The organism is Dickeya sp. NCPPB 3274 (assembly GCF_000406205.1).
Classification (GTDB): Bacteria; Pseudomonadota; Gammaproteobacteria; order Enterobacterales; family Enterobacteriaceae; genus Dickeya; species Dickeya fangzhongdai.
In genome coordinates, this window is sequence record NZ_CM001979.1 from 2130841 (window position 1) to 2188511 (window position 57671).

Below are 57671 nucleotides of genomic sequence, written 5' to 3' on the forward strand. Positions count from 1 at the left end.
AAATTACGGCTGGCCGCTGGCGACGTACGGCATCGATTATTCGGGGCAAAAAATTCCTGAATTTCGGGGAACGGAAGTGGCCGGCGCCGCCAACCCGGTTTACTACTGGAAAGTGTCGCCGGCCATCAGCGGGATGGCGTTTTACAACAGCGGCCGTTTCCCGGCCTGGCGTCACTCGTTATTCATCGGCGCGCTGGCGGGCACCAGCCTGATCCGGCTGTCGCTGGAAGGGGATCGGGTGGTTGCGGAAGAGCGTCTGCTGGCGGATCGGGGAGAGCGTATCCGCGATGTGCGGGTGGGGCCGGATGGCTATCTTTATGTGCTGACCGATCAGGATAACGGCAAGTTGCTGAAAGTCGGGCTGGCGGAGTGACGACATCCGGTGTAACGGAGCGCCCGCGTCGGGCGCTCCAGCAAGATTAAGTCAGCGGCAACATCACGGTCTGACGGAATGCGTCCCGTTCAGTCAGTTGCTGATACCAGCGTTCCAGATGCGGGCGAGGCTGGCGGCTAATCGGCAGGTTGAACCAGCTATAAGCGATGCACCCTAACGGAATGTCGCCAATGCCGAATTCATCGCCGGAAAGCCAGCGCTGCTTCGCCAGTACCGCATCGGCGATAGCAAACAATTTTTCGCAGCCGACGATGCCGGTTTCGACATCCTGCATATTGCGTTTTTCCGGCGCGGTACGCACCAGGTTGATAAAGACCTGTTTGTAAGGCTCGGTGAACCCCGCGGCCCAGTCCAGCCATTTATCGATGCCGGCCTGGGTCTTCGGGTCGGTATGCCAGAAGCGGCCCTGACCATATTGCGTGGCCAGATAACGCACGATGGCATGCGATTCCCACAGCACCAGATCGTCATCCTGCAGGCAAGGCACCAGCCCGTTGGGGTTCATGGACAGATAGTCCGGGTCGCGGTTGCGGCCGAATTGCCCGCCCGCCGGCACCAGTTCATACGCCAAGCCGAGTTCTGCCGCACACCAGCGCGCCTTCTTCACATTGGTCGAATTTTCACGACCCCAGATTATCAGCATCACATCACTCCTTCCCGTTGGTTTTGTTACGCAATGAAGCCGGCGGTTATCGCGCCGCCTGACGCTCATGCTAGTGCTTTAAATAACGCTGCTGTCACTATACCCATACCCGCGGTGGGATGTAACCGCTTCTGAGGTGGCGATTTATTCGTCATTCGGTGCAACAGACAGACAGGAAATATTGATATAGCTTTTTTCTATTTACCAATCAGGCTGATATTTCCAATAATAACCGCTATTTATTAGCAGACGGGATAACTATTACATGGCATTAACCCAACCCATTAACCCATTACACGACATTAACCCATTCGATTCGCGCCGTGCTGACGGTTGCGCTTTTGGCTTCTGGAACCTCGCTGGCGTTAGCGCAGAGCGACCCGCACACCATCGTATTCGGCGTGGCGCCAGGGCCATACGGGGATATGGTTAATCAGGCCATCAAGCCGGAGCTGACCAAAAAAGGCTACAACGTGGTGGTGCGTGAATTCAGCGACTATGTACAGCCCAATCTGGCGTTGTCTAACGGCAGCATCGACGCCAACCTGTTCCAGCATACGCTGTATCTGGAGAAATTCTCCGCCGACAAAGGGCTGAAACTCACCCGCCTGATCACGGTGCCGACCGCCAGTATGGGGTTCTACTCCCGTAAAATCACCTTGCTGGATCAATTGAAGAAAGGCGATGTGATCACCCTGTCCAACGACCCGACCAATTTGGCGCGCGGTCTGCGTTTTCTGCAATCGTTGGGGTTGATCACCATCAAACCGAATATCGATCCGACCAAAGCGTCGGAAAAAGATATTCAGGATAACCCGCGCGGGCTGGTGTTCAAGCCGCTGGAGGCCGCGCAACTGCCGCGTACGCTGGATAGCGTGACCGCGTCGCTGGTGAACGGCAACTTTGCCATCGCCGCCGGGCTGAAGCTTTCTTCCGCGTTGAAGCTGGAAACGCTGGATGAAAACCTGAAAAACGTGATTGCGGTGCGTACCGATGATCTGGACAAGCCGTTTGTGAAAGAGATTAAAGCGGTGGTGGAATCCCCAGCGTATGCCGCGGTGATTAACGACCCGGCCACGATGTTCAGCCAGTTCCAGCGTCCTGACTGGATGACGGCGCAAACGCCGGCGCCGGCCAAATAATAATCACCTGAAGCCGATGGTGTTTAAGGTATGGCGCCATCGGCAGTACGCCGATTCAGCACAAGGATCGCGTAGTATCAGCATGAGCCGGTCTTCGACCGGCTTTCTGTTTTTTTTCCATTGGGTATCAGGAGTCATGCGGATAATGATTCAGTTAGAAAATATCTGCGTAGAATTTCCTCAGGGAAAAGGCGCGGGCGCGCGGGCGGTGGATGACGTCAGCCTGCACATTCGTCAAGGCGAAGTCTACGGGATTGTCGGGGCCAGCGGGGCGGGAAAGAGTACGCTGCTGCGCACCATTAATCTGTTGCAACGCCCGGTTTCGGGCCAGGTGCGGGTCAATGGCGTGCAGGTCAGCGACCTGAGCGGTCAGGCGCTGCGTACCGAGCGTCAGAAGATTGGCATGATTTTTCAGCATTTTAATTTGATGCAGACGCGCACCGTGGCGCAGAACGTGGCATTCAGCCTGCGCGCCGCCGGTAAACCGACGCAGGTTATCGATCAGCGGGTCCCGGAAATTCTGGCGCTGGTCGGGCTGGCGGATAAAGCCGGCGCTTATCCGTCGCAGTTGAGCGGCGGTCAAAAACAGCGTGTGGGCATCGCCCGCGCCATCGCCAATCACCCGGAAGTGCTGCTCTGTGATGAGCCGACGTCGGCATTGGATCTGGAAACGTCAGCGGCGATTCTGGATTTGCTGAAAGAGATTAATCAGAAGCTGGGCATCACCATTGTGTTGATCTCCCACGAAATGAGCGTGATCAAGGCGATTTGCGATCGGGTGGCGGTGATGACCGGCGGTCGTGTAGTGGAAGAGGGCGATGTGTTCGATATTTTCGCCACGCCGCAACATGCGTTTACCCGGCAGTTGGTGTCGCACACCCTCAACCTGGAACTGCCGACGCGCCTGAAGGAAGAGCTGCGCGGCACGTTGCTGAAAATCCTGTTCATCGGCGAGTCGGCCGAGCAACCGGTGCTGTCGGATGTCGCGACCCGCTATGGCGTATCGGTCAATATCCTGCACGGCAAAATCGAGTATATCGGTCATCGGGCGTTAGGCATTCTGGTCGCGCTGCTGACCCATCCCAACGACGATCGGGTTGTAGCGGACGCGGTGAAACACATTCAACAACGCACGGCTCAGGTGGAGGTGCTGCATGGCTGAGTTGCTGGCCGATCTGTTCAATGCCTTTGGCGAGACCTTCCAGATGGTAGGCATTTCGACGCTGTTTGCTTTGCTGGGCGGGTTGCCGCTTGGGTTCCTGATCTATGTCACCGATCGTCATCTGTTCTGGGAAAACCGGTTTCTCTATCTGTTCGGTACGGTGCTGGTGAATATCATCCGTTCGATTCCGTTCGTCATTTTGCTGGTATTGCTGCTGCCGTTGACCCAGTTCCTGCTGGGGAACACCATCGGCCCGGTAGCGGCGGCGGTGCCGATGTCGGTGGCGGCGATCGCGTTCTATGCGCGTCTGGTCGACAGCGCTCTGCGTGACGTGGATCCGGGGATTGTCGAAGCGGCGGAAGCGTTTGGCGCCAGTCCGTTGCGTATCATCTGCACGGTGCTGCTGCCCGAGGCGCGCGCCGGGTTGCTGCGAGGGTTGACCATTACGCTGGTCAGTCTGATTGGTTACTCCGCGATGGCCGGGATTGTCGGCGGCGGCGGCGTGGGCGATCTGGCGATTCGTTTCGGTTATTACCGCTATGAAACCCAGGTGATGGTGATTACCGTGATTGCGCTGGTTATCCTGGTACAGATCGTACAAACGTTGGGTGATTGGCTGGCAAAACGCGCTGACAAGCGCGAACGTCGCCGATAATTAAATATTTTTTGATAATTTACTTAGTGATCAAGCCGCTGATATTGGTTCAGCGGCTTGGTGAATAAGTGTCTTGTTATGCGAAGAACGATATTATTCTTTCCGCTACCTGCTTTGCGGCTTTCCTGTTTTCGAGGTCAAGGAAGTGACCCGCCTCAGGAATCGTACTGAATTCGCAGATCCTGATATATTTTTCCATTTTCTTGATATCGTCGGCGGTGGTGTACTCGTCATTTTCGCCATTCAGAAAAAGTACCTCAGCGTTAATATCTTTGAACATTTCGATATAATGCTCTTCCTTGAGCGTGAGAACCTGGTCGATATGAAAATTGACCTGCTGGAATGCAAATTCGCTCATGGAGGAGATATGTTTCAGATTAATATGTTTCAATAAAGGCGGCAGGAATTTACCTACTTCATTATTGAGCAGCTCTGCCGCGCTTTCGAATTCCTTCGAGTGAATATAATGCCTGGCGCGTTGGATATAATCTCGCATTTTATCGTTAAGATGCGCTGAAAATGACGCGATCACGGCTTTCTTGATCTGTTTTGGCTTGTTTGATAAGGCAAGCATTGAGGACAGGCCGCCCCACGAGATCGACAGGATATGGTCCGGCTCAAGCGTATCGATGAGATGAAGCAGGATATTGACCTCATCGCTTTTGGTGATGACTCTATCCAGCGTGTTGTGAGGCAGGGATTCACCAATAAACGGCAAATCAAAAAGAATTATATTAAACCTGCTGGACAGGTTTTTGACGGTATTTTTGAATGCTGCGGTTGTCGATAGTGCTCCGTTAACCATAATGATGGTTTCATGTGCAGGATCGGAAATATGCTTTTCAACATATATTTTCCATGAGTCATATATGACAATGCATTTTTCTATGGACATGATAAATTCCCTTTTGTTTGCCCGGCCAAGGCATGGCGCTATCGCTAGAGCGTTTTTAGTTGTGAGATTTAACCGAATTAATAATTCTCCCTCTGAAAAAATCTGAAGGAAAACCGTTTCTATCCTTGTTGTTAATATATTGACATCGTTAATTTATCACATTATTTAGGATGAGATAAATGCCGCTTAATTTATTCGCAGTATTAAGCTTTCCAAAAAGAAATAATGGATTAAAAATGTTGACCTAAGCGGTATGCAAAGATGATTTGATAATTAATTTTAATGATTTCGATAGATGTGTGGGCGGGAGCGTGCTGTGGTGGCGTAAACAAGGGCATTATCGCCTGTTGGTAGTGAATTTGACTGTGTCCTCGGGCGGATTCTGCTGATTTTTTATTTTCTTTGACGAACTTTACAGAGTGAACGATTTTATTCTCAGGTATGCCGGGCTACCTTAGTACAGGTTGGACTGGGTAAACCGATTGATCCTCTTCACTTTTAACAATTTATGGGCAGCGCGCATGAAGATAATGACACCTCTCATTTCCTGGGGACGCGTAGTCGTGGTGGCCGCCACGGTGCTGATGACGGTTTCGCCGGTACTTCGGGCTGAGCAGACGCCGCCTCCGCCGCAAATTGAGGCCAAAGCCTTTATTCTGATCGATTACGCCAGCGGGCGAGTGCTGGCGGAGTCGAATGCCGATGTCAGGCTGGATCCCGCCAGCCTGACTAAAATCATGTCCAGCTATGTGATTGGTCAGGCCATCAAGGTGGGGAAGATCACGCCGGAAGATAAAGTCACCGTTGGGAAAGACGCCTGGGCTACCGGTAATCCGGCGCTGCGCGGGTCGTCGTTGATGTTCCTCAAGCCGGGTGACCAGATTCCGGTGTCCGATCTTAATAAAGGTATGGTGATTCAGTCCGGCAACGATGCCAGCATCGCGCTGGCGGATTATGTCGCCGGCAGCCAGGATGCGTTCGTCAACCTGATGAACCAGTACGCCGCCACCCTCGGGCTGGCGAATACCCATTTTCTCACGGTTCATGGCCTGGATACGCCCGGGCAGTACAGCACGGCCCGCGACATGGCGCGCCTGACTCAGGCGTTGATCCGCGATGTGCCGGGCGAATACGCGCTGCACAGCGAAAAAGAATTTACGTTCAATAATATCCGCCAGCCAAACCGCAACCGCCTGCTGTGGAACAGCAATCTGCGCGTGGATGGCGTGAAAACCGGTTATACCGGCGGGGCGGGCCACAGTCTGGTGGCGTCCGCCGTCGATGGCGACATGCGGCTGATTTCGGTCGTGCTGGGCGCGCCGTCCGATGCGGTACGCTTCCGGGAGAGTGAAAAACTGTTGACCTGGGGGTTCCGCTTCTTTGAAACCGTGACGCCGGTGCGCAGCGATACGCCGTTCACCACGTCGCGAGTGTGGTTCGGCACCGAAAAACAGGCCAGACTGAGCGTCGCGCAGGACGCCGCGCTGACCGTGCCGAAAGGGCAGATGAAAAACCTGAAGGCCAGTTTCACGCTGGCGCAGCCGCAGTTGCAGGCGCCGTTGAAGAAAGGACAGGTGGTCGGAACCATTGATTTCCAACTGGATGGCAACAGTATCGGCCAGCGCCCGTTGGTGGTGATGGAGGATATACCGGAAGCCGGCTTCTTGAGCCGCCTGTGGGACAGAGTGCTGATGACGCTGTCAGGCTGGTTATTCGGTTAACCGGCCTGAAACGGCGAGCAGATGGCCCGGTCGGGTCATCTGCCGGAGGTAAGAACGTCAGCCTCAGGGCGTCAGCAGTCGAATGTTGTTGGCTTTGAGATAGTGTATGCAGTCAGCGTCCGGCGTGCGGTTGGTAATGACCGTATCAAATAAGGTCAGCGCGCCGATGCGTGCGGGCTTGCGTTTGCCGAATTTGCTGCCGTCCGCCACCAGAATCACGCGCTGGGATAACGCCATGGCGCGGTGTTTCATCGCCAGCTCGGCGAAGTTAAAACAGGTGGCGCCTGCCTCCGGGTCGATTCCTCCCGCCGAGATAAACGCTTTGGTCGGGCAGATCTGATCCAGTTCATGCTGACGCCCCAGCGGAGTAAAAATGGCGTTGTCAGGATGAAACTCCCCACCGCACAGGATCACCCGGCCGTTCGGTTTGCCCTGCAGCGCCAGAAACGTATTGAGCGAATAGCAAATGCCGGTAAACGGCAGGTCATCCGGAATGGCGGCAATGATGAAAGGGATGGTGGTGCCGCAGTCAAAAAACACGGTATCGTTCGGTTCGATGCAGGCGGCGGCCAGTTCGCCCACGATGCTTTTTTCCACCACGTGCTTGGTCTGCTGATCGGAGACAAAATAACTGGTGGCGCCGTTGGTTTTTAGATCACAAACCACGTAGCCGCCCAGCAGCACCACCGACGCCTCCGGTTGGGCGTTCAGATCGCGTCGGACGGTCATCTCTGAGACGCCGAGCAGTTGCGCCGCATCTTTCAGGTGCAGCTTATCGGCCTTTTTTAAAGCCTGAGCCAGTTTGTTGAGCCGTGCTGCGCGACGCGTTTCCATGTTTTTCCTCGATATGCCCGGTCAGACGTGCTCCGATGCAGGATCTTCACCATGCACTACGCCATCCTTCATGGCAATTGCCTGAATCGGGATACGTGATAGGGATGAAAGTGAAATGCACCGGGGACGGTTAACCGCAGGCAATGTGCGCTGACTGCTCAGCAGATGGGGCATTAATATAACCTTCATGAAAGCTGGGGCGCAAATCCATCATGAAAATGTTATAACGCACCGGACCTTATTAGATCGGCTAATTAACGTAAATAAACTAATGGGTAATTCGCGTGACGCTGGTAGATAACAGCAGAGGGAAACCATAAAAAAGAAAATGCCCGTCGCTCTTGAACCTAACCGGCGTGAACGACGGGCTCCTCAATTCAGGGATATCAAAGAAAAGCAGTGGCATTCATTCAGACTTTACCTCTGGAAAAAAGTTCTGCGTTTTTCGAAAAAAAATTGACGTTGATTTACAAAGTGACTCAACCGGGCAGTTGCGGCCAGATAATCACAATCAACGACCCGGCCAGCGTCAGCAATACGTTGGCGATGGCATAAGTACCGGCGTAGCCCAATGCCGGGATATTACTGCGGGCGGCGTCGCTGATGATTTCCATCGCCGGGGCACAGGTGCGTGCGCCCATAATGGCGCCGAACAGCAGCGCCCGGTTCATGCGCAGCACATAGGCGCCAAACAGAAAGCAGATCACCACCGGCAACAGGCTGACGATAAGCCCGGACAACACCATCTGGATGCCTACGTCGCCGAAGCTGTGGTTGATGGTGCTACCGGCGCTGAGCCCGACGCCGGCCATGAAGACCATCAGGCCGAACTCTTTCACCATATTCAGCGCACCCTGCGGGATGTAACCGAACGTCGGGTGGTTGGCGCGCAGAAAACCGAGCATGATGCCGGAAAACAACAAGCCTGCCGCATTGCCGATGCCGAAGGAAAAATTGCGGAACTGGAAGGTGATTAACCCCACCATGATGCCGATGATGAAAAAGGCGCAGAAGGCCAGCAGGTCGGTAACCTGGCTATGAATGGAAATAAACCCGATGCGGTCAGCGATGCTTTTTACCCGGCGGGCATCGCCGCTGACCTGCAAAACGTCCCCTTTGTTCAGCACCACGCCGTCGTCGATCGGCATTTCAATCTGGCTACGGACGATGCGGTTAAGGAAGCAACCGTGGTCGGTCAGTTTCAATTGACTCAAGCGTTTGCCCACGGCGTTGTGGTTTTTCACCACGATTTCCTCGGTCACGATCCGCATATCCAGCAGGTCGCGCTCAAACACTTCCTTGCCGTCGCGGAAATTGGGGTTGAGGCGGGCGTGAGCGTCCGGATACCCCACCAGCGCGATTTCATCGCCTAATTGCAGCACGGCGTCGCCATCCGGCGTCGCCAGAATGCCATTGCGACGGATGCGCTCAATGTAGCAACCGGTCTGACGATAAATGCCCAGTTCGCGCAGGTTTTTGCCGTCAGCCCAGGCCACCAGCTCCGGCCCGACTCGGTAGGCGCGAATGATCGGCAGGTAGATCTTGCGCTGACTGTCGGCGTCCAGCCCACGTTCGCGGGCAATCTGCTGGGCGCTGGTCGGCAGATCCTGATGTTGCAGTTTGGGCAGGTAACGGGCGCCGAAAATCAGACTGACCAGACCGATCAGGTAGGTCAGCGCGTAGCCCAGACTCAGTTGCTCCTGCGTCATCGCTAACTGTGGCCCGAGGCTGATGGTGTTGCGCAGCGTATCACCGGCGCCCACCAGCACCGGCGTCGATGTCATCGCGCCTGCCAACATGCCGGCGGTCAGGCCGATTCCCCAGCCGAATACCTTGCCCAGCACCAGAGCGATCAGCAATGCGCTGCTGACCATGACCAGTGCCAGCATCAGGTAATTCTTGCCGTCGCGAAAAAAAATCGAGAAGAAGTTGGGGCCGGCTTCCACGCCGACGCAGAAAATAAACAGCATAAAACCGAGGTTGAGCGCGTCGGTGTTGATGGCGAAATGCTGCTGCCCGAGCAACAGCGATACCACCAGAACGCCAATGGAATTGCCGAGTTGAACCGAACCGAGCCGCAATTTTCCCAGACAAAGACCTAAACAGAGAACCACGAACAGCAGCAGAATGTAATTCCCGTTTAACAAATCAGCGACGTTTATATTCATGGAATGTAACTTGTTGTTTACTGGTAAATTATTGATATAAAAAATAATTTAGACTAAATTTACCCCATTACAGGGGTTCCGGCCATGTCTGGACGACAACATGATGATAAGAAAGGCTTGGCCCCGTTACTCATTATCCGGCAATGCCCCGAAACAGCGGCGGCACCGTCTGGTATGGCAACGCCATTTTAGTGATTTCTCCAGCGGACAACCAGCTGATGATGCTGATAAATCATCTCATCGCTGGCTTTTCGTCCCATTAGGGATACCTGCCGCGGCATGATCGATGTGGGCGACGATCGTCGCTCGTCATGCGTGGCTTCAGTCTATTTCGGGGGAGGCTCACATGACAGGCAACAACAGAGGTTGGTTAGGCGTGGTCAGCTGTTTTGTCTTGTTTACGCTGGTGTTTCTAAGTCAGAAAATGCGAATCGTCGGCACGTCGCTGGAAGACGGTTTTCGGGGCGACCCCGGAATGCTGCTGTTTTTGCTGCCGGGAATAGTATCGAGCTACCTGTCGCGCAACCGACGATTGCATTATCCCCTGATGGGGGCGTTGGTGGCGATGCCGATCTGCCTGCTGGTGCTGCAACTGTGGCAGTTTTCCAGCCTGTCGTTCTGGCAGGAGCTGGCTTATGTCAGCAGCGCGGTATTTTGGTGCCTGATGGGAGGGCTGGTGTTTCTGTTCTTGCGAGCGGTCAGCCGGCACTATTTCCACTAAGGCTGTTTCAGCCAGAAGGTTTTCGCCAGAGATGCGTTACCCAGCGCCATATAGCCGCGAGGCGACGTGCTAGCCCGTATGGCAGAAAAACAAAAAAGGCGCCGTGGCGCCTTTTTTTGCCGGTAACCGGGATTACTGGAACAGGTTTTCTCTGGCGTAGGCTTCGAAGTCGGTGCAGCCGCCAATGTGTTTTTCGTCCAGGAAAATCTGCGGGACGGTTTCCACCGGTTTACCTACCGTTTTGGACAAGTCGTCTTTAGTGATGCCTTCTGCGTGAATGTCAACGTAACGGTAATTGAAATCGTCACGCTCTTCGGTCAGTTTCTCAGCCAGCTCTTTGGCGCGGACACAATAAGGACAGCCGGGGCGACCGAAAATAACAGCGTACATGTGAACTCCTTACGTTCTAATTTTGTCTGGGTTTCCCTGTAATCAGGGAGATACCCATGTTGTAAACGGTTGCTAGTCAACCGCGTTACTATTTAGTGTAGCCAACGGCGTTACTATGCCTGCAATCAGGGTCGATCTGAAGCAGTCATTGCCTGTCATAACGATTAGCGTCATCTATTGCAACCGCGTTCGACGCCAGATATAGCCTAAAATCGCCGGTGGCATTGGTCTGTCTGACGGTCTGACATATACTTGCCACTTAATGCCGAAAGGTAGGTTGCATCCAGGTTGTTCCTGTTCGTGATGCGTGACGGCTGTGGTGAACCCGCCTCCGCTTGTCGGCGCGAAATCAGTACAGGACGCTGTCGATGGTCGTTTTATCAACAGAACGGCGACGCCGGATGGCAGCACGCCGGTACCGCGCTTGTCTGCCTGCGTTGCGCGCCGGAAAGCGCAGCCGGCGTTGTGTCATCTCAACATTGTGTTTCAGGGATATTCAACGTGACGCCAACCATTTCACTGTTACGCCAACACCGCTCCATCCGATCGTTTACCGACCAGCCGCTCAGCGATGAGCAGCGCAATGCCATCATTGCGGCCGCGCAGAGCGCGTCCACCTCCAGTTTCCTGCAATGCAGTTCGATTATTCGTATTACCGAGCCCGTATTACGCTCGCATCTGGTGCATCTGACCGGCGAACAGCCCTGGGTCGGGCAGGCGGCGGAGTTCTGGGTGTTCTGCGCCGATTTTCATCGTCATCAGCAGATTTATCCGCAAGCTGAACTGGGGCTGGCGGAACAGTTGTTGCTCGGCTGCGTCGATACCGCGCTGATGGGGCAGAATGCGCTGGTGGCGGCCGAATCGCTCGGATTGGGCGGCGTCTTTATTGGCGGCGTGCGCAACCAGATCGCCGAAGTAACCCGGTTGCTGGCGTTGCCGCAACAGGTATTGCCGCTGTTTGGGCTGTGTCTGGGGTATCCGGCCGCGCAGCCCGATCTCAAACCGCGTCTGCCGGCGGCGCTGGTGGTGCATGAAAACCGCTACCAGCCGCTGGATCACGCCGTGCTGGCGGAATATGACCAGCATATCGTCGAGTATTATCGTCACCGCGACAGCAATCAGCGAATGGAAAGCTGGAGCGACCAAATCCGACGCACCCTGAGCAAGGAACGTCGTCCGTTCATGCTGGACTACCTGCGACAGCAGGGCTGGGCCACCCGATAGCACCGGAGCGCTATGAAAATCGCTATTCTGTCACAGGACGGTTCTCTCTATTCCTGCAAGCGGCTATGCGAAGCGGCGGAGGAGCGACAGCACAGCATCGAGGTGATCAATCCGCTGTCGTGCTATATGAACATTAATTCGGCCGCGCCGTCTGTTCATTATCGGGGGCGCCAGTTGGACCATTATGACGCGGTTATTCCGCGTATCGGCGCCGCGATTACCTTCTACGGCACGGCCGTGTTGCGCCAGTTTGAGATGCTGGGCAGCGTCGTGCTGAATAACGCTATGTCGGTGATTCGCGCCCGCGACAAACTGCATTCGCTGCAATTGCTGGCCCGTCAGGGCATCGATTTGCCGATTACCGGCTTTGCGCACTCGCCGGACGATACCGCCGACCTGATCAAGATGGTCGGCGGTGCGCCGCTGGTGGTGAAACTGGTGGAGGGCACGCAGGGCATCGGCGTGGTGCTGGCGGAAACCCATCAGGCGGCGGAAAGCGTCATTGATGCCTTTCGCGGCCTCAATGCCCACATTCTGGTACAGGAATATGTACGTGAAGCTCACGGCAAGGATATTCGCTGTCTGGTGGTCGGCGAACGGGTAGTGGCGGCGATCGAACGACAGGCCAAACCGGGTGATTTTCGCTCCAACCTGCATCGGGGCGGGTCAGCCAGCCGGGTGCGGATCACGCCGCAGGAGCGCGCAATTGCGGTCAAGGCCGCAAAAACATTGGGACTCAATGTGGCGGGTGTTGATATACTGCGGTCGGCGCGTGGGCCTCTGGTCATGGAGGTCAACGCCTCGCCCGGGCTGGAAGGCATTGAAACCGCCACCGGGCTGGATATCGCAGGGATGATGATCGAATACATTGAACACCATCACCGTGCGGCATCCCGTCCAGTCAGAGCAGGGTGAATGCCCGGCGCGGACGCAGTCTTTTGGGCGCGCAGGCGCGTGCCGTCGTGGTCAGTCAGCGATGAGGATTGGCCCTCTATTCCTGGGTTAGGCATTGCGTAGGTCAGGGTTTTTTATCATCCATGAAATATGAGGCGGTCAGATGGATTCAATCATCGTCCCTGATTTGAATTTGCTTCGGCGGTGGCTGGATCAACTGGGCATCATTTACTTCGAGTGCGACTCTTGTCAGGCTTTGCATCTGCCGCACATGCAGAATTTTGACGGCGTGTTCGACGCCAAGGTCGATATGGCCGACAGCGTCATCCTGTTCTCCGCACTGGCGGAGGTGAAACCGACCGCATTGATTCCGCTGGTGGGCAACCTGAGCCAGATCAATGCCAGCTCATTGACTGCCAAGGCGTTTCTCGATATTCAGGACGACAACCTGCCTAAATTGATCGTCTGCCAGACATTCAGCGCCGGCGCCGGCATCACGCTGGAGCAGTTCCGCCATTTCATGCAGCAGGCTGAGGAGCAGATCTCTATGGTGATCATGGAAGCCAGCGCCAATAATCTGCTGTTTTTGGGAGATGAGGAAGAGAGCCCTGCTGAGCGTTTTAACACCTCAAGTCTGCACTGATTGCGTTATGTATCAATAGCCGACCATCAGCTTTTCTTATTTTTTAAAACCGCATTTAATGCGGTTTTTTGTTGTCTAAACCAGATGTTTTTCTGCGTTTATCGTTTCAGGACGCAGCACATAGATAAATTGTGAATAAATAATCGATAAAACCTGTTTTTTGTGTTCCGGTATGGTACGGGCGTAACAGTGCGGTTATGCTTTATTTCTGTATGGTTCAGGTAATAACGTCGCGGTTGGTTGTGTGTTAACGATGAAAAAAGCGGGTGCATAGCCATTCATCGCGCCGTCACTCTGAGCCCGGAGAAACAAAGAGCGGTGTGGTTTCCGGGCGCCGTACATTCACCCCCTATATTTACCCCCTGGTATGGAGGAAGGAACGGATGTTCACCCAACGTAAAAAATGGCTTTCGGGTGTTTTAGCCGGCTTAATGATGGCCGCGTCCGTCACCGCATCTGCGGAAGAGAAAACGCTGCACGTCTATAACTGGTCTGATTATATCGCGCCGGACACGCTGGAAAATTTCCAGAAAGAGAGCGGTATTAAAGTCGTGTATGACGTGTTTGACTCCAACGAAGTGCTGGAAGGCAAACTGATGGCCGGCAGCACGGGGTTCGACCTGGTGGTGCCTTCCGCCAGCTTCCTGGGGCGCCAGATCAGCGCCGGTGTCTTCCAGCCGCTGGATAAGAGCAAGCTGCCGAACTACAAAAACCTTGATCCCGAGCTGATGAAGCTGATCGAGGAACACGATCCGGGCCATAAATATGCGGTGCCGTATCTGTGGGCCACCACCGGTATTGGCTACAACGTGGATAAGGTAAAAGCGGTACTGGGCAAAGATGCGCCGGTCAACAGCTGGGATCTGGTGTTGAAACCGGAAAACCTGGAAAAGTTGAAGAGCTGCGGCGTCTCCTTCCTCGACGCACCGGCTGAAATTTATGCCACGGTACTCAACTACCAGGGCAAAAACCCGAACAGCACCAATGAGTCCGATTACACCAAAGACGCGACCGACCTGCTGTTGAAACTGCGTCCGAGCATCCGCTATTTCCACTCGTCGCAGTACATCAACGATCTGGCCAATGGCGATATTTGCGTGGCTATCGGCTGGGCCGGCGACGTCATGCAGGCGGCCAACCGTGCGAAAGAAGCGAAAAACGGCGTGAACATCACCTACAGCATTCCGAAGGAAGGGGCGCTGGCGTTCTTTGACGTGTTCGCGATTCCGAAAGACGCCAAAAACCTGGATTCAGCCTATCAGTTCCTTAACTACCTGCTGAAACCGGAGGTGATTGCCAACGTCAGTAACCATGTGTATTACGCCAACCCCAACAAGGAAGCGACCGCGCTGGTGAAAGACGAAGTACGTAACAACCCGAACATTTATCCGCCTGCGGATATTCGTGCCAAGCTGTTTACGCTCAAGGTGCAGTCACCGAAAATCGATCGCGTGATTACGCGTTCGTGGACCAAGGTGAAAAGCGGGAAATAACCGCCACCCTTGATTCTACTTCATGCAACAGGCGGCTCAACCCCGCCTGTTTGTGCTATTTGTATTTGTGTCGCAGTCATGTGGCTGCGACTTTGTTCTGCTTCTGCCGGAGAGCAATATTAAGTGAACGAAGCGATTCCCCGCCCCCAGCCAAAGCCTCAGAAAGCGGCCACGCCGTTGCTGGAAGTGCGCAACCTGACGAAATCCTATGACGGCCAGTTCGCGGTTGATGATGTCAGCCTGACCATCTATAAAGGCGAGATTTTTGCCCTGCTGGGCGCCTCGGGGTGTGGTAAATCCACGCTGCTGCGCATGCTGGCGGGTTTTGAACAGCCTACCCAGGGGCAGATTGTGCTGGACGGGCAGGACCTGTCTCTGGTGCCGCCTTACCAGCGCCCGATCAATATGATGTTTCAGTCTTACGCGCTGTTCCCGCACATGACGGTGGAGAAGAATATCGCCTTTGGCCTGAAACAGGACAAGCTGTCGCGCGGCGAAATCAAAGATCGCGTGGAAGAGATGCTGACGCTGGTGCACATGCAGGAATTCGCCGGACGCAAACCGCATCAGCTTTCCGGCGGGCAGCGTCAACGCGTGGCGCTGGCGCGCAGTCTGGCCAAGCGTCCCAAACTGCTGTTGCTGGACGAACCGATGGGCGCGCTGGATAAAAAACTGCGTGACCGTATGCAACTGGAAGTGGTCGACATTCTGGAGCGGGTAGGGGTGACCTGCGTGATGGTGACGCACGATCAGGAAGAAGCCATGACCATGGCGGGCCGTATCGCCATCATGAACCGCGGTAAATTCGTACAGATTGGCGAGCCGGAAGAGATCTACGAAAACCCGAACAGCCGGTTTAGCGCCGAGTTCATCGGGTCGGTCAATATGTTCGAAGGATTGCTGAAAGAGCGTCAGGACGATGCGCTGATTGTGCAGAGTCCGGGGCTGGTACATCCGCTGAAGGTCAACTCCGATGTCTCGGTGGTGGACGGCGTGCCGGTGTATATCGCGCTGCGTCCGGAAAAAATCATGCTGTGCGACGAGGTGCCGGCCGACGGCTGCAACTTCGCCGTAGGCGAAGTGGTGCACATCGCTTATCTGGGCGATCTCTCTATTTACCATGTCCGGCTGAACAGCGGTCAGATCATCAGCGCCCAATTGCAAAACGCCGACCGGTTCCGCAAAGGCTCGCCTACCTGGGGGGATGAAGTCCGCCTGTGTTGGGATGCGGACAGCTGTGTGGTGTTGACGGTATAACGGGGGAAGACGCAATGGCGATGTTATCTGAACAACATGAACCGCCGGGCCAGCCGATGAGCCCGTTGCGCGCCACGCTGGCGCGGCTGCGTTTGGCGCATGGCCGCAAGCTGGTGATCGCGCTGCCGTATCTGTGGTTATTGTGCCTGTTTATGCTGCCGTTCCTGATCGTATTCAAGATCAGCTTTGCGGAAATGGCGCGTACCGTACCGCCTTACACCGATCTGCTGGAGTGGGCGGAGAACCGCCTGCAAATCAGCCTGAATATCGGCAACTATCTGCAACTGCTGTCCGACCCGCTGTACATCGACGCTTACCTGCAGTCGCTGAAAGTGGCGGCGATTTCCACCCTGTGCTGTCTGGTGGTGGGGTATCCGATGGCCTGGGCGGTGGCGCACAGCAAGTCGTCTACCCGTAACATTCTGTTGCTGCTGGTAATTCTGCCGTCATGGACGTCATTCCTGATCCGCGTGTACGCCTGGATGGGAATTCTGAAAGACAACGGTATCCTGAATAATTTCCTGATCTGGTTGGGCGTTATCGATCAACCGCTGGTGATTCTGCATACCAATCTGGCGGTGTATATCGGCGTGGTCTATTCCTATCTGCCGTTCATGGTGCTGCCGATTTACACCGCGCTGACCCGCCTCGATTATTCGCTGGTGGAGGCGTCGCTGGATTTGGGCGCGCGCCCGGTAAGAACCTTCTTCAGCGTTATTGTGCCGCTCACCAAAGGCGGCATCATCGCCGGGTCGATGCTGGTGTTTATTCCAACCGTCGGCGAGTACGTGATTCCTGAGCTGTTGGGCGGGCCGGATAGCATCATGATCGGTCGTATCCTGTGGCAGGAATTCTTCAATAACCGCGACTGGCCGGTGGCGTCGGCGGTGGCGATGGTGATGTTGTTCCTGCTGATTGTTCCGATCATCTGGTTCCATAAGCATCAGAATAAAGCCGCGGAGGATCAGGCATGAACAATTTACCGGTCGTGCGTTCGCCGTGGCGGACACTGATTCTGGTCTTGGGATATAGCTTCCTGTATGCGCCGATGCTGATGCTGGTGATTTACTCCTTCAACAGCTCCCGGCTGGTGACGGTGTGGGCCGGCTGGTCTACGCAGTGGTACCGCGCGCTGTTCGAGGATTCAGCCATGATCAGCGCGGTGGCGCTCAGCCTGACCATCGCGGCGGCGTCGGCCACGATGGCGGTGGTGTTGGGAACGCTGGCGGCGGTGGTGATGGTGCGTTTCGGCAATTTCCGCGGTTCCAACGGCTTTGCTTTTATGCTGACCGCGCCGCTGGTAATGCCGGACGTGATTACCGGGTTGTCGCTGCTGCTGCTGTTCGTGTCGCTGGCGCAGGCCATCGGCTGGCCGGCGGAGCGCGGTATGCTGACCATCTGGCTGGCACACGTCACCTTCTGTTCGGCGTATGTCACCGTGGTCATCAGCGCCCGCCTGCGCGAACTGGATCACTCGATTGAAGAAGCCGCGATGGATCTGGGCGCGACGCCGCTGAAAGTGTTCTTCATCATTACCGTGCCGATGATTGCGCCGGCGCTGGTTTCCGGCTGGTTGCTGGCCTTTACTCTGTCGCTGGACGATCTGGTGATTGCCAGCTTTGTCTCCGGTCCCGGCGCCACCACCTTGCCGATGCTGGTCTTTTCCAGCGTAAGAATGGGCGTTAACCCGCAGATTAACGCACTGGCATCCCTGATATTGTTGGTGGTAGGCATTATCGGTTTGATTGCCTGGTGGTTTATGGCCCGGGCGGAAAAACAGCGCCAGCGCGATTTGCAAAAAGCGAGACGCGGCTGACGGCAACGTCGTTTCCGCCCTGTATTTGCCAATTCTCGCCGCGCCGCCATACTTTCTGGTGGCGCGGTGATTTCAGGGGGAACGCAATCATACTGTACGGTAAGCGGGAACTGCTGCGGCGGGGGATGTTCGCTCCGGTCGCCATCATGGTGGCGGGTTCGGCGATTATCGCCACCCGCTGTCTGGGGATCGTCCTGACCATCAGCGAGCTGGGTTTAAGCGGTTTTGGCGGCTGGCTCAGCAGCAGCGCTAAACAGTGGGACAGCACGCTGGTGCTGCTGGCTGCGTTGCTGGTGGTTTGTCTTGAAATCCGCTGCGGGTTTGCTGTACTCAGCGGGGTGAACTGGGGACGCTGGTGTTTCCTGTTGACCCAGTGCCTGGTGACGGTTTACATGCTGACCGCATCGCTGGTGGAGTTTCTGCCGCCGATCTTTCATGTCAATGGCGACGGCGTCGGTGAAATCCTTAACCATTTACTGATGCAACGGCTGCCGGATTTTCTGCTGATTGTGCTCCTGTTCCTGCCCCGACGCAGCCAGCGTTTTTTTACGCGCCATCCCTAACTTTCCCGCACGGGGGTGATACAATCAGCCCCCTTTTGATGTTGACGACAGATTTCAGATTTTCCATGCAATGTGCCCGCTATAACGACGGTTCGTGCCATTCCTGCCAATGGCTGGAAATCGGCTATCCGCAGCAGGTGAGCGATAAGCAGCAACACCTGATCGGATTGCTGTCCGCCCATCCGGTTCAACAATGGCTGACGCCGGTAACCTCGGCGGAAATCGCCTTTCGCAATAAAGCCAAGATGGTGGTCAGCGGCAGTGTGGAACGCCCGTTGTTGGGAATGTTGCACCGTGACGGTTCGGCGGTGGATCTCTGCGATTGCCCGCTGTATCCCGACAGCTTTGCGCCGGTGTTAGCCATACTGAAAGCCTTCATCGCCCGGGCCGGTTTAACCCCCTATAACGTCGCCCGGCGTCGGGGAGAATTGAAATACCTGTTGTTGACGCAAAGCACCTTGAGCGGTCGCTTCATGCTGCGCTTTGTGCTGCGATCCGAAACCAAGCTGGCGCAATTGCGCGCCGCGTTGCCCTGGCTGCAACAACAATTGCCGCAGCTGGCGGTGATATCGGCGAATATTCAGCCGGTTCATCAGGCGATACTGGAAGGGGAGCAGGAGATTGCGCTGACGGACGCGCAGGCGCTGGAAGAGCGCTTTAATCAGGTGCCGCTGTATATCCGGCCGCAAAGTTTCTTCCAGACCAACCCGCAGGTAGCGGCGGCGTTGTATGACACCGCCCGGCAGTGGGTGTCAGCGTTGCCGGTGCGCAGCCTGTGGGATCTGTTTTGTGGCGTAGGCGGATTCGGCCTGCATTGCGCCAGTCCTGATACGCCGCTTACCGGCATTGAGATCAGCCCGGAAGCTATCGCCTGTGCCCGGCGTTCGGCGGCGCAACTGGGGCTGACGGACGTCAGTTTCGCCGCGCTTGATTCCACCCGCTTTGCCGTTGGCGAAAGCCAGACGCCGGATCTGGTGATCGTCAATCCGCCCCGGCGCGGTATCGGCGCTGAATTGTGCGATTACCTGAGCCGGATGGCGCCGCCGTATCTGTTGTACTCCAGTTGCAATGCCGAGAGCATGGCGAGAGACATTGCGCGCCTGCCGGCGTACCAGATACAGCAGGCGCAGCTATTCGATATGTTCCCGCATACCGCGCATTACGAGGTACTGGCGCTGCTGTACCGGCGCGTTTAACGTGATGACGGTTTAACGCGATAACCGTTTAACGAGATAACCGCGAGCGCGGCATCAGCGCCATGCCGGCCAGCGTGATCAGGCAGATCAGCGCGCCGGCGTAAAAGGTGGACGCCGCGCCCCAGACGTCCCACAGAATCCCGGCGCTCAGACTGGCCAGCAGCAGTGCTACGCCGCTTATCAGGTTGAAGACGCCGTAGGCGGTCCCGCGCAGGTCCGCCGGTGCGGTGTTAGCCACCATCGCAGCCAGCAACCCCTGCGTCATTCCCATGTGTACGCCCCATAACGCGACGCCGATAATCACGCCGAGCCAGTGCTGGCTGATGGCGAGTACCACATCGGCGGCAATCAGCACCAACAGGCCCATTTTCAGCAGACGATGATGATCCATCCGGTCGGAAAGTTTGCCGAATGGATAGGCGGAACAGGCATAAACCAGATTCATCGCCACCATCACCAGCGGAATCAGCGCCACGGGAATCTCGACCTGCTGCGCGCGCAGCACCAAAAAAGCTTCGCTGAAGCGCGCCAGCGTAAATACCGCCCCCAGACCGACCACCCACCAATACTGGGCGGATAGCCGTTTCAGGTTATCGCGCCGGATCGGGTTGGTACGTTTGGCTGCATTGCTTTGTTCAGGTTCGCGCAAGCCGAAAAACAGCAGGGCGATCGCCAGGGCGCCGGGGATGAACGCCACCCAGAAAATAGCGCGAAAATCGTCCTGCCACAGCAACATCAGCGCGACCGCCAGCAGCGGACCGGCGAAGGCGCCGATGGTGTCCAGCGACTGACGCAGGCCAAACGCCGCGCCCCGAATATCGGGCGGCGTGACGTCCGCGACCAGTGCATCGCGCGGCGCGCCGCGAATGCCTTTGCCTACCCGGTCGAGCAGGCGGGCGCCCAGCACCAGACCGGATGAGGTCGCAAGCGCAAACAACGGCTTGCTGACGGCGCCCAGACCATATCCTAGCAGCGCCAGCCCTTTGCGTTTGCCGAGGTAATCGCTGAGCGCGCCGGAGAACACTTTGATGATCAGCGCGGTCGCTTCCGCCAGTCCTTCAATCAATCCGATCAAGACCACGCTGGTGCCGAGGACCGTCGTCATGAATAACGGCAGCAGGCTGTGGATCATTTCCGACGAAATGTCCATCAACAGGCTGACGCCGCCCAATACCCATACCCCTTTCGGGATGCGTTTCAATGTTGAAAAATCCAGCGACATCGATTTCCTGCCTGAAGGTGATGACCCGTAAAGAGAAAACGCTATTAAATCAATCCGCAGGGGATTTGATAAGTACAAAATACAAGGCGGGTGCAAATCGATGGCCGGCGCGGCGCGCTGCCGGCGGCACCCGGCAGCGTGAAAGTAACATTATAAGAACGGCATTATAAAAACAGCATCATAAAAACAAGAGCGGGATTACTGCTGCGGGAACCACTTATCGTTGATGGCCTTGTAGGTGCCGTCGGCTTTGATGGCGTTCAGCGCGCTGTTCAATTTTTCCAGCAGCGCCTGATTGTCCGGGCGCACCGCAATACCCAGCCCGATGCCGAAGTAGGCGGGATCGGTGACTTTCTCGCCCACGGTGGACAGATCAGGATTGGTTTTCAGCCATTCGTTCACCACCGCGGTATCGCCGAACACGCCGTCCAGACGACCGTTTTTCAGGTCGATCAGCGCATTCTGGTAACTGTCGTACGGGACGGTTTTCACTTCAGGATGCTTGTCCTGCAGGAATTTCTGGTGCGTGGTGCCGTTTTCCATGCCGATGCGTTTACCTTTCAGGTCCGCCAGCGTGTGGAATTTGCCTTTCTGAGCGATAACGATCGCCGAGTTGGCGTAGTAAGGCTGGGTAAACGCCACTTGCTTGCTGCGTTCCGGCGTGATGTCCATGCCGGAAATAACGGCGTCATAACGGCGGAATTTCAGCGCCGGAATCAGGCTGTCGAACGCCTGATTGGTGAAGGTACAAGTAGCCTGTAATTGTTTGCACAGCGCGTTGGCGAGATCGATATCAAACCCGACGATCTGGTTGCCGGCATCCAGTGATTCGAACGGCGGATACGTCGCCGACGCGGCGAAGCGGATGGTATCAGCCGCCGTGGCGTTAAAGGTCATGGTGCTAAAGGTGGTGCTGGCCAGCAGTGCGGCAAGGACGAACTTCTTCATGGAGTACTCCAGCTTAACTTATGTTTATCAACGTGATGGTCGCTGAAAAGGATGACGACACCATGCCATTAAATGTATTTATATGCAAATAATATGATTATAAATTCATTTTAATTTGCGGTGTGGCAGTGTGGTTAAGACGTGATTGGGGTAATTGAATAAAAATAAAGCAGATTTAAATCGATGGACAGGCTGGATGCGATGCATAAAAAACGCCGGCATGAACGCCGGCGTAGTCAGTAATTAGGTTACATTTACTGATGGTTCAGGTGTTGCGCTGTTCGAAGCGCAATGCGCGCCGTTCGACCAGACGCATCAGCAGCGTCAGCAAGCCATTGACGCACAGGTAGACGATGCCTGCCGCGCCAAACACCAGCACATCATAGGTGCGGCCGTACAGCAGCTGGCCGTAGCCCATCACTTCCATCAGCGTAATGGTGTACGCCAGCGAGGTGCCTTTGAACACCAGTACCACTTCGTTAGAGTACGAAGAGAGCGCGCGCTTGAACGCAAACGGCAGCAGGATGCGCAGCGTCTGGCGTTGATTCATGCCCAGCGCGGCGCAGGATTGCCACTGTCCGGACGGAATTGCTCGTACCGCGCCGTAGAACAGCTGCGTGGTATAAGCCGCGCTGTTAAGCGCCAACGCGCTGACCGCACACAACCACGGCTGAGACAGCAGACTCCACAACCAGTCGGTCTGGCGGATCGCAGCGAACTGACCGGGACCGTAGTAAATCAGGAAAATCTGCACCAGCAGCGGAGTACCGGTGAACAATGTGATGTAGCCTTTGGCTATCTGCGACGCTACCGGGGTTTTCAGCGTCAGGATCACCGTCAGCAATAGCGACAGCAGCAACGCCAGCAGCAGCGCGGCCAGCGTCAGCAGCAGGCTGGTGTGCAGCCCTTTCAGCAGTTCGGGAATGTAGCTCAGCATCAGGACGGCCTCCGTTCAAAGCGCGTGGCGCGAGCTTCAATCCTGTTCAGGACTGTCTGACTCAACAGGGTAATCACCAGATAGATCGCCGCCGCAATCATGTACCAGGTAAAGGGTTCCTGAGTACGGGTGGCGATGCTTTTGGTTTGCAGCATCAGGTCGTTGACGCTGATCAGCGATACCAGCGCGGTATCTTTCAGCAGCACCAGCCACTGGTTGCCCAGCCCCGGCAGCGCATGACGCCACATTTGTGGCATGATCAACCGACGGAAAATCACGCTTTTGCTCATTCCCAGCGCCTGCCCGGACTCCCATTGGCCGCGCGGTACCGCTTTCAGCGCGCCACGCAACGTCTGAGACGCATAGGCGGCATACAGCAGCGACAGCGCAATGACGCCGCACAGAAACGGGCTGACTTCAAAGTTATCGATATTCAGTTTGACCGGCACCTGCGTCAGGCCGAGATTAAGCGTGAAGCCATCGGACAACATCAGCAGCAACTGCGACGAACCAAAATAGATAAACAGCACCACCAGAATTTCCGGCAGGCCGCGCAGCAGGGTGACGACAGCGGTGCCGCAGGCGCTGACGGCTTTCCAGCGCGCCGTTTCCCACAGGGCAAACAGCATCGCCAGCAGCAGCCCCAGCACCAGGGCGCAAACGGCAAGGCCGACGGTCATCCCGGCGGCGCTTGCAAGAGGTTGGAATTCAGTCATTGAGTCTTAGTCGGCTTACTGCTGGAACCATTTCTTGTAGATGGTCTGGTAGGTGCCATCCTGCTTGATCTTGTTCAGCGCATCGTTGAATTTTTTCACCAGCTCGTCGTTGTTCTGACGAACGGCAATCCCCAGGCCGATGCCAAAGTAGTCTTTATCGGTAACCTTGTCGCCCACCGACGCCAGATTCTCGTTCTGTTTCAGCCACTCGTTCACGACGGCGGTGTCGCCGAAGACGGCGTCCAGACGACCGTTTTTCAGGTCCAGCACCGCGTTCTGGTAGCTGTCGTACGGCACCACGGTGATGTCTTTATGCTTGTCCAGCAGGAATTTCTGGTGGGTGGTGCCGTTCTGTACACCGACACGCTTGCCGTTCAGCGCGGTGATATCGGCCAGCTTGCCTTTCTGGGCGATGAACAGCGCCGAGTTTTCATAGTACGGCTGGGTGAAGGTCACCTGTTGCTGGCGCTCCGGCGTGATATCCATACCGGCAATCACCGCATCGTAACGGCGGAATTTCAGGCCGGGGATCAAACTATCGAATGCCTGATTGCTGAAAGTACAGGTGGCCTGGATCTGTTTGCACAGCGCGTTGGCCAGGTCGATATCGAACCCGACGATCTGGTTACTGGCGTCCACCGATTCAAACGGAGGGTAGGACGCTTCAGTGGCAAAACGGATAGTTTCGGCTGCGCCAGCGGAAAGGCTTAACCCGCCGAGCAGGGCGGCAACGAACAAATTTTTCATCTTATTATCCTTATCTATCAGTGAGATAAATAGCCAGCAAATTCCGGTGTCTGAGGTTGGGTAAAATGCGAGGCGTCGCCTTGTTCCACAATACGGCCGTTTTCCATGTACACCACGCGGCTGGCGGTTTTACGTGCGAAATCGACTTCGTGGGTGACGATCACCTGGGTGATGCCGGTTTCGCTCAATTCCTGAATAATGCTGACGACCTGAGCGGTGATTTCCGGATCGAGCGCTGCGGTCGGCTCGTCAAACAGCAGCACCTGCGGTTCCATCATCAACGCGCGGGCGATAGCGACACGCTGCTGCTGGCCGCCGGAGAGGTGCAACGGGTAGCGATCGGCGAAGTCGTTCAGTCGCAGACGGCTCAACAACTTGTCCGCCCGCTCCCGCGCTTCCTGACGACCCAGCCCCAGCACGCGGCAGGGCGCTTCGACCAGATTCTGCTGCACGGTGAGGTGCGGCCACAAATTGTACTGCTGGAACACCATGCCGACATTGCGGCGCAGTTCGCGAATGGCGTTTTCGCCGGGCGTCTGGCTGAAATCGAAGGTATTGCCGCCGATGTTGAGCGTACCGGAACGGGGCGTTTCCAGCAGGTTCAGCACCCGCAATAACGAACTTTTACCGGCCCCGCTGGGACCCAGCAACACCAGCGTTTCTCCGGATGGACAATCAAGGGTGACATCGAACAGCGCCTGATGTGCGCCATAGAAACAGTTAATGCTGTTTAGTTGAATACTCATGCGCAAGAATTGAATAGACATTGATGCCGCAAATGGTAGCCTCGGCAGAATAGTTATGCAATCGTCGTGGGTTAAAATTTGCAAATACACGACTTATTGTCGATATTTTAGCACAAAATCGTGCTTTGCTGCGATGGCAGGCGGATTTGTCAGGGCGAGAGCCGACTTGCGGCGGACAATCCTCAGCTATAACCAACCCCGGCTGTAGCGAGCTACGTTGCTGAAAAGCGCGATTGATGACTTCTGTGTTGTGAAAAAGTCTTTTAGTGGCAGAAATTGCTATAAAAGCGTAAGAAGGCTGTGAGAATGTGCAGTCGAGCCGGCTGCCGAACATCTGAGACGAGGAGGCATGATGCAATTATCCACCACACCAACCCTGGAAGGACAGGTTATTGAAAGCTACTGCGGCGTGGTGACGGGCGAAGCCATCCTTGGCGCCAATATTTTTCGGGATTTCTTCGCCGGTATCCGCGATATCGTCGGCGGCCGTTCCGGCGCCTATGAAAAAGAGTTACGCAACGCCCGGCAGATAGCGTTTCGTGAAATGCAGCAGCAGGCGCAGGAACTGGGCGCGAACGCGGTGGTTGGCATCGACATCGATTATGAAACCGTGGGTAAGGACGCCAGCATGCTGATGGTGTCCGTCAGCGGCACCGCGGTGGTGGTTCGCCGATCATGACCTGCGGGCGCATCGGGCTGACATGGCGGAGTGTGGCGTTGGCGGCGTTAACGCTGCTGGCAGGTTGTCAGACTCGCGAACGCTATGTCGATGAGGGCGATTACCAGTTGGATCTGTCGTCTCCGGCTGTCAGCCGGGGAGAACGGGTCCGCTTTCTGGTATTTCACTATACGGCCGAAGATTTAGGCAATTCGCTGGAAAAACTCACCGCCGAACATGTCAGCGCGCATTATCTGGTGCCGGCCTATCCGCCGCAGGTTAATGGCAAGCCCGTGGTGTGGAAACTGGTGCCGGAGTCGCAGGCGGCCTGGCATGCAGGCACCAGCTACTGGCGCGGTTACAGTCAGTTGAACGCCACCTCGATCGGCATCGAACAGGAAAACCCCGGCTGGCGGCAAACGGCGTCCGGTACCCGCTGGTGGCAGCCTTATACTCCGCAACAGATCACGCTGGTGACCCACCTCGCCCGGGACATCATCGCCCGTTACCAGATTGCGCCGCAGGATGTGGTAGGGCACAGCGATATTGCTCCCCAGCGCAAGGTCGACCCGGGGCCGCTGTTTCCCTGGCATCAACTGGCGATGGCGGGCGTTGGCGCCTGGCCGGAGCCGCAACGGGTGCATTTCTATCTCAGAGGACGACCAGAATCTACACCGGTGGACAGACAGACGCTGCTGGAGAAACTGGCGCGTTATGGTTATGAGGTCAATCCGGGCATGAGCGTGCGCCAGCAACAGCAGGTGGTGGCGGCATTCCAAATGCATTTCCGGCCGCAACGGTATGATGGTGAGGCCGATGCAGAAACCGAAGCGATCGCCGATGCGCTGCTGGAGAAGTACGGCGCCGCGCCCCGCAGCAGTGCGGGGGCTGGGCGATAATCTGCGCCGCCGGCGGCGCGGCAGGAAGATAGGCGGCTTAATCGCTGTGGGGGAGGCGAACGATGTCCCGCTGTTCGGCCTCCTGCGCCAGTACGGCGATACGGCGCGCCATGCCCCGAAACACAAACAGATGCGCGGGCATCATCAGGAACCAGTAACCCAGCCCGCGGCTGCCGGCGGGGTGCCACCAGGCACGAACATCCAACACCCGATACGCGCCACGATCGTCAATGGAGAAGACCAGACGTCCCAGTCCAGGCGCTTTCATGCCAAACAGCAGCACCAACTGCTGATGAGGCCTGACCCGGATGACCTTCCAGCCGTTGACGAAGTCGCCTTCCATTAATTCAGCCCGCTCCGGACGGTGGTAAATCACCTGATTGCCGCATAAATCATCTATTCGGGCGCGGATAGCCCACAGCAGGTTGGCGTAAAAGTAGCCTTCCCGGCCTCCGACCTGCTGGATGACCTGCCACAATGCCTGGCTGCTGGCCCCGGTTTTGTGGCTGTAACCCGCCTGTTTGGGGTAGAACGCGTAATTGGGTTGCCAGCGCGCCAGAACATCGGGGTCATACCCCCAGTCCGGGTGTTGCGCCGCCGCTTTTTCATCGGCCAGCGTGGCCCGCACCGCTTCATCAAACCCGATCAGCCGCTGGGGAATCAGGCGACGCAGTTCGCCGTCGTCCATCGGTAGATCGTGTCGCAACCCCTGTACCAGCGCCCGTGCGGTAGAGCCGGGAACGGAGGTCACCATGTTCAGAAACCAGGCCGATACCAACCCGGTCGGCACCGGAATCGGCAGCAACAGGCGACGTTTGCCGGTAATACGAATGAATCGTTCGAACAGGGTCTGATAGCTAAGGTATTCCGGCCCGGCGGCATCGAAAACCCGATGACGCTCCGCAGGGTAGTGGCGCAGTTCCGTCAGGTAGGTAAGCAGGTTTTCCAGCGCAATCGGCGCGGATTTCGACCGCACCCAGCGCGGCGGCGTCAGCACCGGCAAATTGTTCACCATATCGCGCAGGATTTCGAATGCGGCGGAACCGGGGCCGACGATAATGCCGGCGCGCAATTCGGTGATCGGGATACCGCTGCTGCGCAGAATGTCGCCGGTCAGTTTGCGCGCCTGCATATGGGTGGAAGGGTGACACACCGCCTGCGCCGAACCGAGATAAATTATCTGCCGAATCCGGCTGCTTCGCAGCACCTGACGCAGATTTTGCGCCGACTGGTATTCCCGCTCCAGAAAATCGGCGCCATCGCCCATGCTGTGCGCCAGATAGTAGAGGGTGTCTGCCTGCCATAATCCTTCCGGCAGCGTGTACGGCTTCATCAGATCAACGTATTCACAGCGTATGCCGGGAAGATTCAGGGCCGCCAGCGAGTCGATGTGACGCGACGCGGCAATCACCGTTTGACCTTGTTGGCTTAGACGCGTGAGGAGATGACGGCCAATGTAGCCACTGGCGCCAAGGATCAGAATCGGGGCGGGTCTGGTCATTATGGTGTTTGCTCCTGCCACAACAGCGCGATTGAAACTGCAGCGGTGTCCCTGTCGATGTTCACACCCGCAATATACCCGTCATACTTCACGTTGCAGATGCGTTGGCCTGCAACTCGAATTATTTTGGGTATGCATATTTAATACAGCGTAGGCTGTGCCTTTCAATATACGTGACACAACCTAATATAGCCGGAAGCAGAAAGGGGAAAAACCCCGCCTTAACGGTTTCTTAACGAAAGTGCGGGGTGGATCCAGAGCGTGGTGTAAGCGGCATGGCAAGGACGAGCGGAAAAATCAGGCCAGTTCGACATCGCCTTGCAACTGGCAACTACAGGCCAACACATAGCCGTTTTCAATTTCGTCAGGCGTCAGCGTCATGGTGCTGGTGGTGGTGTAGCTGCCGCTGAGAATCCGGGTCTTGCAGCTACCGCATACCCCGGCGCGGCAGGCGGCGTTTACCGGTAACTGGTGGCTTTCCAGCGCCGCCAGCAGGCTGATGCCGACCGGAACTTTCAGCTGTTGCAACGAATGGCGGATGGTCATGGTGAGTTGTTCGCCATCTTCGTCCACGGCGGCTTCCGGCGCGCCGAACTGCTCTTTGAAGATGCGCTCGCGTGGAACGCCGGCCTGTAGACAGAGGGTTTCCACCTGTTGCATATAGGGTTGCGGGCCGCAGGTCATCACGGTGCGACTGGCGATATCCGGTACCTGTTGCGACAGGACCGACTCAGTGAGGCGGCCGTTGAGAAAATCGGCTTCAGCCTGCTGTTCCGCCATCAGGGTCAGTTGCAGTTGCTGTGGATAACGCTGGCGGAGTGCTTGCCATTCGTCGGCAAAAATCACGTGCTGCGGGGAGCGTACATTGAAAATGACCTGAATGTCCGTGTGCGGGCGATTGACCAGCAGCCAGCGCGTCATCGACATGATCGGCGTAACGCCGCAGCCCGCCGCCAGCATGAGGTAACGGTCGCTGACGGCGCGGGTGCAGGTGAATTCACCTTGCGCATCGGAGATCCATAAATAATCGCCGGGCTTCACCTGTTCGGTCAGCCAGCGCGAACCGACGCCGTTTTCCAACCGACGTACCGTGAAGGTGATGAACGGGCTCAGTCCGGGCGAGGAAGACAGGGTATAAGCGCGCAGCGTTTCACTGCTGTTGGCGATGCTGACCAGCGCGTACTGGCCGGGTTGCCAGGGATAGAAGTCATGGTTGATCAGGGAAAGCGTCCATACATCCGGCGTTTCCTGATGAAGAGAGTGCACCTGCATGCGGTTGGGGCACTGCGGGGTAGGCATGGTCATGGCGGTCTCCATAACAGCCTTCCGCCATGCGACGGCGGAAGGCGAAGGTCAACAAAAAATCAGGCGGCGAGGATGTCTTTGAGGTCCTGTTCCACGGTGGTGATGGCGCGCATGCCGAACTTTTCGTTCAGGATCGCCAGCAGCGACGGCGTCAGGAAGCCAGGGGCGGTCGGGCCGGTATAAATATTTTTTACGCCCAGCGCCAGCAGCGTCAGCAGGATGACGATGGCTTTCTGTTCAAACCAGGACAGTACCAGACTCAGCGGCAGGTCGTTGACGCCGCAGCCCAGTTTTTCCGCCAGATTGACCGCCAGCATGATGGCGGAGTAGGCGTCGTTGCACTGGCCGACATCCAGCAGACGCGGCAAGCCTTCCAGCGTGCCGAAGTCCAGTTTATTGAAGCGATATTTACCGCACGCCAGCGTCATGATCAGGCAGTCTTGCGGGACGTTGAGCGCGAAATCGGTGTAGTAGCTGCGTTCGGTACGGCTGCCGTCGCAACCGCCGACCAGAAATACGTGCCGCAGTTTCTTACTGGCGACCAGATCAATCACGGTATCGGCGGCGTTCAACAGGGTCTGGCGACCAAAACCGACGGTAATCAGGTGCTCGATTTCACTGTACGGGAACCCCGGCAGTTGCTGCGCCTGAGCGATCACCGCGCTGAAATCATCGCCTTCGAGGTGCTGCGCGCCCGGCCAGCCGACGATGCTACGGGTCCAGATACGGTCGGTATACTGGCCTACGTTGGGGTCGATGATGCAGTTGGAGGTCATCAGGATTGGGCCAGGGAATTTAGCGAATTCGCTTTGCTGATTCTGCCAGCCGCTGCCGTAGTTGCCGACCAGATGAGCAAATTTCTTCAGTTCCGGATAGCCGTGCGCCGGCAGCATTTCGCCGTGGGTATAGATGTTGATACCGGTGCCTTCGGTCTGTTCCAGCAGCATACGCAGGTCTTTCAGGTCATGACCGGAAATCAGAATCGCCTTGCCCGCCACCGGGCGTACGTTAACCTGAGTCGGCTGCGGATGACCGTAGGCGGAGGTTTCCCCCTGATCCAGTATCGCCATTACGCCGAAATTCATCTTGCCGATAGCCAGCGCGTTGCCGAGCAAGGTGTCGACATCGGTGGGCGCGGTGCCGAGCCAGGCCATAAACGCATGGAAATCGGCGTACAGCGCGTCATCGTACTGCCCCAGCACGTGGGCATGTTCCATATAGGCGGCTGCGCCTTTCAGACCATACAGGCACAGCATGCGCAACCCGTGAATATCCTCGCCGATAGCGGCTTTATCCTTATTAAGCGCGAACATCGCCGCTTGTTGCAGCAGCGTCGGGATATCGTCGCCCGCCAGTTGCAGTTCCGCCATCGGATGATCGACCGCGACGGCGGCGTCCAGCAGCCGGCAACGGGCGGCCAGCCCCTGGCGCAGGCTAATTGCTTCGCGGGCGTAGCCGATGATACGCGGCGAATCAAAATTCACGTTGGTCAGGGTGGCGAAGAACGCGCGGGGCGTAAAATTGTCGATCTCATGGTCGATGATGCCCAATGCGCGCGCCTGCAGCGCCCAGGCGGACAGCCCCTGGAGAACGGCGACCAGCAGGTCCTGCAGGTCGGAAGTTTCGGCGGTTTTGCCGCACATGCCCTGCGCGTAGGCGCAGCCATTGCCGGCCGGGGTTCGGATGGTCTGTTCACATTGCACACAATACATAATGGCTTCCTTGTTTAAAGTTGCATTTATAATGCTTGTTTTGAAGCATAGAACGGTTTGCCGGTGACTAAAAAGATCTTTTATAGGCAATTTAAGGCCAAGTTGATTTAGCTCAATTTTTACTTGTGGATGACAATCACTCGCATCCGCAGGGCATTTTTATGCGTCGCGAGGCAGATCCGAGGCATAGGGCTTGACCCTGCTGCGCTTTTATCGTCATTCTCGTGAGAAGACCACCGAACAGGAGGCACGGATGTATCTGGAAAGAGTCGAGATTCTTGGATTCCGTGGTATCAACCGACTGTCGCTGACGCTGGACGACAATACCGTGCTGATCGGCGAAAACGCCTGGGGCAAATCCAGCCTGCTGGATGCGCTGTCGCTGCTGCTGACGCCGTCACCACCGCTTTATCACTTTGATCTGCAGGATTTTCATTTTACGCCGGGCAACGAAACCAGTCGCGAGCGTCATCTGCAGGTGATCTTCACGTTTTGCGAATCTGAGCCCGGCCACCATCTGGCTCCCCGTTATCGTTCGTTGTCGCCGGTATGGATCAAGGGCGACGGGCGGTTGCACCGCATTTTCTATCGGCTGGAAGGGGAAATGGATGAAAGCCAGGCGATTTTTACCTGGCGCAGTTTTCTTGATGCCAATGGTCAGGCATTGCCGCTGGACAATATCGACTGGCTGGCCGGCGAAGTGGTTCGTCTGCATCCGGTGCTGCGGCTGCGCGACGCCCGCTTTATTCGCCGTTTTCGCACCGGCACGTTGATGCCGCAAATCGATGATAACGATCGGCTATCGCGCCAGTTTGAGACGCTGGTGCGCGAACTGGCGCAAAATCCCAATCGGTTGACCAATCAGGAGCTGCGGCAAGGTCTGGTGGCGATGCGTCAACTGGTCGAGCACTATTTTTCCGAGCAGGGCGCGGATCCGAACGATCGGCGTCACCATCGCCATGCCCGCGCGGGCAATGGCCGGGCATGGCGCTCGCTGGATAACATCAACCGCATGATTTCCGGCCCCAACAGCCGCAGCCGCCGTATTATCCTGCTGGAGCTGTTTTCTACCCTGCTGCAGGCCAAGGGCTCCGCGGCGCTTGATCCGCACGCCCGGCCGCTGTTGCTGATTGAAGACCCGGAAACCCGGCTGCACCCGATTATGCTGTCGGTGGCGTGGGGGCTGCTGACGCAGTTGCCGCTGCAAAAAATCACCACCACCAATTCCGGCGAACTGCTGTCGCTGGTGCCGGTAGAACAGGTTTGCCGTCTGGTGCGCGAATCGGCGAAGGTCGCGACCTACCGTATCGGCCGCCAGGGCATGACGCAGGAAGATAGCCGCCGCATTACCTTTCACATTCGGTTTAATCGCCCGGCGTCGTTATTCGCGCGTTGCTGGCTGCTGGTGGAAGGCGAAACCGAGGTCTGGATGCTCAGTGAACTGGCGCGTCAGTGCGGTCACCACTTCGAGGCGGAAGGCGTGAGGGTGATCGAGTTTGCGCAGGTGGGGTTAAAACCGCTGCTGAAATTCGCCTATCGGATGGGTATCGAATGGCATGTGCTGGTGGATGGCGATGATGCCGGGAAGAAATACGCCGCCACGGTTCGTAGCCTGCTGCAATCGCAGAGTGAGTCCGAACGCGATCATTTGACCGTGCTGCCGGCGCTGGATATGGAGCATTTCATGTATCGCAACGGCTTTAGTCAGGTCTATCACCGGGTTGCGCAGTTGCCTGAGCCGGTGCCGCTGTCGGCGGCCAAGGTCATCACCAAGGCGATTCACCGTACCTCTAAACCGGATCTGGCGATTGAAGTGGCGCTGGAGGCGGCGTCTCAGGGGGAATCGGCCATTCCGCCGCTGATTCGCAGCATGTTTTCACGGGTATTGTGGCTGGCGCGCGGGCGGGCGGATTAGGCGTGTGACCCGGCGGAACGAGCCTGTCGCGTGTAGCAAGCATGTGACGGGAGCATAAAGAATGCCGGCCGCTTTGCGACCGGCATTGGACTCGTTTGACCTGGTCACAGGAATTAAAGGAGAAAGACCGGAAAGCGTGGGGTGAACATTCAGGCGACCGTTTCGCCGACTACCGGCACGATCAGACTGGCGTGATTTCCTTTGGGTCCCTGGTGCACGGTGAATTGCACCACCTGACCTGCTTTCAGCGTCCTGTAGCCGTCCATCTGAATGGTTGAATAGTGGGCGAAGATATCTTCACCGCCGCTCTCGGGACAAATAAAGCCAAAGCCTTTGGCGTTATTGAACCATTTAACAGTACCTGTCTCCATGAATCTTCATCCTTCGCTAGAGTGTTCTCTAAGGTGAGGTTATTGGGTTAAGGCAAAACCGAATTGATTAAAACGACATCAATTCAACTCTACACTCTAGTGAAATCGCCCTTGCCGTCAAGCACCCGAATCCGACACTTTGCCGCAGGTTTGTGAAAATTTGATACAGATAACGCTATCGTCGGGTTTTATTGCCGTTAATATCAGGAAGGGCGCGTTTTTGGGGTCTGAGCGATTTTGACCGGGCGGTGATACAATAAAAATCAGGCATGCTGCTGTGAAGACAGCCAGCGGATAAGTATCAGAACTGATTTGGGTAGAAGATGGGAAATCATAGCACCGGGGCGCAGACCGACGACCTGACCAAAGAGCATTATACTGAAGCCTTACAGCCTCCATCGATGTATAAAGTGATACTTAACAACGATGATTACACGCCGATGGAATTTGTTATTGACGTTCTGCAAAAGTTCTTTTCTTATGATATTGAACGTGCAACGCAACTGATGCTTACGGTTCACTATCAGGGCAAGGCCATTTGCGGCGTCTACAGCGCCGAGGTGGCTGAAACCAAGGTGGCTCAAGTGAACCGTTATGCCCGGGAGAACGAGCATCCATTGCTTTGTACGCTGGAAAAAGCCTGAATAGGGCAATTTATTGGGGGAGGTGCCTATGCTCAATCAAGAACTGGAACTCAGTCTCAACATGGCTTTCGCCAGAGCGCGCGAGCACCGGCATGAGTTTATGACCGTGGAACATCTGTTGCTGGCGTTGCTCAGCAATCCCTCCGCACGAGAGGCTCTGGAAGCCTGTACGGTTGATCTGGCGGTTCTGCGACAGGAACTGGAAACCTTTATCGAACAGACCACGCCCACGCTGCCGCAAAATGATGAAGAACGGGATACCCAGCCGACGCTGAGTTTTCAGCGGGTGCTGCAGCGCGCCGTGTTCCACGTGCAGTCGTCCGGGCGCAGCGAAGTGTCCGGCGCCAACGTGCTGGTCGCCATCTTCAGCGAGCAGGAGTCGCAGGCTGCTTACCTGCTGCGCAAACACGACGTCAGCCGGTTGGATGTGGTGAATTTCATTTCCCACGGTACGCGCAAAGAAGAGACCGGTCCGGCGGCAAACCCGGAAAATCCGGTTAACGAAGAACAGGCTGGCGGGGAGGAGCGTATGGAAAACTTCACCACAAATCTCAACCAGCTTGCCCGGGTGGGAGGCATCGACCCGCTGATCGGCCGCGACAGCGAACTGGAGCGCACGATTCAGGTGCTGTGCCGTCGCCGTAAAAACAACCCGTTGCTGGTGGGCGAATCCGGCGTGGGGAAAACCGCTATCGCCGAAGGGCTGGCCTGGCGCATCGTGCAGGGCGACGTGCCGGAAGTGATGGCCGACTGCACGCTCTACTCGCTGGATATCGGCTCGTTGCTGGCCGGCACCAAATACCGCGGCGACTTTGAAAAACGCTTTAAATCGCTGCTCAAGCAGTTGGAACAGGATCAGAGCAGCATCCTGTTTATCGACGAGATCCACACTATTATCGGCGCTGGCGCGGCTTCCGGCGGCCAGGTGGACGCCGCCAACCTGATCAAACCGTTGCTGTCCAGCGGCAAGATTCGCGTGATTGGCTCCACCACGTATCAGGAATTCAGCAATATCTTCGAAAAAGACCGCGCGCTGGCGCGTCGCTTCCAGAAAATCGATATCACCGAGCCGAGCGTGGAAGAGACGGTGCAGATCATCAACGGTCTGAAGCCGAAATACGAAGCGCACCACGACGTGCGTTATACCGCCAAGGCGATTCGTGCGGCGGTGGAACTGGCGGTGAAATACATTAATGACCGTCATCTGCCGGATAAAGCGATCGACGTGATCGATGAGGCCGGCGCCCGCTGCCGTCTGTTGCCGGCGAGCAAACGCAAGAAAACCGTCAATGTGGCGGATATTGAAGCGGTGGTCGCCCGCATCGCCCGTATTCCGGAGAAAACCGTTTCCGCCAGCGACCGTGATGTGCTGCGCAATCTGGGCGATCGTCTGAAGATGCTGGTATTCGGGCAGGATAAAGCCATTGAGGCGCTGACTGAAGCCATCAAGATGAGCCGTGCCGGTCTGGGGCATGAGCGCAAGCCGGTCGGGTCGTTCCTGTTTGCCGGTCCGACCGGGGTCGGGAAAACGGAAGTAACGGTACAGCTGGCGAAGGCGCTGGATATTGAGCTGCTGCGCTTCGATATGTCTGAATACATGGAACGCCATACGGTCAGCCGTTTGATTGGCGCGCCTCCGGGCTACGTGGGCTACGATCAGGGCGGCTTGCTCACCGATGCGGTGATCAAGCATCCTCATTCGGTACTGCTGCTTGATGAGATCGAGAAGGCGCATCCGGATGTGTTCAACCTGCTGTTGCAGGTTATGGACAACGGTACGCTGACCGATAACAACGGCCGCAAGGCGGATTTCCGCAATGTGATCGTGGTGATGACCACCAATGCCGGGGTGCGGGAAACACAGCGTAAGTCCATTGGTCTTATCCAGCAGGACAACAGCAGCGATGCGATGGAAGAGATCAAAAAAGTTTTCACGCCGGAATTCCGCAACCGTCTGGATGGCATCATCTGGTTCAACCATCTGTCGGCGGAAGTGATTCAGCAGGTGGTGGACAAGTTTATTGTCGAACTGCAGGCGCAGCTGGACGCCAAAGGCGTGTCGCTGGAAGTGAGCGAAGAAGCGCGCAACTGGCTGGCGGAAAAAGGCTATGACAAAGCGATGGGCGCGCGGCCGATGGCGCGCGTCATTCAGGAAAACCTCAAGAAACCGCTGGCCAATGAACTGTTGTTCGGCTCGCTGGTGGACGGCGGTTCCGTGAAAGTGGAACTGGATAAGGCAGCTCAACAGTTGACGTATCGCTTCCTGAGCGCGCAAAAGACCAAAGCCGAAGGCGCGGTTCACTGAGTGAATTGATTACGCCATCACGCTAAAAACGCACAAGGGCATCGTCAGATGCCCTTTTTCATGTCGGTCGCATTTATGTTGGTCACCACACCGTTTTATCTGACTGTACTTACAGCGGTGTCCGAATTAATAGGCGGGTAAGTTATTGACCGGCTTAAAATGCAAACGCCCTCACCGAACGGTAAGGGCAGAGAGGTAAACACCCTGGCGCATCGCCTCAGGCGATAGCGCGGTTGTTAACGGCTACGGAAGACAATGCGGCCTTTGCTCAGGTCGTACGGGGTCAGTTCCACAGTCACTTTGTCACCCGTCAGGATGCGGATATAGTTTTTACGCATTTTACCGGAGATATGAGCGGTAACCACGTGCCCGTTTTCCAGCTCAACGCGGAACATGGTGTTGGGCAGCGTATCCAGCACGGTGCCTTGCATTTCAATATTGTCTTCTTTGGCCATCGAATCCTCTAGGTTTAATTACCTTAGTTTTTAACCGGCAAGATAATGCCGAAAAACCCTCATTATGTAAAGGCGCGTAAGTAGCTGCCGCTCATTTATCCCCTTCGCAAGGGGTGTCGGCACCTTGGGTATTCAGGGGTTGCGGATGCCAGCAACCATCGATCAATGCGGTCTGTTGCAGCCGATTCAGCTCATGCAGAAACTCGCGTCGTGGAATGTCACAAGCGCCCAGCGAGGCAGTATGGTCGTTGAGCACCTGGCAATCAATCAACTGGCCGCCGTGGCGCACGAAATGCTGCAGAAACGCCGCCAGCGCGTATTTGGACGCGTTATCCGCCCGGCTGAACATCGACTCGCCGCAAAATAGCGCGCCCTGAGCGATACCGTACAGGCCGCCGACCAACTGGGTACCACGCCAGACCTCGACCGAGTGCGCCAGGCCGGACAGGTGCAACTGAACATAGGCGCGCACGATGTCCCTGCCAATCCAGGTGCCTTCCTCGCGCTCGCTGGCGCAGGCGGAAATCACCGCTTCAAACGCCTGATTCAGGGTGACCCGATAATCGGTGCGGCGAATGAACTTTTTCATGCTGCGGCTAAGGTGAAACTGCGCCGGGAACAGCACCGCTCGTGGGTCCGGGCTCCACCACTGGATCGGCTCTCCCGGTGAAAACCACGGAAAAATCCCCTGACGATAGGCGCTTAGCAGGCGCTCGGGCGACAGATCGCCGCCGTAGGCCAGCAGACCATTGGGATCCCGCAGCGCGGTTTCCGGGTTAGGAAACTGCAGCGATAACGGAGACAGTTCATACAACAGCATGCGCACCTCGGCCTACAGGTGTTGATGAAATTGCCAGTAGCGCCCTTGCAACGCCATCAGGCTATGATGCGAACCTTGTTCCACCAGTTGTCCGCCATCCATCACGCACAGCCGGTCCATACTCTCCAGTCCGTTCAGGCGATGGGTGATGACGATCAGGGTCTTACCCAGGCAGTGCTGACGTAATAACTGCAGTATGCGCTGTTCGGTATCGGCGTCTAGCCCTTCGGTCGGTTCATCCAGCAACACCAGCGGCGCCGGGTGGAGCAGGGCGCGCGCCACGCCGATACGGCGTTGTTCGCCGCCGGACAACTGGCGACCCCCTTCGCCCAGCCAGGCGTTGAGCCCCTGATCCTCCAGCAGTTTTTCCAGTCCGACTTGCGTTAGCACCGCCTGCAACCGCTCATCGCTGGCCGCAGGGGCCGCCAGGCGTAGGTTTTCACGCAGCGTCGCGCTGAAAATATGCACCCGCTGCGGCACCACGCTCATGGCATCGCGCAGCGTAGACTCCGGGAATGCCGCGATCGGCGTGTCGTTAAGATGGATTTCGCCGGCGCTGCAATCCCAGGCGCGGGTCAGCAATTGCAACAGCGTCGATTTGCCGCAGCCGGTACGCCCCAGCAACGCGACATGCTCGCCCGGCGCAAGCGTCAGCGAAATTCCGCTCAGCGCCGGTTGGTTTTGTTCCGGGTAGGTAAAACTCACTTTATCCAGCGTAAGCTGAACCTGTCCCAACGGCGTGGGGCCCTGAGACGGAAAAGCGACCGGCGGACGCAGTTTCAGTAGCTGATCGACTCGAGCCGCCGACGCGACGACTTGCCCGATATGCTGGAAGGCGCCGGCGACCGGAGCCAGCGCTTCGAAAGCGGCGAGCGCGGCGAACACAAACAGCGCGATGAGCGCGCCTGGCTGCTGGTCGCTGCCGACGCCGCCGGCGGCCAGCCACAGCATTAAGGTAGCGGTCAGGCCGCCGGCGGCAATCAGAATGGCCTGTGACAGCGCGCTCAGCCCGGCCTGTTGTCGTTGCCGTTCAAACCAGCGCTGTTCCAGTACTTCCAATTGCTGACGAAAAGGCGCCAGTGCGCCGAATACCGCCAGTTCGGCCTGCCCCTGAATCCAGGTGGTCAGTTGTACCCGATAGTGGGCGCGCAGCGCGGTCAGGTCGGCGCCGATCGGTTGTCCCGCACGGTAAAACGCCAGAGGCAACACCAGCAGCAGCGCCAGCATGATGGCGGCCAGCGTTAGCGCCAGCGACGCATCCAGCCAGCTCAAGCCATAAGCCAGCGCCAGAATCACGGCCAGCGCGCTCACCAGCGGCGAAATTACCCGCAGGTAGAGATGGTCCAGCGTATCCACATCCGCCACCAGCCGGTTGAGCAGCTCGGCCTGACGAAAACGAATCAGCCCGCCCGGCGCCAGCGGCAGGATACGGCTGAAGGTGAACACACGCAGATGCAGCAGGACGCGGAAGGTGCCGTCGTGGCTTACCAGTCGCTCAAAGTAACGGCTGGCGGTACGCAGAATGGCCGCGCCGCGCACCCCGGCCGCCGGCAGCATATAGTTGAACGTGGTCAGCCCGGCCAGACCGGCGATGGCCGAGGCCGCCAGAAACCAGCCTGACAGCGTCAACAGGCCAATACTGGCTAGCAGAGTAAGAATCGCCAGCACAATGCCCAGCCCAAGCCGGAACAGGTGGCGGCGATATAGTGCCAGAAAGGGTTTGAGTACCTGCATTGCCCGAATCTTTTCCATCTCACAGTTCTCCCCGGCGTTGCGCCAGTAAGTCGGCAAACGGCCCGGCGGCCTGACTCAGGGTAAGGTAGTTCCCCTGCTGGACCAACTGGCCGTTGACCATGACCCAGATTTCGTCATAGTCCCGAATTTCGCTCAGTTGGTGGGTCACCAGCAATGTGGTCTGAGCGCGCGACGCCTCGCTCAGCGCGCTCATGACCCGCTGTTCGCTGTGCGCATCAAGGCTGGCTGAGGGTTCATCCAGCAGCAGTAATCGGCATGGGTGCAGCAATGCGCGCGCCACGGCGACCCGCTGGGCCTGACCGACAGACAGGCGGGCGGCATCGTCGCCCAACTGCGTGTCCAGTCCTTGCGGCAACTGTGGCAGAAATTCGTGCACATAAGCGCGCTCAAGCGCTTGTTGCAGCGTATGGTCGCTGGCCTCCGGGCGACCCAGCAGTACGTTCTGCCGTAGCGTGGGTTCCGGCAACTGAGGATTTTGCCCCACCCAACTCAGGTGCTGCCGCCATGACGTGGACGACAGGGTGCGCAGTTCCTCGCCATTGACCGTCAGTGAACCGCGGTAGGGCAGAAAGCCCAGCAGCAGGTTCAGCAGTGAGCTTTTCCCGGCGCCGCTGGGACCGACCAGCGCGACCCGTTGCCCGGCGTCCAGTGTAAAGGTGAGCGGCTCGGCCAACGTTTTACCTGAGGGCGACAGAATAATCAGCTCATGGGCTACCAGTGTTACAGGCGTATCGCTTTGAAATAGGTGCGTGCCGGCTCCGGTTTCCTCGCTTTCGGCCGTCATGAAACGGTGCAGGGCTTCCGCCGCCCCGACCGCCTGCGCCTTAGCGTGGTAAAACGTGCCGAGGTCGCGCAGCGGCTGGAAGAACTCCGGCGCCAGAATCAGCACCAGAAAACCGGCAAACAGCGTTACGCCGACGCCGTAGCTGCCAAAATGCAACTCGCCGAGATATGAGAAACCGAAATAAACCGCTACCACCGCGATCGAGATAGACGCGAAGAATTCCAGCACGCCGGAAGACAGAAAGGCCATGCGCAGCACTTCCATTGTGCGACTGCGAAACTGTTCCGACGCCTGGCGAATCTGTGCGGTTTCCGCCTCGCCGCGATAGAACAGGCGCAGGGTATCCAGACCACGCAGTCGATCAAGAAAGTTGCCGCTCAGTCTGGCCAACGCCTGAAAGTTGCGGCGGTTGGCGTCGGCGGCGCCCATGCCGACCATCGCCATGAACAACGGGATCAACGGCGCGGTGGCTAACAGAATGACCCCTGCGGCCCAGTTCACCGGAAACACGATAATCAGGATCAGCACCGGAATCAGTACGGCCAGATACATCTGGGGCAGATAGCGGGCGTAGTAATCGTGCATATCGTCCACCTGCTCCAGTATCAGCGTGGCCCAACTGCCGGCTGGTTTTCCCTGAATCCAGGCTGGCCCCAGCTGTTGCAGTCGATCCAGAACCTGCTGGCGGATATGCTGGCGAATCGTCTGACCACAACGAAAACCGACGCGTTCCCGTATCCAGTTGATCAACGCCCGTAAGACGAACGTGGTTGCCAGTAGCAGAAACGTCGTAGTCAGTTCGTTGCGCGGGGTGTGGGTGATAATCAGGGCGTGCAGCAATGAGGCCAGTAACCAGGCCTGCGCCATAATCAGCAGGCCGCTTGCCAGACCGAGCATCAGCGATAGTCGTAGCCAGCGGTGCGCCAGACGGCTTTGCTGTTTCAGCCAGCGGGTCAGTTCTCGTTGTCGGGTGTCTTTCATCAGGTGCCGATCGCTTCCAGTTGGTACATGAAAATAACGCTTATATAACCGTTACTTAACACAATCGCGAACGTAACGGTTGCGATGCGCCATGTTACCGCGGCGGCGGGGTTGTGCAAACGAAAAGCAGACGGCGGAACGGGGTGTCGATCAATTTTTGCAGTGATGAACTGCAATAAAAAACCCGGACGCGATCACGCCCGGGTTGGCATTGTTGGTCATCAAGGCTTACTTGACGAGGGCGTCCAGATAGCGTTCGGCATCCAGTGCCGCCATGCAACCGGTGCCGGCGGAGGTGATAGCCTGGCGATAAATGTGGTCCATGACGTCGCCGGCGGCGAACACACCGGGAATGCTGGTCTGGGTCGCGTTACCGTGGATACCGGATTGCACCTTGATGTAGCCGTTTTCCAGCTCCAACTGATCGCCGAATATGGCGGTATTCGGGCTGTGACCGATAGCGATAAACACTCCCGCTACATCCAACTGTTCGGTTGCCCCAGCCGCGTCGCGCAGGCGCACGCCGGTTACGCCCATATCGTCGCCCAGCACTTCATCCAGCGTGCGATTGGTATGCAGCACGATATTGCCGCTGCTGACCTTCGCCATCAGGCGGTCGATCAGGATTTTCTCCGCGCGGAAGCTGTCGCGACGATGGATCAGATGCACTTCGGCGGCGATGTTGGACAGATACAGCGCTTCTTCCACGGCGGTATTGCCGCCGCCGACTACCGCGACCTTCTGGTTGCGATAGAAGAAACCGTCGCAGGTCGCGCAGGCGGAGACGCCTTTCCCTTTGAACGCGTCTTCAGACGGCAGACCCAGATAGCGGGCGGACGCGCCGGTGGCGATGATCAATGCGTCGCAGGTGTACTCATCGCTGTCGCCGAACAGACGGAACGGGCGGGTTTGCAGGTCGACGCGCGTGATGTGGTCAAAGACGATTTCGGTATTGAATTTGGCGGCATGGGCGTGCATACGCTCCATCAGCAGCGGACCGGTCAGATCGTCCGGGTCGCCGGGCCAGTTTTCCACTTCGGTGGTGGTGGTCAACTGACCGCCTTTTTCCATGCCGGTAATCAACAACGGATTTAGGTTTGCCCGCGCAGCATAGACCGCGGCGGTATAACCTGCCGGGCCTGAACCCAGAATCAATAATTTACGGTGTTTGGCAGTGCTCATGAGTTCCTCATTCACTCGAACGGACGATATGACCGATTGTAAGGAAATTACCTGCGTAAAAAAAGTGTGGAGGAATGTTGTTGGCTATCGGTTCAATCGTTACGGAATATTAGTCGGGAACGGCTGATAGCCTGACGGCGGGCGGGTAACGTGTGAAAACGCTGCCCGAATGGACTGCCAGGAGCGAATCTGGCACTTTCTTCTGATTTTAATTGTTTTACTTTGACAATCGGCTGCGCTTTTGCGAAAACATCCTTGGAAGAGGAAATTTTTTGTATGTGAATAGTTAAATGCTCCGGCTTTTATGCGTTTGGGGTCTATAGCGGCGGCGTTTGTCTGCCGATGGATAACCGGCGTTTTGCGACGTTTCTGGGAAACGCGGTCGGAACAGAGAATGAACACATTACAAAAGGCAGGGGTCTTCTTTAGGGGTGGCTCTGGTACATTGAGGTTGGTCAGAGACAGCGGTTAAACAGGGAAGGATGAAGAGAGACAATAAGAATGGTAGACACGAAAAAACGTCCGGGAAAAGATCTTGATCGTATCGATCGCAATATCCTGAACGAATTGCAAAAAGATGGACGTATCTCCAACGTGGAGCTTTCCAAGCGGGTCGGTCTTTCGCCAACCCCTTGTCTGGAGCGCGTTCGTCGTCTGGAACGACAGGGTTTTATCAATGGCTATACCGCGCTGCTGAACCCACATTATCTGGATGCGTCATTGCTGGTGTTCGTTGAGATCACTCTCAATCGCGGCGCGCCGGATGTGTTTGAACAGTTCAATGCAGCCGTGCAGAAGCTTGAGGAAATTCAGGAGTGTCATCTGGTTTCCGGGGATTTTGACTATTTGCTCAAAACCCGCGTGCCGGATATGTCGGCATACCGTAAGTTGCTGGGAGAAACGCTGTTGCGTCTGCCGGGCGTGAACGATACCCGCACCTATGTGGTGATGGAAGAAGTGAAGCAAAGCAACCGGCTGGTCATCAAGACCCGCTGACGGCAAGGGTGCATAACCCGATAAATTCAGCTACACTCCTGTGAATATGTACAGTATGGCGCCGGGGACGACTCGGCGCTTTATCATGAAACATTTACAGGGAACCTGGAGAGACGCTTGAGCCAGGAATATACAGAAGATAAAGACGTCACGCTGGAAAAACTCAGCGCGGGTCGACGTTTACTGGAAGCGATATTAATCGTTGTGGTGCTTTTTGCCATTTATCTGGCGGTGGCGCTGCTGAGTTTCAGTCCCTCGGATCCCAGTTGGTCGCAGACCGCCTGGCATGAACCGATTCACAATCTGGGGGGCGGGGTAGGCGCCTGGCTGGCGGATACCCTGTTTTTCATTTTTGGCGTACTGGCGTATGCCATCCCCGTGGTAATGGTGTCGTTGTGCTGGGTGATTCATCGCCAGCGCGGTCAACGTGCCACGCTGGATTACTTTACCCTCTCGCTGCGCCTGATCGGCACGCTGGCCCTGATTTTGACCTCGTGCGGGCTGGCTGCGCTCAACGTGGATGACATCTACTATTTTGCCTCCGGCGGGGTGCTGGGCAGCTTGCTCAGCAGTTCGATGATTCCGCGTTTCAATAATATTGGCGGCACCATGATTCTGCTGTGCGTCTGGGCCGCCGGGCTGACGCTGTTCACCGGCTGGTCCTGGCTAACGATCGCTGAAAAGCTCGGCGCCGGGGTGATGGGGTGTCTGACGCTGTTTTCCGGGCGTCGGCGTGAAGACGACTATCTTTACGATGATGACGAAGAGGTTGATGAATCACCAGTAGAAGCGCGGAAAGACGTTCAGCGCACAGCAGCGCCTCACGAAGACGAACCCGCCGCTATGTCGTCAGCGGCAGAGGACGATGACGATGACGTGCTGTTTTCCGCGCCGGGTGTGACGGCGACGTCAGGCGTGGTTGCCGCCGCATCGGCCGCCGCTGGGATGCCGGTCGCGGACGAAGCGAACGAACCTGCATTTGCCGCTGCCGCAACGCCTGATGCGGAGCCGGTGCTGAAGCCGCACCCTGAACCGATAGCCGTTACGCCGTTAGCCGGGTCTGAATCCTATGTCCCGCCGGTTGCAACGCCTGCGCCTGAATTCAGGCCGGGAGCGGATGTCTCGCCGGCATCGCCATTGACGCCAGCGCCTGCGGAGACAATGCCTGCACCGGCTGGTCTTGCGTCCTCACTGTCTGAACCGTTGCCTGACTGGCAACCGCTGACCTTGCAGGCTGACGATCGCATTGCCCGCACGGCAGCGGCGGCGGCGGCGGTCACGGCGGCGACGGTTGTTTCGGGAAGCGCCGGGGTTGCCCCCGAGCCGAAACCGGAACCGCAAAACGCAACGCCGTTTATGCCGGCGTTTACTACCGATGAAGACAACAATCCGCAGGTCAAGCGCGGTATGGGGCCGGAGTTGCCGCGGCCCAATCCGGTGCGCATTCCTACTCGCCGTGAATTGGCGTCGTATGGCATCAAATTGCCCTCGCAGCGGCTGGCTGAACAGCAGGCCCGCGAAGCGGAGCAACAGGCGCAGGCCGCCCACGTTGAGCAAAGCGGCGCGTCGGCGTCGTTTGCCGCGCCAGCGCCCTTGCCAGACAATGTAACGGCGCAGACAGCGTTGCCTGACGATGAACAGGATGCGTTGATACAAGACGCGGCGTTACGACAGGCCTTTGCCGACCAGCAACGCCAACGCTACGGCGAAACCTATCCCGATCATGAAGAGGACGAGGAAACGCTGTTGCAGGCGCAACTGGCGCGTGATTTCGCCGCCATGCAGCGTTCCCGTTACGGAGAAGAGCATGAGTCGGATACGGTGCAGGCTGCGCCAGCCATTTTTGCGGCTGAACCACCCGCGGTGGTGCCTGCTGCGGCAGAAAACAGACTGCCTGACATGACGCCGAAAACCGAGGCTCCGCTGGACAGCGCCTTCGCCATTTCGCCTTTTGCCGACCTGGTGGATGACGGTCCGTTAGAGCCGCTGTTCACGCTGCCGCCACAGGAGAGTTTCCCTGAGCAGCAGGCGCAACCGCCAGTGACGGCACCTGCGTTGCAGGCTGCTGTGCCGAACGAACCTGAGGCGGAAGCCGAATCGTCATCAATTATGGACAGCCTGATTCATCCGTTCCTGATGCGTAACGACCAACCGCTGCAGAAGCCGACGACGCCGTTGCCGTCGCTGGACCTGCTGACGCCGCCTTCCATGAATGACGCGCCGGTGGATCGGGACGCGCTGGATGACATGGCGCGTCTGATCGAAACCCGGCTGGCGGACTATCGCGTTAAAGCAACGGTGGTGGATTACCATCCGGGCCCGGTGATCACCCGGTTTGAGCTGGATCTGGCGCCGGGCGTCAAAGCGGCTCGTATCTCCAATCTGGCCAGAGATCTGGCGCGTTCATTGTCGGTCGTGGCGGTGCGTATTGTCGAGGTTATCCCCGGCAAACCCTACGTCGGTCTTGAACTGCCGAACCGCCATCGCCAGACGGTATTCCTGCGGGAGGTACTGGATTGCGACCGATTCCGTGACAATGCCTCGCCGTTGGCGGTGGTGCTCGGCAAGGATATTTCCGGGCAGCCGGTTGTGGCTGACCTGGCGAAAATGCCGCACTTGCTGGTGGCTGGTACCACCGGTTCCGGTAAATCGGTCGGCGTCAACGCCATGATTATCAGCATGCTGTACAAAGCGACGCCGGCAGATGTGCGTTTCATTATGATCGACCCGAAAATGCTGGAACTGTCGGTGTATGAGGGGATTCCGCATCTGCTTACCGAAGTCGTGACGGACATGAAAGACGCCGCCAATGCTTTGCGCTGGTGCGTGGGTGAGATGGAACGCCGCTACAAGCTGATGTCGGCGCTCGGCGTGCGTAACCTCAGCGGTTATAACGAACGCGTGATGCAGGCGGAAGCGATGGGGCGTCCGGTGCCGGATCCGTTCTGGAAGCCGGGTGACAGCATGGATGCCCAGCCGCCGGTACTGGAAAAGCTGCCGTATATCGTGGTGATGGTGGACGAGTTCGCCGACCTGATGATGGCGGTGGGCAAGAAAGTGGAAGAGCTGATCGCTCGACTGGCCCAGAAGGCGCGTGCCGCCGGGATTCATCTGGTGCTGGCGACGCAGCGCCCGTCGGTGGATGTGATCACCGGCCTTATTAAAGCCAACATACCTACCCGTATCGCTTTTACCGTGTCGAGTAAGATCGACTCCCGTACCATCCTCGATCAGGGCGGCGCGGAATCGCTGCTCGGCATGGGGGATATGCTGTACATGGCGCCCAACTCCTCGCTCCCGATTCGCGTTCATGGCGCGTTCGTGCGCGATCAGGAAGTGCATGCCGTGGTGCAGGACTGGAAAGCGCGCGGTCGTCCGGAGTACATCGACAGCATTATTAGCGGCGATGACGACGGTGAGGGCGGCAGCCTTGGCTTTGACGGAGACGAAGAGCTGGATCCGCTGTTTGATCAGGCGGTGGCCTTTGTGGTGGAGAAACGCCGCGCCTCGATCTCCGGGGTGCAGCGCCAGTTCCGCATCGGCTATAACCGTGCGGCCCGTATCGTCGAGCAGATGGAGATGCAGGGCATTGTCAGCGCTCCCGGCCATAACGGCAACCGCGAGGTGCTGGCGCCGCCGCCGATGGAGTAATTTTCGGTGCGGTGTATGCCCCTGCAAAGAAGCGTAAAAGTATTGGGTAACAGACAATTCGCCTGTCATGCCATGCCCGGCTGGGCTACATTAGCGTTCAACTGAAATCGGCTCCCGCCGGGAGCCGCGACGCGGTAAGAACACGCAAAGGATTTTTTGTATGATAAGAACAGGGTTGATGGCTGGTTGTTTACTGACCAGCCTGGTTTCCGGTGCAGTCTATGCCGACGCAGCCGGTGATTTACAGAGCCGCTTGAGTAAAGTGAACAGCTTCCACGCCAGCTTCACGCAAAAAGTCACTACCAATGACGGTGCCGCGGTGCAGGAAGGCGCCGGTGAACTGTGGGTAAAACGCCCGAATCTGTTCAACTGGAAAACCACGTCGCCGGATGAAAGTACGCTGGTGTCCGATGGTAAAACACTGTGGTTTTATAACCCGTTCGTCGAGCAGGTGACGGCAACCTGGGTGAAGGATGCGACCGGTAACACGCCGTTTATTCTGATCACCCGCAACGATCCGAAAGACTGGGGTAAGTACAACGTGAGTCAGAAAGGGGATGACTTCGACCTGATTCCCCGTGCGGCTAATGGCAATCTGAAACAGTTTTCCATCAACGTGACCAGTGACGGCACTATCCACGGATTTACCGCCACCGAACAGGATGGGCAGCGCAGCGCCTATACGCTGAAGAATCAGCAAAATGGCGAGGTGGATGCCGCGAAGTTCCGCTTTACGCCGCCGAAAGGCGTAGCGGTGGACGATCAGCGTCAGTGAGGCGTGTGTGAGCAACCTGTCACTCGATTTTTCCAGTAATCAGTTCCAGCCGCTGGCCGCGAGGATGCGGCCGGTCAAGCTGGCGCAATATATCGGTCAACAGCATCTGTTGGGGCCTGGCAAACCGCTGCCGCGCGCGATTGAAGCGGGGCAGCTTCACTCCATGATTCTGTGGGGGCCGCCGGGGACTGGGAAAACGACACTGGCCGAGTTGATTGGACGCTATGGATCCGCCGATGTGGAGCGGATTTCCGCAGTAACCTCCGGTATCAAGGAGATTCGCGAGGCGATTGAGCGCGCGCGCCAGAACCGTGATGCCGGGCGTCGCACCATCCTGTTTGTGGATGAAGTGCATCGCTTCAATAAAAGCCAGCAGGACGCCTTTCTGCCGCATATTGAAGACGGCACTATCACGTTTATTGGCGCCACTACCGAGAACCCGTCTTTTGAGCTGAACTCGGCGCTGCTGTCCCGCGCTCGCGTCTATCTGCTTAAAGCGCTGAGCGCCGACGATATCGAACAGGTGCTGGAGCAGGCGCTGCAGGATAAGGAACGGGGGCTGGGCGGACAGCAGATTGTCTTGCCGGATGATACTCGTCGCCTGCTGGCTGAGCTGGTAAACGGCGATGCCCGGCGCTCGCTGAATCTGCTGGAAATGATGGCCGATATGGCGGAAGTGGACGCCAGCGGTCAGCGCCTGTTGACCTCGGCATTGTTGAAGGAAGTCTCCGGCGAACGCAGCGCCCGCTTTGACAATAAAGGCGATCGCTATTACGACCTGATTTCCGCGCTGCATAAATCGGTGCGCGGTTCGGCGCCGGATGCCGCATTGTACTGGTATGCCCGTATCATCACCGCTGGCGGCGATCCTTTGTATGTCGCGCGGCGCTTGCTGGCTATCGCGTCTGAAGATGTGGGCAACGCCGATCCGCGGGCGATGCAGGTAGCGATTGCCGCCTGGGATTGTTTCACTCGTGTCGGTCCGGCGGAGGGGGAACGCGCCATCGCTCAGGCGATCGTTTATCTGGCGTGTGCGCCGAAAAGTAATGCGGTGTATACCGCGTTTAAAGCCGCGATGCACGATGCCCGTGAGAAGCCGGATTACGACGTGCCGGAGCACTTGCGTAATGCGCCAACCCGCCTGATGAAAGAGATGGGATTGGGTGCCGAATATCGTTACGCGCACGATGAAGATAACGCTTACGCCGCCGGTGAAGTGTATTTCCCGCCTGAAATGGCAGAAACGCACTACTATCAGCCGACTTCGCGGGGTTTGGAAGCCAAGATTGGCGAAAAGCTGGCCTGGCTCGCTGCTCAGGATCAAAATAGCCCGACAAAACGCTACCGCTAGCATTAACGTTGCGGTAAGGTTATTCCGAGATTTTCTGCTGCACGGCGCCGCTGTCGGCGCCCTGTAATTATCGATATCCCCTTAATAATACAAGCACAGGACTAGCATGCTCGATCCCAATTTACTGCGTAATGAGCTAGACGCAGTTGCCGAAAAATTACTGGCTCGCCGAAATTTTAAACTGGATGTGGAAGCGCTGCGTACGCTGGAAGAACGCCGTAAAGTGCTTCAGGTCGAAACGGAAAATTTGCAGGCAGAACGTAACTCCCGATCGAAAGAGATCGGGGCGGCTAAATCGCGTGGGGAAGATATTGAGCCGCTGCGTCGAGAAGTAAAAACACGCTGGGTGAAAGGCTGGACGTTGCTAAAGCTGAGCTGGAAGAGATTCAGAGCGAGATTCAGAACATTGCGCTGACGATTCCCAACCTTCCTGACGACTGTGTACCGCTGGGTAAAGATGATTCTGAAAATCAGGAAGTCTTTCGCTGGGGAGAACCCCGTCAGTTTGATTTCCCGGTGCGCGACCATGTGGACCTGGGCGACGTGACGGGCGGTTTGAGCATGGCGCTGGGCGTGAAGCTGACTGGCTCCCGTTTCTCGGTGATGAAAGGCCAGGTAGCCCGGTTACATCGCGCACTGGCGCAGTTTATGCTCAACCTGCATACCGCTGAGCATGGCTATGAGGAGGCGTATGTCCCTTATCTGGTCAACCATGCCACATTGTATGGCACGGGGCAGTTGCCTAAGTTTAAAGAGGATTTGTTTCACACCCGTCCGTTGGAAGAAGAAGCTGAAACCAGCAACTATGCGTTGATTCCAACCGCGGAAGTACCGTTAACCAATCTGGTGCGTGATGAAATTCTGGATGAAGAGTCGCTGCCGATCAAACTAACCGCACATACACCATGCTTCCGCTCTGAGGCTGGCTCTTATGGTCGGGATATGCGCGGTCTTATCCGTGTACACCAGTTCGATAAAGTCGAAATGGTACAGATCGTCCGTCCGGAAGACTCCATGCAAGCGCTGGAAGAACTGACCGGCCATGCGGAAAAAGTACTGCAACTGCTGAAACTGCCGTATCGCAAAATGCTGCTGTGCAGCGGCGATATGGGCTTCGGCGCATGCAAAACGTACGATCTGGAAGTCTGGTTGCCGGCGCAGAATACCTACCGTGAAATCTCTTCCTGTTCCAACTGTTGGGATTTCCAGGCTCGTCGTATGCAGGCGCGTTGCCGCAGCAAGGGTGATAAGAAAACCCGTCTGGTGCACACCCTGAACGGTTCTGGTCTGGCGGTAGGGCGCGCGCTGGTCGCGGTGCTGGAAAACTACCAGCAGGCCGACGGCCGGATTGAAGTGCCGGAAGTGTTGCGTCCGTACATGAATGGTCTGCAATTTATCGGTGAATACCGTCAATCATGACGGTATTCACACTCTTACTAAAGCGCCCTTCGGGGCGCTTTTTTTACGACTAAAATCACAGCCTCGCTGTGGTTATGGCGCGCGGAATTATCTGATTCCGGCCGGATATCGGTATGGATGAGAGGATTCAGGCATCCTCTTATGGAGAGCTGGCTCGCTGGGTTCTAAGTTTTTTGTCGTTGCACTGGCCGGCACTGAACTCAACCGAGGAAAGAACCGGTAGAGGCAGAATGAAAACGCACGATAACAACGCACGATAACAACAGGAGGGAAACCTCCTGAAGACAGAGTCAACGAGGTGATTTATGCCAAAACATATCGTCAGCCTGACCGGACGGTTGCTAGGCGCTTTGCTGTATTATGCACCGGATGATGAACATAACGCGGCGTGGATTGAACGCCTGAGACATCAGGCGTGGCAGCAGGCATGGCCGTGTGGCGATCGGGCAGACATCGCCATTGCCGCCCGGCAAATTCAGCTTGGCTTGCAGCCGGGCTACGATGAAACGTTGTCGGTCGCCTGGCGGCGATTATTCAATAGTGGCGAGGGCGTGCCGGCGCCGCCCTGGGGGTCGGTATATCTTGACCGGCAAAATGTATTGTTTGGTGATTCGACATTGGCATTGCGGCGCTGGTTGCGGGAACTGGGGATTGAGCCGCGCTGCGATCGGCATGAACCGGAGGATCACATTGGTCTGATGCTGATGCTGGCGGCGTGGTGTGCGGAAAATCAGCCGGACAGCCTGTCGGAATTGCTTACCGAGCATTTGCTACCCTGGGCGATGCGCTACCTGGATTTGCTGGAGTGCCACTGTCGCCACCCGTTTTATCAGGGCGTGGCGCGGTTAACCCGTATCACGCTGCAGGACTGGCAGGCACGATTCCAGTTGCTCCAGATGGAAAAGGCACTGTTCTATTGAATGGCGTTTTTAGGGAATAGCGTTTTATTGAACAGTGCCTTATTGGCGGTTGTCTTATTAACCGGCTGTAATGCCGTAGGGCGGAAATCCTGGCGCGGGTTGCTGAGCGATATCGCTCGCCGCGCGTACCATGATGAATAGGGACTGTCATGGTGTGCACTGTTGTTAACCGTAGCGGGCGGCGCGCTGCCAGGCAGGCCGCGCCCGCATTGCTTCCAGTAGACGCCAGAGACCGGCGCGCGACGGGGTCAGCCAGCCACGCTGAGCGGCAATATCCAGCGGGAATCCCATCATGATGTCCGCCGCTGAAAACGCATCGCCTGCCAGCCAGCGAAATTTCCCGGCTTCCTGTTCCAGAAAATCATAATGCAGATTGAGCTGAGTAGTGACCATGCCGCGAATCGGCCAGCCAAATGGTCCCATCTTGTGAGCGACCAGTTTCAGCAGCATGGCCGACATCAGTGAACCTTCAGCGTAGTGCATCCAGTAGCGGTAACGCCAGATGTTTGGGCTGTCGCTCGATGGAGCCAACTGCGGGCCAAATGTGGCGACCAGATATTCCAGGATTAAACCGGTTTCCGCCAGCACCTGACCGTCGTGTTCAACCACTGGCGCTTTCCCCAGCGGATGAATATCACGCAAGGCATTCGGGGCGCGCATGGTGGCTTTATTGCGCTGATAATTGATCACCTCATAAGGGACATCCAGTTCTTCCAGTAGCCATAAAACCCGCTGTGAACGGGAGGTATTCAGATGATGAACACGAATCATGGGGCATCCTGTCGAGTGGGGGGGAGAAGTGCTGCGATTTCACATCGCAGGCCACGATGAAAGAGTCATAGGGCTAAAAACGAATAAGGATGAAAAGACCGGCGTTGAAAGTTCACCCTGGCCCGGTGGCGTCAGTTCAGCGGTCTGCGTATGGTGCAGACGTTGAGTTATTGTCGATGTAATGAGAACAGGGCCGCCGACATGCACATCATCAGTATGAACGACGGTGTTGCCATCTTCTTTCCGCCATGTTTTTGCCTTTTCCTGCCAGCTACGTCGGCAACCCGCTGTTTCCAACCGTGCGGTCGCTATGAAAAAGCGGGTTGGCGCAGTTTACTGATTTTCCGCCACCAGTTTTGCCAGATAGTCATGCCAGTCGTCAGGGCGACCCAGCCAGGGGGCAATATTCAGTGTGGTGAAGATATCGTCTACCGCGAAGACCAGCGTCGGGAAACCCGCACCGCCCGACTGGGTAAGCCATTGACGGCTCTCTTCGATATGCTTGCGGGTCGGCAAACCGCGCCAGTGAGTACAGGCGTTCTCGAAGTCGTCCAGCGACAGGCCGATTTCTACCGCCATTTTCATCAGTACCGGGGGATCGGAGATGCGCAGCCCCTCGACATAGTGGGCGCGTTGCAGGCGTTCAAGCAGGTCGAGCCCCCGGCCGCCCAGCTCTTCCGCCGCCAGAATAGCCGTCGTTGGCGGCTCAGAGTCGAGCGTTGCCGTCACGTCCCACAACAGGCCATTGAAATAGCCATCGCCGAACGGCTGACCGCTCATCTGTGCAATGCGGCGGTCATGGGGTTGAACATAATCCCGCCATTCCGGAGTAATACGACGTCGGTTCGGGCCGGTCATCATGCCGCCGGCATGCAGCACAACAGGCAACCCTTCGATTTTACGGGCTGCATGGATTAACGGCGCCGCGGCGTAACACCAACCGCACAGAGGGTCGAAGATGTAGTGTAGCCTGTTCATTCATACGCTCCGTATGTTGCCCGGTGTCCCGGGCACACCAGAAAAGGGAAAGAGACTGGTTATCGCGCCACGCGCCTTTCCGAGAGAGTGTGGGAATGGCAGCCCGTTATTATCGCCTGTGTGGCGCTCTGCCTTAATTATTGTCTATTTCCTGAGAGTTAGCAGGCGATGACATCATTTTCTGTATCCGTTCTGCGATCAGGGATCGCAAACCTGAAAGAAAAGTGACCCGTTCTGGCACCAGAGGCGATCCGCTGGCGGTCGCCTCTGGCGTTTAGCTGTCGGTTCTCAGGGCCACTGCATCTCGCCTTTGATGACCTTGGCACCCAGTTCCAGCGATGCGGGCTCGCCGAGGTCCGGGTAGGCGCGTTTCATCGCGTCGATCAGCGCCGTACTGTTGGCCGATGACGAGACGTTTTGCTCGAAGGTCTTCAGATACTGGCGGGTAAAGTCCACATTTTTCGGTGACCAGGGCGCGGAGCCGTCTTTGTTCGGCAGATAGTGACTTGGCACCACGGTGGTCGGTTTGAGTTTATCGATAGCATCCAGATCCGCAAGCCAGTGCTGACGTGAAGCAACCGTCTGCGTATCCGCTACCCACACATGGATATTCGCCGAGGTATGCACGCCGCCGACGACGGCTTTCAGCGAGGGAATCCAGACGAAGGTGCGATCCGGCGTCGCGCCTTTCAGACCAACGATGTCGATGTTGTTGCCTTCGAGTGTCAGGTGGTCAGTGTTCAGCGCTTGCGGCACCACCACCTGTTTCGGCGCGTTGTCTTTCAGAATCGGTCCCCAGTAAGCCACTTTTTTGTCTTTGGTGGCGTTGATGGCGGCGATGGTCTGCGGCGTAGCGACGATCTGCGCGTTAGGGAAGGCGGCTTTCAGCACATCCAGGCCGAAATAAAAATCCGGATCGTGATGGCTGATATAGATGGTTTTCAGGTTCTTTCCGGTGGCGCGGATTTTTTCCACCAGCTTTTCGGCATCGTTACGCTGGAACTGGGCATCGATCAGCAATGCATCGTGTTCGCCGGTAATGATTTCAGACGATACCGGGAAGACTGATTTTTCGCCGGGGTTGTAAACCTCCATCTTCAGCGCGGCGGAGGCGGAAAACGCCATAGAAGCGAAGAGGGTGGCGAGCAGGGTTTGTTTTAACACGGTAATACTCCTTCCTGAATAAGATGGCGTCATGGTAAATTTCATTTTCATCAAGAAAAACCCTTTCTGTCGAACAGCTTTGTTGCATAAAACGGACGAATGATGGATAGAATTACCGCTGCCCGGGTCTTTGTCGCCATAACCGAACAAGGCAGCCTGACGGGGGCGGCACAGGCGCTGGAGATGTCGCGTGCTATGGTGACGCGCTATCTGGCCGAGATGGAGCGCTGGGCTGAAGCCCGATTACTACATCGTAGCACCCGACAACTGAGTCTGACCGGTGAAGGCGAAACGGCATTGCGGCACTGTCGAGAATTGCTGGCGGTGTCGCAAAAACTGGAGATGCCTTCCCGCGGTAAGAAGGAGCCATCCGGGTTGATGCGAGTGACCTGCTCTCCGTCACTGGCGCAAACGACATTGGTGGCGGCGATCACCGTCTATTTGCGGCGTTATCCCAAGACCGCCATTGACCTGCAGGTGGCGAGTCATACCCTGAATCTGATCGAAGAGCGCATCGATCTGGCGATTCGCATTACCAACCAGCTGGACTCGGGGCTGATTGCTCGTCGGCTGGGGGGATGCCCGTCGGTAGTGTGCGCAGCGCCATCCTATCTGGCCGCGCATGGCACGCCGCAGCATGTGGAGGATCTGGCGGTGCATAACTGCCTGACCTATTCCTTCTTTGGTAAAAGCCTGTGGCGTTTTACCCGTAAAGGCGAAGCGGTGGCGATACCGGTCAGCGGCAGTTTCAGCGCCAATGACTCGCTGATGTTGCTGGAGGCGGCATTGAATGGCGCAGGCATCAGTCTGCAACCGGTTTATTCCGTCACGGACCTGATCGCCAGCAAGCGGCTTATCGCCCTGTTTCCCGAAGCGCAACCGCAGGAACTGGACATTTATGCGGCTTATCATTCCCGTGAACGTATGCCGTCCGCACTGCGAGCATTGGTGGATTTTCTGGCGGAATGGTTCGATAGCAACCTGGAGTGGAAGCGGGTTTCTCGCCGCTGAAACGAGCCTGTGCTGCCGAAATATCGACGGATGAGCAAATTGTGCGGCAGCGGATAACAAGGCGATTGACTTTGCCATTGCCAGTGGCATGATGCGCGCAAAATATCCTCTCTTTCCGGTTTGTCTTCCCATGTCAACCACCTATACGCGCCCGGTTTTACTGCTGATCTGCGGGCTGTTGCTGCTTACTGTTTGTCTGGCCGTTTTGAATACGCTGGTGCCGTTATGGCTCAATGCTCGCCAATTGCCGGTCTGGCAGGTTGGCGTGGTGGGCTCGGCCTATTTTAGCGGCAACCTGCTGGGAACGTTGGTGGCTGGCGGGTTGATTCGGATCTATGGCTTTAACCGCAGTTATTATCTGGCGACCCTAATGTTTGGGCTGGCAACCGCGGCGTTGGCACTGTCGCCGGATATCGGGAGCTGGATTTTGTGGCGCTTTGTCGCCGGGATCGCTTGCGCGTTGATTTGGGTGGTAGTGGAAAGCGCGCTGCTGTGCAGTGGTAATGCGCTCAATCGTGGGCAACTGTTGGCCGCTTACATGATGGCCTACTATCTGGGCAGCGTAGTGGGGCAGTTGCTGTTGGGGATGGTGCCAACCGCACTGTTCAGCATTCTGCCCTGGCTGGTGGCGTTGGCGCTGCTGGCGGTGCTGCCGCTATTGTTCGCCCGCATTCCGCCGCCGCAACCCGTGACCCAGCGTGTCAACGTTTGGCGCATGTTGCGTTATCGCACCGCTCGGTTGGGCATTCAGGGATGCGTGATTTCCGGGATCATTCTCGGTTCGTTGTATGGATTGATGCCGTTGTATCTGGCCCATCAGGGCATGAGCGACGCCAACGTCGGCTACTGGATGGCGTTATTGATCAGCGCCGGTATCCTCGGGCAATGGCCGGTCGGGCGAATGGCGGATCGTTATGGGCGATTGCTGGTGCTGCGGGTGCTGGTCTTCGCCGTCATTCTCGGCTCGCTGGCTATGCTGGTTCCGGGGCGATACGGCATGGCTCCGTCGCTGTTTCTGCTCGGCGCCGCTGGGTTTACGTTATATCCGGTGGCGATGTCGTGGGCTTGTGAAAAGGTGGCGCCCAGCGAGTTGGTAGCCATGAATCAGGCGTTGCTGCTCAGTTATACTATCGGCAGCCTGTGTGGCCCGAGCCTGGCGGCAATGCTGATGCAGACTTACTCCGACCAGTTACTGTTCGTACTGATTGCGGCGGTATCGCTGGGGTACCTGATCATTCTGCTGAAGAAAGCCGATCATCATCCCCGGCCGCTGGCAGTGTGAGCGATTTCAGAACCTACAGGATCATGACTGGCGACGACGGCCGTTCAGGGAAGGCTGCCCGGCTTCAATGATATTGTTCCACAGGACTTCGGCGACCGGGCTCAGTCGCTGTTTGGCATTGCGGACCAGATAAAAAATACTGCTGAGTTGCAGATTTTCCGGTGCGACTGCGGTCAGTTTTCCTTCCTGTACCCAACGCGAAGCGTAGTGGTCTGGCAGGAACCCCACATGGGTGCCGGCCAGAATCAGCAGCATGCAACTTTCCTCGCTACAGGCTATGTTCTGTTGTCCTTGTTTGGCCACTGGTCCCAGCTGTTTGCAGATTTCATTCATGGGGTAGCCGCCAACCAGCAGCCGTTTCGGGTTCAGGGTACCGTCTCGCCACTCTTGTTCGATGCGCTCGGCGTGTTCGGTCACGGCGTAAAATGAACTGTGCTCAATGAATGCGGGTTGGAAGAAGATATCCGGCGGCACATCGGCCGGTAGAGCGGTTAATACCACGTCCAGCTCGCTGCTGCGCAGTCGTTCCATCAATGTGTGGTGGTCGCTGATGCTCAGGTTCATCGATGCATCAGGACTTAGCTCGAACAGACGTTGAATCGCCAGTGAAACGGCTTGATCGGGATGCGAGACGATATTATCCAGACAACCAATTCGTACTTCGCCGATCAGTTCATGTTTGATACGGGCCAGGCGGTTGGCAAAGTCATCCAGCGTGGCAATCACCGAGCGTGCTTCCTGATAGACCACTTCGCCTTCGGTAGTCAGCGAGAAACCGCCGCGGCCGCGTTCACACAGAATTAGTCCCAGTGTGTCTTCTAGTCGGGAAAGGTAGTGACTGAGTACCGGCTGGCTCAGCCCGGTGGCGTCCTGAGCATTGGTGATGCCTTTTTTCTCAACAATTTTGCAAAATAGTTTCAGCCAGCGAATTTCCAGTTT

Annotated in this window: 51 protein-coding genes and 1 pseudogene (2 of these 52 only partly in view); 28 read left to right on the plus strand and 24 right to left on the minus strand. The window is 56.8% G+C overall.

Translation table 11 applies throughout. From position 1 onward, the window contains the following. On the plus strand, nucleotides 1–373 hold the end of the coding sequence (locus DXX3274_RS09745; protein ID WP_042859623.1) for a PQQ-dependent sugar dehydrogenase. It extends 752 nt beyond the left edge of the window; only the last 373 of its 1125 coding nucleotides appear in the window; its start codon lies off the left edge, out of view; the stop codon is at nucleotides 371–373. Between the two features lie 46 nt (nucleotides 374–419). Here the strand turns inward: DXX3274_RS09745 and DXX3274_RS09750 are convergent, their stop codons facing one another. After that, nucleotides 420–1037, minus strand: a complete 618-nt coding sequence (locus tag DXX3274_RS09750; protein ID WP_042859624.1) for a glutathione S-transferase family protein — start codon at nucleotides 1035–1037, stop codon at nucleotides 420–422. A 341-nt stretch (nucleotides 1038–1378) separates the two neighbouring features. On the opposite strand from DXX3274_RS09750, the gene DXX3274_RS09755 reads away from it, so the two are divergent. The 3 genes from DXX3274_RS09755 (at nucleotide 1379) to DXX3274_RS09765 (ending at nucleotide 3996) form a co-directional block, all read left to right on the plus strand. Next, nucleotides 1379–2179: a MetQ/NlpA family ABC transporter substrate-binding protein gene (locus DXX3274_RS09755; RefSeq protein ID WP_238556104.1), complete on the plus strand. Its 801-nt coding sequence runs from the start codon at nucleotides 1379–1381 to the stop codon at nucleotides 2177–2179. Nucleotides 2180–2324: 145 nt separating this feature from the next. Then, the gene (locus DXX3274_RS09760) at nucleotides 2325–3341 is read left to right on the plus strand and encodes a methionine ABC transporter ATP-binding protein (protein WP_042859626.1); all 1017 of its coding nucleotides are present in this window, start codon (nucleotides 2325–2327) and stop codon (nucleotides 3339–3341) included. Beyond that, the gene (locus tag DXX3274_RS09765; protein ID WP_038659430.1) at nucleotides 3334–3996 is read left to right on the plus strand and encodes a methionine ABC transporter permease; all 663 of its coding nucleotides are present in this window, start codon (nucleotides 3334–3336) and stop codon (nucleotides 3994–3996) included. Before DXX3274_RS09760 ends, DXX3274_RS09765 begins: the two co-directional genes overlap by 8 nt. A 76-nt stretch (nucleotides 3997–4072) precedes the next feature. Here the strand turns inward: DXX3274_RS09765 and DXX3274_RS09770 are convergent, their stop codons facing one another. Further along, nucleotides 4073–4891 (minus strand): alpha/beta fold hydrolase, encoded by an 819-nt coding sequence (locus DXX3274_RS09770; protein WP_042859627.1) that lies wholly within the window; start codon nucleotides 4889–4891, stop codon nucleotides 4073–4075. Nucleotides 4892–5412: 521 nt separating this feature from the next. Here DXX3274_RS09770 and DXX3274_RS09775 point away from each other — a divergent pair. Next, on the plus strand, nucleotides 5413–6612 hold the full coding sequence (locus tag DXX3274_RS09775; RefSeq protein WP_042859628.1) for a serine hydrolase: 1200 nt from the start codon (nucleotides 5413–5415) through the stop codon (nucleotides 6610–6612). 63 nt (nucleotides 6613–6675) lie between these two features. On the opposite strand, the gene deoR is transcribed toward DXX3274_RS09775, so the two are convergent. Continuing rightward, complete coding sequence (gene deoR, locus DXX3274_RS09780) at nucleotides 6676–7446, minus strand: DNA-binding transcriptional repressor DeoR (protein WP_042859629.1); 771 nt, start codon at nucleotides 7444–7446, stop codon at nucleotides 6676–6678. 479 nt (nucleotides 7447–7925) lie between these two features. Beyond that, entirely contained in the window at nucleotides 7926–9614 is a 1689-nt protein-coding gene (locus tag DXX3274_RS09785; protein WP_039693329.1) for an aspartate:alanine antiporter, read from the minus strand. Between the two features lie 346 nt (nucleotides 9615–9960). Between DXX3274_RS09785 and DXX3274_RS09795 the strand changes: the two genes are divergently transcribed. After that, complete coding sequence (locus DXX3274_RS09795) at nucleotides 9961–10335, plus strand: inner membrane protein YbjM (protein WP_042859630.1); 375 nt, start codon at nucleotides 9961–9963, stop codon at nucleotides 10333–10335. Nucleotides 10336–10467: 132 nt separating this feature from the next. On the opposite strand, the gene DXX3274_RS09800 is transcribed toward DXX3274_RS09795, so the two are convergent. After that, nucleotides 10468–10725: a GrxA family glutaredoxin gene (locus tag DXX3274_RS09800; RefSeq protein WP_042859631.1), complete on the minus strand. Its 258-nt coding sequence runs from the start codon at nucleotides 10723–10725 to the stop codon at nucleotides 10468–10470. 501 nt (nucleotides 10726–11226) lie between these two features. Here DXX3274_RS09800 and nfsA point away from each other — a divergent pair. The 9 genes from nfsA to rlmC all read left to right on the plus strand — a co-directional run bounded on the left by nfsA (nucleotide 11227) and on the right by rlmC (nucleotide 19811). After that, entirely contained in the window at nucleotides 11227–11949 is a 723-nt protein-coding gene (nfsA, locus tag DXX3274_RS09810; RefSeq protein WP_042859633.1) for an oxygen-insensitive NADPH nitroreductase, read from the plus strand. Between the two features lie 12 nt (nucleotides 11950–11961). Further along, nucleotides 11962–12864, plus strand: coding sequence for a 30S ribosomal protein S6--L-glutamate ligase (rimK, locus tag DXX3274_RS09815; RefSeq protein ID WP_042859635.1), 903 nt, complete (start codon nucleotides 11962–11964; stop codon nucleotides 12862–12864). 142 nt (nucleotides 12865–13006) lie between these two features. Further along, nucleotides 13007–13486: a YbjN domain-containing protein gene (locus tag DXX3274_RS09820; RefSeq protein ID WP_033568365.1), complete on the plus strand. Its 480-nt coding sequence runs from the start codon at nucleotides 13007–13009 to the stop codon at nucleotides 13484–13486. 383 nt (nucleotides 13487–13869) lie between these two features. Continuing rightward, a complete protein-coding gene (gene potF, locus DXX3274_RS09825) occupies nucleotides 13870–14979 on the plus strand; it encodes a spermidine/putrescine ABC transporter substrate-binding protein PotF (protein WP_042859636.1) in 1110 nt (369 codons plus the stop codon). A gap of 123 nt (nucleotides 14980–15102) precedes the next feature. Continuing rightward, nucleotides 15103–16236, plus strand: a complete 1134-nt coding sequence (potG, locus tag DXX3274_RS09830) for a putrescine ABC transporter ATP-binding subunit PotG (RefSeq protein WP_039693334.1) — start codon at nucleotides 15103–15105, stop codon at nucleotides 16234–16236. Between the two features lie 14 nt (nucleotides 16237–16250). Further along, complete coding sequence (gene potH, locus DXX3274_RS09835) at nucleotides 16251–17210, plus strand: putrescine ABC transporter permease PotH (protein WP_033568368.1); 960 nt, start codon at nucleotides 16251–16253, stop codon at nucleotides 17208–17210. Continuing rightward, nucleotides 17207–18052 carry a putrescine ABC transporter permease PotI gene (potI, locus tag DXX3274_RS09840; protein ID WP_042859637.1) on the plus strand — a complete coding sequence of 282 codons (846 nt, stop codon included), beginning with the start codon at nucleotides 17207–17209 and terminating at the stop codon, nucleotides 18050–18052. The genes potH and potI overlap by 4 nt, the downstream gene beginning before the upstream one ends. Nucleotides 18053–18177: 125 nt before the next feature. Continuing rightward, a complete protein-coding gene (locus DXX3274_RS09845) occupies nucleotides 18178–18615 on the plus strand; it encodes a YbjO family protein (protein WP_084478748.1) in 438 nt (145 codons plus the stop codon). 65 nt (nucleotides 18616–18680) lie between these two features. Next, complete coding sequence (rlmC, locus tag DXX3274_RS09850; RefSeq protein ID WP_042859638.1) at nucleotides 18681–19811, plus strand: 23S rRNA (uracil(747)-C(5))-methyltransferase RlmC; 1131 nt, start codon at nucleotides 18681–18683, stop codon at nucleotides 19809–19811. Nucleotides 19812–19839: 28 nt separating this feature from the next. On the opposite strand, the gene DXX3274_RS09855 is transcribed toward rlmC, so the two are convergent. The 6 genes from DXX3274_RS09855 to artP all read right to left on the minus strand — a co-directional run bounded on the left by DXX3274_RS09855 (nucleotide 19840) and on the right by artP (nucleotide 25127). Next, on the minus strand, nucleotides 19840–21033 hold the full coding sequence (locus tag DXX3274_RS09855; RefSeq protein WP_042859639.1) for an MFS transporter: 1194 nt from the start codon (nucleotides 21031–21033) through the stop codon (nucleotides 19840–19842). A 198-nt stretch (nucleotides 21034–21231) separates the two neighbouring features. Beyond that, on the minus strand, nucleotides 21232–21981 hold the full coding sequence (locus DXX3274_RS09860) for an arginine ABC transporter substrate-binding protein (RefSeq protein ID WP_042859640.1): 750 nt from the start codon (nucleotides 21979–21981) through the stop codon (nucleotides 21232–21234). 265 nt (nucleotides 21982–22246) lie between these two features. Continuing rightward, nucleotides 22247–22918 carry an arginine ABC transporter permease ArtM gene (gene artM / locus DXX3274_RS09865; RefSeq protein ID WP_042859641.1) on the minus strand — a complete coding sequence of 224 codons (672 nt, stop codon included), beginning with the start codon at nucleotides 22916–22918 and terminating at the stop codon, nucleotides 22247–22249. Further along, on the minus strand, nucleotides 22918–23634 hold the full coding sequence (artQ, locus tag DXX3274_RS09870; protein WP_042859642.1) for an arginine ABC transporter permease ArtQ: 717 nt from the start codon (nucleotides 23632–23634) through the stop codon (nucleotides 22918–22920). Before artQ ends, artM begins: the two co-directional genes overlap by 1 nt. A gap of 15 nt (nucleotides 23635–23649) precedes the next feature. Continuing rightward, entirely contained in the window at nucleotides 23650–24381 is a 732-nt protein-coding gene (gene artJ / locus DXX3274_RS09875; RefSeq protein WP_042859643.1) for an arginine ABC transporter substrate-binding protein, read from the minus strand. Nucleotides 24382–24398: 17 nt separating this feature from the next. Then, nucleotides 24399–25127: an arginine ABC transporter ATP-binding protein ArtP gene (gene artP, locus DXX3274_RS09880; RefSeq protein WP_162942926.1), complete on the minus strand. Its 729-nt coding sequence runs from the start codon at nucleotides 25125–25127 to the stop codon at nucleotides 24399–24401. A 352-nt stretch (nucleotides 25128–25479) separates the two neighbouring features. On the opposite strand from artP, the gene DXX3274_RS09885 reads away from it, so the two are divergent. Both DXX3274_RS09885 and DXX3274_RS09890 read left to right on the plus strand, forming a co-directional pair. Further along, nucleotides 25480–25806, plus strand: a complete 327-nt coding sequence (locus tag DXX3274_RS09885) for a heavy metal-binding domain-containing protein (RefSeq protein WP_038659382.1) — start codon at nucleotides 25480–25482, stop codon at nucleotides 25804–25806. Next, nucleotides 25803–26684: an N-acetylmuramoyl-L-alanine amidase gene (locus DXX3274_RS09890; RefSeq protein WP_050569853.1), complete on the plus strand. Its 882-nt coding sequence runs from the start codon at nucleotides 25803–25805 to the stop codon at nucleotides 26682–26684. Before DXX3274_RS09885 ends, DXX3274_RS09890 begins: the two co-directional genes overlap by 4 nt. Before the next feature lie 37 nt (nucleotides 26685–26721). Here the strand turns inward: DXX3274_RS09890 and DXX3274_RS09895 are convergent, their stop codons facing one another. The 3 genes from DXX3274_RS09895 to hcp form a co-directional block, all read right to left on the minus strand. Then, nucleotides 26722–28185: a DUF2867 domain-containing protein gene (locus DXX3274_RS09895; RefSeq protein WP_042859644.1), complete on the minus strand. Its 1464-nt coding sequence runs from the start codon at nucleotides 28183–28185 to the stop codon at nucleotides 26722–26724. A 297-nt stretch (nucleotides 28186–28482) separates the two neighbouring features. Then, the gene (gene hcr, locus DXX3274_RS09900) at nucleotides 28483–29490 is read right to left on the minus strand and encodes an NADH oxidoreductase (protein WP_042862017.1); all 1008 of its coding nucleotides are present in this window, start codon (nucleotides 29488–29490) and stop codon (nucleotides 28483–28485) included. Between the two features lie 59 nt (nucleotides 29491–29549). After that, nucleotides 29550–31202: a hydroxylamine reductase gene (gene hcp, locus DXX3274_RS09905; protein ID WP_042859645.1), complete on the minus strand. Its 1653-nt coding sequence runs from the start codon at nucleotides 31200–31202 to the stop codon at nucleotides 29550–29552. 253 nt (nucleotides 31203–31455) lie between these two features. Here hcp and DXX3274_RS09910 point away from each other — a divergent pair, with 253 nt between their 5' ends. Then, the gene (locus tag DXX3274_RS09910) at nucleotides 31456–33117 is read left to right on the plus strand and encodes an ATP-dependent endonuclease (protein ID WP_042859646.1); all 1662 of its coding nucleotides are present in this window, start codon (nucleotides 31456–31458) and stop codon (nucleotides 33115–33117) included. A 149-nt stretch (nucleotides 33118–33266) separates the two neighbouring features. Here DXX3274_RS09910 and cspD read toward each other — a convergent pair whose 3' ends face one another. Next, a complete protein-coding gene (gene cspD, locus DXX3274_RS09915; RefSeq protein ID WP_022633331.1) occupies nucleotides 33267–33488 on the minus strand; it encodes a cold shock-like protein CspD in 222 nt (73 codons plus the stop codon). A 323-nt stretch (nucleotides 33489–33811) separates the two neighbouring features. On the opposite strand from cspD, the gene clpS reads away from it, so the two are divergent. Next, nucleotides 33812–34132, plus strand: coding sequence for an ATP-dependent Clp protease adapter ClpS (gene clpS / locus DXX3274_RS09920; RefSeq protein ID WP_033568380.1), 321 nt, complete (start codon nucleotides 33812–33814; stop codon nucleotides 34130–34132). Nucleotides 34133–34160: 28 nt separating this feature from the next. Next, nucleotides 34161–36437 carry an ATP-dependent Clp protease ATP-binding subunit ClpA gene (gene clpA, locus DXX3274_RS09925; protein WP_038918854.1) on the plus strand — a complete coding sequence of 759 codons (2277 nt, stop codon included), beginning with the start codon at nucleotides 34161–34163 and terminating at the stop codon, nucleotides 36435–36437. Nucleotides 36438–36673: 236 nt separating this feature from the next. Here clpA and infA read toward each other — a convergent pair whose 3' ends face one another. From infA to trxB, 5 genes are all read right to left on the minus strand, one after another. Continuing rightward, nucleotides 36674–36892: a translation initiation factor IF-1 gene (gene infA / locus DXX3274_RS09930; protein WP_002211347.1), complete on the minus strand. Its 219-nt coding sequence runs from the start codon at nucleotides 36890–36892 to the stop codon at nucleotides 36674–36676. A 91-nt stretch (nucleotides 36893–36983) separates the two neighbouring features. Then, nucleotides 36984–37712: a leucyl/phenylalanyl-tRNA--protein transferase gene (gene aat, locus DXX3274_RS09935; protein WP_042859648.1), complete on the minus strand. Its 729-nt coding sequence runs from the start codon at nucleotides 37710–37712 to the stop codon at nucleotides 36984–36986. 12 nt (nucleotides 37713–37724) lie between these two features. Continuing rightward, nucleotides 37725–39446, minus strand: coding sequence for a cysteine/glutathione ABC transporter ATP-binding protein/permease CydC (gene cydC, locus DXX3274_RS09940; protein ID WP_042862018.1), 1722 nt, complete (start codon nucleotides 39444–39446; stop codon nucleotides 37725–37727). Between the two features lie 19 nt (nucleotides 39447–39465). Further along, the gene (cydD, locus tag DXX3274_RS09945; RefSeq protein ID WP_042859649.1) at nucleotides 39466–41232 is read right to left on the minus strand and encodes a cysteine/glutathione ABC transporter permease/ATP-binding protein CydD; all 1767 of its coding nucleotides are present in this window, start codon (nucleotides 41230–41232) and stop codon (nucleotides 39466–39468) included. 228 nt (nucleotides 41233–41460) lie between these two features. Beyond that, complete coding sequence (trxB, locus tag DXX3274_RS09950) at nucleotides 41461–42414, minus strand: thioredoxin-disulfide reductase (RefSeq protein WP_042859651.1); 954 nt, start codon at nucleotides 42412–42414, stop codon at nucleotides 41461–41463. Between the two features lie 501 nt (nucleotides 42415–42915). Between trxB and lrp the strand changes: the two genes are divergently transcribed. The 6 genes and pseudogenes from lrp to dmsD all read left to right on the plus strand — a co-directional run bounded on the left by lrp (nucleotide 42916) and on the right by dmsD (nucleotide 51526). Next, on the plus strand, nucleotides 42916–43410 hold the full coding sequence (gene lrp, locus DXX3274_RS09955) for a leucine-responsive transcriptional regulator Lrp (RefSeq protein ID WP_010277211.1): 495 nt from the start codon (nucleotides 42916–42918) through the stop codon (nucleotides 43408–43410). Nucleotides 43411–43527: 117 nt separating this feature from the next. Beyond that, complete coding sequence (locus tag DXX3274_RS09960) at nucleotides 43528–47061, plus strand: DNA translocase FtsK 4TM domain-containing protein (RefSeq protein ID WP_042859653.1); 3534 nt, start codon at nucleotides 43528–43530, stop codon at nucleotides 47059–47061. A 160-nt stretch (nucleotides 47062–47221) separates the two neighbouring features. Beyond that, entirely contained in the window at nucleotides 47222–47836 is a 615-nt protein-coding gene (lolA, locus tag DXX3274_RS09965; RefSeq protein WP_152495250.1) for an outer membrane lipoprotein chaperone LolA, read from the plus strand. Between the two features lie 7 nt (nucleotides 47837–47843). Then, nucleotides 47844–49187 carry a replication-associated recombination protein A gene (locus tag DXX3274_RS09970; protein WP_042859655.1) on the plus strand — a complete coding sequence of 448 codons (1344 nt, stop codon included), beginning with the start codon at nucleotides 47844–47846 and terminating at the stop codon, nucleotides 49185–49187. A 106-nt stretch (nucleotides 49188–49293) separates the two neighbouring features. Then, a pseudogene (serS, locus tag DXX3274_RS09975) lies at nucleotides 49294–50606 on the plus strand (serine--tRNA ligase). Between the two features lie 305 nt (nucleotides 50607–50911). Then, nucleotides 50912–51526, plus strand: a complete 615-nt coding sequence (gene dmsD, locus DXX3274_RS09980; RefSeq protein WP_042859657.1) for a Tat proofreading chaperone DmsD — start codon at nucleotides 50912–50914, stop codon at nucleotides 51524–51526. Between the two features lie 165 nt (nucleotides 51527–51691). Here dmsD and DXX3274_RS09985 read toward each other — a convergent pair whose 3' ends face one another. From DXX3274_RS09985 to DXX3274_RS09995, 3 genes are all read right to left on the minus strand, one after another. Next, nucleotides 51692–52297 (minus strand): glutathione S-transferase family protein, encoded by a 606-nt coding sequence (locus tag DXX3274_RS09985; protein WP_042859659.1) that lies wholly within the window; start codon nucleotides 52295–52297, stop codon nucleotides 51692–51694. Nucleotides 52298–52630: 333 nt separating this feature from the next. Continuing rightward, complete coding sequence (locus DXX3274_RS09990; protein WP_038918863.1) at nucleotides 52631–53275, minus strand: DsbA family protein; 645 nt, start codon at nucleotides 53273–53275, stop codon at nucleotides 52631–52633. A gap of 288 nt (nucleotides 53276–53563) precedes the next feature. Continuing rightward, nucleotides 53564–54439 carry an MBL fold metallo-hydrolase gene (locus DXX3274_RS09995; protein WP_042859661.1) on the minus strand — a complete coding sequence of 292 codons (876 nt, stop codon included), beginning with the start codon at nucleotides 54437–54439 and terminating at the stop codon, nucleotides 53564–53566. A 102-nt stretch (nucleotides 54440–54541) separates the two neighbouring features. On the opposite strand from DXX3274_RS09995, the gene DXX3274_RS10000 reads away from it, so the two are divergent. Continuing rightward, nucleotides 54542–55450, plus strand: a complete 909-nt coding sequence (locus tag DXX3274_RS10000; RefSeq protein ID WP_042862020.1) for a LysR family transcriptional regulator — start codon at nucleotides 54542–54544, stop codon at nucleotides 55448–55450. 130 nt (nucleotides 55451–55580) lie between these two features. Further along, the gene (locus DXX3274_RS10005) at nucleotides 55581–56732 is read left to right on the plus strand and encodes an MFS transporter (RefSeq protein WP_042859662.1); all 1152 of its coding nucleotides are present in this window, start codon (nucleotides 55581–55583) and stop codon (nucleotides 56730–56732) included. Nucleotides 56733–56753: 21 nt separating this feature from the next. Here the strand turns inward: DXX3274_RS10005 and DXX3274_RS10010 are convergent, their stop codons facing one another. Beyond that, nucleotides 56754–57671 carry the 3' portion of a LysR family transcriptional regulator gene (locus DXX3274_RS10010; protein ID WP_042859664.1) on the minus strand. The gene runs 12 nt beyond the window's last position, so the window shows 918 of its 930 coding nt (coding positions 13–930); its start codon lies beyond the right edge, outside the window — the gene reads right to left on this strand; its stop codon occupies nucleotides 56754–56756.

Coding starts and splice junctions, on each gene's coding strand:
- DXX3274_RS09860 (WP_042859640.1), bottom strand. CDS start 21,981: ATGAAGAAGTTCGTCCTTGCCGCACTGCTGGCCAGCACCACCTTTAGC.
- DXX3274_RS09845 (WP_084478748.1), top strand. CDS start 18,178: ATGTTCGCTCCGGTCGCCATCATGGTGGCGGGTTCGGCGATTATCGCC.
- trxB (WP_042859651.1), bottom strand. CDS start 42,414: ATGAGCACTGCCAAACACCGTAAATTATTGATTCTGGGTTCAGGCCCG.
- clpS (WP_033568380.1), top strand. CDS start 33,812: ATGGGAAATCATAGCACCGGGGCGCAGACCGACGACCTGACCAAAGAG.
- DXX3274_RS09785 (WP_039693329.1), bottom strand. CDS start 9,614: ATGAATATAAACGTCGCTGATTTGTTAAACGGGAATTACATTCTGCTG.
- DXX3274_RS09985 (WP_042859659.1), bottom strand. CDS start 52,297: ATGATTCGTGTTCATCATCTGAATACCTCCCGTTCACAGCGGGTTTTA.
- DXX3274_RS09820 (WP_033568365.1), top strand. CDS start 13,007: ATGGATTCAATCATCGTCCCTGATTTGAATTTGCTTCGGCGGTGGCTG.
- hcp (WP_042859645.1), bottom strand. CDS start 31,202: ATGTATTGTGTGCAATGTGAACAGACCATCCGAACCCCGGCCGGCAAT.
- DXX3274_RS09775 (WP_042859628.1), top strand. CDS start 5,413: ATGAAGATAATGACACCTCTCATTTCCTGGGGACGCGTAGTCGTGGTG.
- DXX3274_RS09795 (WP_042859630.1), top strand. CDS start 9,961: ATGACAGGCAACAACAGAGGTTGGTTAGGCGTGGTCAGCTGTTTTGTC.
- DXX3274_RS09770 (WP_042859627.1), bottom strand. CDS start 4,891: ATGTCCATAGAAAAATGCATTGTCATATATGACTCATGGAAAATATAT.
- potH (WP_033568368.1), top strand. CDS start 16,251: ATGGCGATGTTATCTGAACAACATGAACCGCCGGGCCAGCCGATGAGC.
- dmsD (WP_042859657.1), top strand. CDS start 50,912: ATGCCAAAACATATCGTCAGCCTGACCGGACGGTTGCTAGGCGCTTTG.
- aat (WP_042859648.1), bottom strand. CDS start 37,712: ATGCTGTTGTATGAACTGTCTCCGTTATCGCTGCAGTTTCCTAACCCG.
- deoR (WP_042859629.1), bottom strand. CDS start 7,446: ATGGAAACGCGTCGCGCAGCACGGCTCAACAAACTGGCTCAGGCTTTA.
- DXX3274_RS09760 (WP_042859626.1), top strand. CDS start 2,325: ATGATTCAGTTAGAAAATATCTGCGTAGAATTTCCTCAGGGAAAAGGC.
- DXX3274_RS09990 (WP_038918863.1), bottom strand. CDS start 53,275: ATGAACAGGCTACACTACATCTTCGACCCTCTGTGCGGTTGGTGTTAC.
- cspD (WP_022633331.1), bottom strand. CDS start 33,488: ATGGAGACAGGTACTGTTAAATGGTTCAATAACGCCAAAGGCTTTGGC.
- DXX3274_RS09800 (WP_042859631.1), bottom strand. CDS start 10,725: ATGTACGCTGTTATTTTCGGTCGCCCCGGCTGTCCTTATTGTGTCCGC.
- DXX3274_RS09765 (WP_038659430.1), top strand. CDS start 3,334: ATGGCTGAGTTGCTGGCCGATCTGTTCAATGCCTTTGGCGAGACCTTC.
- cydC (WP_042862018.1), bottom strand. CDS start 39,446: ATGCAGGTACTCAAACCCTTTCTGGCACTATATCGCCGCCACCTGTTC.
- rlmC (WP_042859638.1), top strand. CDS start 18,681: ATGCAATGTGCCCGCTATAACGACGGTTCGTGCCATTCCTGCCAATGG.
- DXX3274_RS09890 (WP_050569853.1), top strand. CDS start 25,803: ATGACCTGCGGGCGCATCGGGCTGACATGGCGGAGTGTGGCGTTGGCG.
- lrp (WP_010277211.1), top strand. CDS start 42,916: ATGGTAGACACGAAAAAACGTCCGGGAAAAGATCTTGATCGTATCGAT.
- artQ (WP_042859642.1), bottom strand. CDS start 23,634: ATGACTGAATTCCAACCTCTTGCAAGCGCCGCCGGGATGACCGTCGGC.
- potI (WP_042859637.1), top strand. CDS start 17,207: ATGAACAATTTACCGGTCGTGCGTTCGCCGTGGCGGACACTGATTCTG.
- potF (WP_042859636.1), top strand. CDS start 13,870: ATGTTCACCCAACGTAAAAAATGGCTTTCGGGTGTTTTAGCCGGCTTA.
- DXX3274_RS09895 (WP_042859644.1), bottom strand. CDS start 28,185: ATGACCAGACCCGCCCCGATTCTGATCCTTGGCGCCAGTGGCTACATT.
- DXX3274_RS10005 (WP_042859662.1), top strand. CDS start 55,581: ATGTCAACCACCTATACGCGCCCGGTTTTACTGCTGATCTGCGGGCTG.
- DXX3274_RS09885 (WP_038659382.1), top strand. CDS start 25,480: ATGCAATTATCCACCACACCAACCCTGGAAGGACAGGTTATTGAAAGC.
- DXX3274_RS09855 (WP_042859639.1), bottom strand. CDS start 21,033: ATGTCGCTGGATTTTTCAACATTGAAACGCATCCCGAAAGGGGTATGG.
- clpA (WP_038918854.1), top strand. CDS start 34,161: ATGCTCAATCAAGAACTGGAACTCAGTCTCAACATGGCTTTCGCCAGA.
- DXX3274_RS10000 (WP_042862020.1), top strand. CDS start 54,542: ATGGATAGAATTACCGCTGCCCGGGTCTTTGTCGCCATAACCGAACAA.
- artM (WP_042859641.1), bottom strand. CDS start 22,918: ATGCTGAGCTACATTCCCGAACTGCTGAAAGGGCTGCACACCAGCCTG.
- artJ (WP_042859643.1), bottom strand. CDS start 24,381: ATGAAAAATTTGTTCGTTGCCGCCCTGCTCGGCGGGTTAAGCCTTTCC.
- DXX3274_RS09910 (WP_042859646.1), top strand. CDS start 31,456: ATGTATCTGGAAAGAGTCGAGATTCTTGGATTCCGTGGTATCAACCGA.
- cydD (WP_042859649.1), bottom strand. CDS start 41,232: ATGAAAGACACCCGACAACGAGAACTGACCCGCTGGCTGAAACAGCAA.
- DXX3274_RS09750 (WP_042859624.1), bottom strand. CDS start 1,037: ATGCTGATAATCTGGGGTCGTGAAAATTCGACCAATGTGAAGAAGGCG.
- artP (WP_162942926.1), bottom strand. CDS start 25,127: ATGAGTATTCAACTAAACAGCATTAACTGTTTCTATGGCGCACATCAG.
- lolA (WP_152495250.1), top strand. CDS start 47,222: ATGATAAGAACAGGGTTGATGGCTGGTTGTTTACTGACCAGCCTGGTT.
- rimK (WP_042859635.1), top strand. CDS start 11,962: ATGAAAATCGCTATTCTGTCACAGGACGGTTCTCTCTATTCCTGCAAG.
- infA (WP_002211347.1), bottom strand. CDS start 36,892: ATGGCCAAAGAAGACAATATTGAAATGCAAGGCACCGTGCTGGATACG.
- hcr (WP_042862017.1), bottom strand. CDS start 29,490: ATGACCATGCCTACCCCGCAGTGCCCCAACCGCATGCAGGTGCACTCT.